Below are 49,051 nucleotides of genomic sequence, written 5' to 3'. Positions count from 1 at the left end.
GGCTTGTTGCCGGAGCGGTTGATCCTCTCCAGCAAGCCCTGGCCGGCAGCGAGGAGCAGCGCGTGCAGGGCGTTAGAGGCGGGGACGACAGGGGACGGCATACGACGACTCACCGCGAGCTGTTCCGGCTCCCCGGCGGCGCGCTGCTGATGGATACCCCCGGCATGCGCGAGCTGCAGCTGTGGGACAGCGAAGGCTCCCCCGACGGCCATGCTGGCGCCTTCTCCGATATCGAGGAGCTCGCCTCCCGCTGCCGCTACACCGACTGCACCCATAGCAAGCGCGAGCAGGGCTGCGCGGTGAAGTCGGCGCTTGCCGACGGCACGCTGGATGCCGGACGGTATGAAAACTATTTGAAAACCGGACGCGAGCTCGCCCGTGTCGCCCGCAAGGAGCAGTCCGCCGCGCGCAAGACGATAACGCCCGCCGAGAACCGGCTGCGCAACAAGCAGGAGCGACGCAACGCCAAGAAGGCGACCAGCGATTGGGATTGACCGGACGCCGCGCGGGGCCAACCGATGCGTACTGCTTTTCGCTATAGGAACACCTCTGACGCTGAGTACTGCCTTTCGCCTGAACGGCATAGCGATCCGTAAGAAACGGCCCCGTCGAAGTCGTGGTATTCTGATCATACTTGCCGCCCCTGGGAGCCTTGCTCAGCTGAAGCCGGAGGGAGATGCAGGCAGGAATAATAGCACGCGGAGGGAATGTCATTGAAAATCTCCCCTATACGCCTGTTTGTGCCCAGTGTCCGGGACAGCTTTTTGTTCTACCGGGACATTCTGGGTCTGCATGTGCTCCATGGCACCGAAGAGACCCCTTATGCCGAGTTCCTCACGGGGGACATCCGGCTCGCGCTGGAACCGCCGCTCACCGGCGAAGGGCTGGCGGCGATGGACCGCAGACATGAATTTTGCGCGAGCGACCGGATGGCCGTCACCATCAAGGTGGACGATGTGGACGCGGCATACAAAGAGCTGCGGGAGAAGAAGATCCCGTTTGTCAAAGAGCCGCATGACACCCCCGAATGGGSGRCRWCGGGTCGMTKAYMKSCGCGGCAGCCGCGGGGGCGCCTGCCGATCTCCAGAAGCCGGCCGGGCATCACATAGACGGTCCGCCACGGCGGCAGCGGAACGCCGTCCACGCTTGCCTCCATGTCCGCGCCGGCAAGGGCGCAGAGCAGGCCGTCCTTGCCTGCCCGTAGAGAGGGTCCCGACATCGTCATCTCGAGCGCCGCGGCATCCCTTCTGTTGCCGGCCAGCAGATTGGCGGCCTGCAGCGACCAGCAATCCATCGCGCCTCCAGCCGGCACTCCCTGCGAGCGCCAGCCCGGCCTTCCCCGATCCTGGACTTCGAGCAGCATGCCCGCCTTGACGATTTCAAGCTCCGTTCGCACAGCCCCCACCCCCCGCAACGATTCGACGGCCCAAGCAGCCTGCCCCGAAAGCATCGGCCGTCTGTCCAACTTTGCCAGCATCCGCTCCGGACTCTGCGGAGCAGTCGGCATCTGCAGCGGCCGACAGCTCATCCGCTCGCCTGCGCCCTGCCTGCTCGGATGGCAACAGATTCCACCTTACCAGTGTAGCTCAGCCTCTCCGGATAAGCTATCCAAGGCTGCGGCCGATCGCCTGTGCGGCTGCCCGCAGCTCCATCCCGGCTGCCGTTCCGGCACCTGCCGCCACGGCAGCGCTCATGGCTCTCCATCGGACGCTTGCCGTCCATTTCCCCCGCTCGCCAAGCTCCTGCCTGTCTCCATCAGCCGAGCCATCTTGCGGTCCGTCCCCGTATCCGGCGCCGGCGTATAAATGCTGCAGCGAAGATCCTGCCCGCCTTGAACGCGCAGGCTCGTCAGCTGGAACTGCATCCGTCCCGCCTTGGCATGCCGGAATTCCAGGATGACCTCCGGCGCGGTGCTGACCCGGCTCTCCTCCCACAGCTCCCCGAACCGGGGATGCTTGGCCTCCATTTCCCGAATGAAGCCCTCATACCAGTCGTCATCCGCATACTGCCCGTAATAGGAACGGAAGATAGCCAAGTAGCCGCGCACGAATTCATCCCAGTTGACGGCCAGCCGCTGCAGCTCCGGACGGGTGAACAGCAGCTGGATCATGTTCCTCGCGTCGGGCGGAATAATCCCGAAGTCGAGAAATACTTTGGCGGCGGCTTCGTTCCAGCCGACGATTCGGCATCTCCGGTCCGAAAAGACAGCCGGACAGCTGACAAGCTGGTCCGCGATCAGCCGCAGCGCGGGCGACAGCTCCTGCGGACGGGATTCGGGGGCGAGCTCCTCGCCCTCCGCTGTCCCCTCCAGCGCCAGCGCAGCCAAATACCGCCGCTCGTCGGCATTCAGGCGCAGCGCCTTGGCGACCGCATCCAGCACCGAAGCCGAGACGCGGATATCCCGTCCTTGCTCTAGCCAGGTGTACCAGGTCGCGCTGACGTCAGCCAGCTGAGCCACCTCTTCCCTTCTCAATCCAGGCGTGCGCCTGCGGCCCCCTGCCGGCAGTCCTGCCGCCTCGGGAGAGAGCGCCATCCGCCGCGATTTCAAAAAAGCCGATAAAGCCTCCAGCCTTGCTTTCCGGTTCATTGATGTCTCCTTTCGCCCTCCATATGCCTTATCCGGGTAGTGTTTATTCTAGTATAAACGACAACTTGTACTAGGATAACAGCTATGCCAAACTGCATGTAAAGCAAAGCCGAGGAGGAATTTCACATGAAGCCAGCTACATCCGAAAACCGTGAATACAGGGCCGCGGAATCGCCATCCCGGCCTGCGGAGCATCAGCGCGGTACGGCATCCGGCGGCCGCCGCGTCGTCATTACCGGCATGGGAGCGGTAAGCCCGCTCGGCTGCAGCGTGCCGGCGCTCTGGGAAGGCTTGTCCGCCGGCCGCTCCGGCATTCGGCGAATCGATGCTTTCCCGTCGGAGACCGGCCGCGATGCCATTGCCGGTATCATCCCGGAGTGGGACGGAGAAGCCCGTTTCGGCCGCAAGGAAGCCCGGAAAATGGACCGGTTCGTCCAGTTCGCCTTGGCCGCGGCCGAAGAAGCGGTCCGCCAGGCAGGCCTATCGGCGGAGCAGCTGTCTTCGGAGCGGGCAGGGGTATATGTCGGCTCGGGCATCGGCGGCATCGGCACGCTGATCGAGCAGGCCCGCATCCTGGAGGAGAGAGGTCCCGGCCGCGTCAGCCCGACGCTCGTTCCGATGATGATTGCAAATATGGCGGCGGCCATGATCAGCATCCGCTACGGGACGCTCGGCCCGTCGCTCGCTCCCGTAACCGCCTGCTCGATCGGCAATACGGCAATCGGCGAAGCCTTCCGTCTGATCCGCTTCGGCGGAGCGGACATCGTGCTGGCCGGCGGCGCCGAAGCGGCGCTGACGCCTGTGGCGCTCGCCAGCTTCGGCAACGCGACTGCCCTCGCCTCTCCTGAAGGCGATCCCGCCGCGGCCAGCCGTCCCTTCGACGCGCTCCGCACCGGCTTCGTCATGGCCGAAGGAGCCGGCATCGTCGTCATGGAGCCGCTGGAGCATGCCTTGGCGCGCGGAGCGGAGCCGCTGGCCGAGGTGATCGGATACGGCGCCACCTCCGATGCCTATCATATCGTAGCTACGGAGCCCGCCGGCCGCGGGGCCGCCGCCGCGATGAGGCTGGCGATGGCCGAAGCCGGCCTGGCGCCTGACGATATCGGCGTCATCAGCGCCCATGCCACCGGCACCGGCGTCGGCGATCTGTCCGAGACCGCAGCGATCAAGAGCGTCTTCGGAGACGATGCCTACCGGATTCCCGTCACGGCCAACAAATCCATGACCGGGCATATGCTCGGAGCGGCAGGCGGCGTGGAGGCCATCGCCCTGGTCCAGATGCTGCGCGAAGGCCTCGTCACGCCCACTGCGAACCGGACCCACCCCGATCCCCAATGCGATCTCGACTATGTGCCTCTTCACGCGCGCAAGGCGGAGCTCCATGCCGGCCTGTCCAATTCCTTCGGCTTCGGCGGACATAATGCGGTCATTGCCCTGTCCAGATACGAGGAATAACGGCTCTTCCAATATGGCGCAGCAGGGACGCGTTCGGTACCGCCGGAATCCGCTGGAGCCGGGCTGCCGGCCGCTCCTGCGAGCTGTTCGACGTCATACCATCCAATGAAGCGACGGACCGGTCTTGCGCCTGCGGCTTATTCCGGTACGAACCGGACACGGTCGCCCGCTTGCAAAAGCGAAGGCCTTTCCCTTCCAAAATCCGCAAGCCTGGCTTCTGTGCGTCCGATCAGCTGCCAGCCGCCGGGAGATGCCGACGGATACACGCCCGTCTGCCCGCCGCCGATGCCGACCGATCCTGCCGGCACCAGCGGACGGGGCGAGCTTCTGCGCGGCTGGGCCAGCTCCGGCGGCAGCCCGTCCAAATAAGCGAAGCCCGGCAGGAAACCGATCATGACGACCCGGTAGAGGGGAGCGGAATGAAGACGGACGAATTCCTCCGCCCCGAGGCCGCTGCGGAATGCCGCTTCCTCCAGATCGGGACCGTCTGCGCCGCCGTAGCGGACCGGAATCCGGACGATGGCGGCTTCCTCCCGACTTCCCCTTGAGGGCTGCGCCGCCAATCGTTCCCTCATCATCTCGCCGGCAAGCTCATAAGGAAGAAGCAAGCCCGTGCCCGGATAGTCCGGGCCGGGCTTCATGCTTTTCATGAGCCGAACGGGATCGTACACGGCAAGCAGAGTTTCGTAGGCGGGAACGGCGTCGAGCAGCCAGCTCCATCGCGCCTCCTCCAGCCAGCGGGCGGCGGAGGCCAGTCGATCCTGCAGCGGCGCTCCATCCGGATCTGCCTGATGCAGGCTGATCATCATCGCGCGGTCGCCCGCCGGCTCGACCTTATAGGCGCAAGGAGCCGGACTTCGCCTGCCTATTGCTTTCTTCTCCTGTTTTTCATCCATTTTCAACTATCCTCCCTGCAGCTTCCCGCTATCCTTCAGCTCCCCAAAAGCCTGCTTTCCAAGCCGGTCCGCAACGTCGATCTCTTTCTTCTATTCTTATATTAGTCCTTGCCTCGGCCGAATCCTTCATCCCGGAACGGCCGGCATCGTCGCCTGGCAGCCGGCTGGCCGCTCCCTCCCCACTGGCAGGCGGCGGAATGTTATAATGGAGGACAAAGAAACTTTTTGACACGGACAGTCGTCATTTGCGCAGGAGGACCAACACTATGCTTTCCGTCCATACGCTTGGAAAACAATATAAAGACCGGTGGGCTCTTCGGCCCCTGTCCCTTGAGCTCGGCAAAGGCATGCACGGCCTGCTCGGACCGAATGGCGCCGGCAAGTCGACGCTCATGCGCCTGCTGGCTGGACTGCTGCCGCCGACGACCGGCGACGCGATGCTCGGAGGAAGCTCCGTCCGGGATTTCAAGGTCAACGGAAGCAGGATCGGCTATTTGCCGCAGACGGTGCGGATGCTTCCTCAGTTTTCCGCCCGCAAGTGGCTGGCCCATGCCGCCTCTCTTCAGGGAGGCAGCCGCGCCGAGCGGATGCGGCGGGTGGAAGAGGTGCTGGAGCAGGTCAATCTCCGCCAGGAAGCCGACGAGCCGGCGCGCTCCTATTCGTACGGAATGATCAAGCGCTTGGGCGTCGCCCAGGCGCTGCTCGGCTCCAAGGATCTGCTGATCGTCGACGAACCGACGGCAGGGCTCGATCCCGAGGAGCGGATCCGTCTGAGACGGGTGCTGGCCGAGGCGGCCGCGACCCGGGTCGTGCTGCTCTCCACGCATGTGCTCGGCGACATCGGGGCAAGCTGCCGCGAGGTCATCGTGCTCGGCGAGGGCAGGCTCCTGCATCATGGCAGCACGGAAGGGCTGGCCGGGTTCGCGGAGGACCGGACCTGGTCCTGGGAAGCATCCGAAACGGAATGGCGCCGGATGCCGCTTGAAGGCCTGTTGTCCGCGAGACGCACCGAGGAAGGCATCCGCTGCCGGGCGTTGTGCGACCGCCCTCCGTCTCCGTTCGCGGAGCGGGTGGCGCCGACGCTGGAGGAAGGCTATCTTGCGCTTGTCAGCCGCAGCAAGGAGGACGCGGACGCCTCATGGCTGTAATTTTCAGGCAAGCCGCATTGGAACTGAAGTCTCTGCTGCTGCTGCGCTGGACGCTGCTGCTTCCGTTCGGAGCCGGCATATGGATGCTCCTGCATACGTATTCGCCCAATCCGTTGTCGTCGCAGGACGTCAATCTGTACGCCTCCTCCACGCATGCGATGCTGCTGACGCTGACCACCGCGATTCCGCTGCTGCTCGGCGTCCTGCTCGTTCGCAGAGACCTGCTGCATCCTTCCGGCGAGTGGCTGTTCCGGCTTCCGCTGAGCGCATGGGGCTGGATGTGCGCCAAATGGATCGGCGGCTTCCTCTACATGTCTCTCTATATCGCCGCCATCAACGCCGCTTATGCGGTCTCCGCACTCCGCCACGCCTTGCCGCTGGCCTCCATGGCGTCGGAGATTGGAAGGTTCGCCCTCCTGTATGTGCAGTCCTACGGAATTTCGCTTGCCCTCGGGCTGTTTCTCGGTTCCCTGCTGCCGCTGCGTTTCTCGCTTCCCGCCGCGTTCTGCGCATGGGTGTTCGGCTCGCTGTTCCTTCAAGCCTATGTCGTGAAGGTTTATCAATGGGTTTGGCTGAAGGCGTTCTACCTCCAGCCGCTGCTGGATTCCGATCTGGCCGGGCATGAGGTCTGGTCGTCCGTGCTGGCAGGACCCGAGCTTCGCCGCCTGGCCCCGTTCATGGCGTTCTCCGCGCTGGTCCTGCTGACGGCGGCAAGCGCCTTGCTCGGCAGGGCCAAGCCGCCCCTTCGCCCAAGAAAGCCATGGCTCGTCTCCATCGCCATGCTGCTTGCGGCCGGAGCCGCCTTCATTCCCTATGCCTCGCTTGTATCCGATCGGACGGAGCATATGGAATCGCTGGCAGCAGCAGCTCCCGCTCTCGGCCAGGTGAAGGATCAGAACGCCTACCGGTTCCAGTTGGACAGCATGAAGCTTCATATCGCTCGCCGGGCGGGAGGAAGTGTGGAAGCCGATGCGGAGCTGTCCGTTCCGACCCCCCGGGGCCGGCTCGAGGCGGCGGACGGCCGAAGCAAGCTTCAATACAAGCACCCGGGCGAGATGACGCTGCTGCTGTATCCTTCGATGTCTGTGCGGTCGGTCCGGATCAACGGCAACCCCGTCTCCTGGGAACGCACCGGGGATCAGCTCCGAATCCGCGAAAGCCTGCTTGATCCGGCTCTGCCCGTCCAAAGCGTGGAAGTCGGCTACGAAGGGGATTGGAACGAATGGCTGATCGGCAGCAGCGGCAGCGAAAGCTTCCTCGCCTTCTCCCGGGGAGACGGGCTCTACCTGCCGGCAAGCATCGGATGGTATCCGCTTCCCGGCGGCGACAGCCTGCTTGCAAAGGATGCCGACGGCTCCCTGATGGATCGGCCGGGCTCGTCCCTCGTCAAGCCGATTGCCTACGACCTGACGATGGAAGGCTTCCGCAGCTCCCTGTTCGCGACGATTCCGCCAGCCGGCGGCAGCGGCAGCAAGCTTCAATTCCAAGGAAGCGCCCGGGACGGCATTACCGTCATCGGAGGCCGCTTCTCGGTCGTGCAGGATCCGGAATCCGCGCTGTCCATCATCACGACTCCCGGCAATATCCGGGAAGCGGAGAAGTTCCTCGACCGGTTCCGCCAGAGGCGGGAAGGCCTGCTCGAGGCAGCAGGCAGCTTGGCTCCGCTGCGCCAGGTCTTTTTCTTCCCGATGGATCTGATCGGCTCCCCTGCCGAATCCGCCATCAAGACCCGCTCGTGGTATGCGGAGAACGACACCTTCTTCATCCCCGAGACGGAACACCGCAATCTTGACAGCTACGCGGAGGACGCGATGAGCTCTCTGCTTCTCTTCGGCGATACGGGCCGCGGAGCCGAGCCCGTGCGCAACAGGTGCGGCAGCGTCCCGCAGGAAAAGGAATCCATGGCGCTCGAGATCCGGACCGCTTATGCTTATCTGTACAACCGGGAACGGGGGTCGGCATCCGCCTACCGCCTTGAAGCGGCCGGCACTCCTTATTGGGAAGCCATCCGCAAGCTGATCGACGCCGCATACGAACGAGGCCATGCCTCGCTGATCCGGGAGACGCTGTACCGTCTCCGGGAGCGCGGACTCGCCTTGCCCGAGCCGGCTCGGACGCCGGCGGGAGAACGTTCCGCGGCTTCGTACACGCCCCGGATTACATTGAGGGAATTCATGCAGGAATGGAACCGGCTCATGCCGGAGGACAGCCTGCCGACCATAAACGATCAAGCCGGCAAGGAGGAATGAACCGTGACGGACGAAGAGCTGGTCCAGGGAATGATGGAAGGAGACCAGGCCTGTTTCGAAGCTTTGGTGCACCGCTACCACGCCCCTTTGTCCGGGTTCCTGCAGCGGCAGCTGAAGGATCCCGGGAGGGCGGAGGATGTTGTGCAGGAAACGTTTCTCAAGCTGATCCGGCAGCTCAAGGACCGGAGAAATCCCGAGAACGTGCAAGCCTGGCTGTACCGGGTGGCGATGAACCAATGCCGCGACTATTGGAAGAGCTCCGCTTACCAGACCGACCGCAACCGTTTCGGAGAGCCTCCGGAACGCAAGGACGAGCGTCCTTCGGTCGTGGAGCTTGCCGAACGGCAGGAAACGCGCCGCGAGATCAGCCAATCGCTCGAGGAGCTGCCGCAGGTGCAGCGGGAGGTCGTCATGCTGCGCTTCTATCAGGATTTGAAGCTGCAGGATATTGCCGACGTGCTTCAGTTGCCGCTCGGATCGGTCAAAACCCATTTGTACAAAGCGCTTCGCAGGCTGAAGACAAGGCTGGCGGGCGACAAGAACGCGCGGGTGCGCGCAGAGGGAGGGAAGCAAGATGGAATTGCCGAATGACAAGGAATGGATGGAGCTGGAGAAGGAACTGCGGGAGCCTCTGTCTTCCCTGACGGTCCGTCCCGTGACGGCCCAGGATACGACCCGCCTGCTCGCGGCGCTGCAGCCGGCCTTCGACGGGCTGAAGCCGGCGCTCGGCGGAGGCTCGGCGGCCGATTGGCGGGCGGAAGCCTCCTCGGCGCATAAGCGCCCGTCTCTGGCCAAGCTGCTTCGCACGCAGCTGAGCGCCTACTCGAGAGCATACTGGCTGGCAAGCCTCGGCGTATTCCTGATGCTGCTCTATGTGCTCCCGGCAGGCATGGAAGAAGAAGGCTGGTCCGGCCTGACGGACATCAGCAGCAAGCTGTCGCTGTTCCTGCCGATGATGTTCCTCTCCGGACTGCTGTACAGCTTCCGCAGCTGGAACAAGGAAATGCGAACGGTCGAGAGCATCACTCCCTACCCGCCGGCTCTGCTGCTCATGGCCAGAGTCATGATCGTCGGCGGATTGAACGTCCTCTTCGGAATCGCGGCCTCGCTGTACATGGCTACCAGAATGGACAGCTTTCCCGTTCTTCCGTTCATGCTGCAATGGATGTCGCTGATTCTGCTTATCGCGGGAGGAGCCTCCTACGTTATGCTGCGCGCAGGCGTCAAGATGGCGTTTGTCATGGGATCGGTGTTCTGGATGGCTTGGAATGTGATGGAGTATGCGCTGCGCTCCCCCGTCTCCGGGCAAGCGGCTCCGGATGCGATCCGCAACGCCATCTACTGGAGCTGCCTTGGAGCGGGAGCGCTCATGACGCTGCTGTCCTACAGACGCAGCCTCGTCATCAAAAGGGTCGTATAGGGAGGCCGTGACTTCGCCATGATCGAACTGAGCGGCATTCGCTGGCAGAGGAGGAGCTTCGTCCTTCAAGTTCCGCGTCTCGTGCTGAAAGAGGGCATTACCGTGCTGTCGGGATCCAACGGTTCGGGCAAGTCCTCCCTGCTCCAGCTGCTGGCGACGGCCGAATTCCCCGACCGGGGCTCCATCCGCTACGGGACGCTGACTCCCGACAGGGATCTTGCCTCCATCCGGGCTTCGATCGGTTATGTGCCTACCGGCCTGGAGCTGTACGAGGATATGAAAACCGAGCGTCTGCTCAAGTATTTATCCGAGCTCAAGGGAGAAGCCGGAATGACGGAGACGGACAAAGTGATTGCCCAGTTCCAGCTGGAGCCTTACCGGCGCCGCGCCATCAAGACGCTGCCGCAAGGCATCCGCCAGCGGATCGCGCTCGCCCAGTCCGTCATCGGCTCGCCGGATTATCTGTTTCTGGACGAGCCGCTCAACGCGCTGGACTCGCTGGAGAGGCTGCGCTTCATTCGTTTTCTTGCCTTGTATGCCCGCAAGAGAACGGTCGTCGTGTCCTCGCATGAGCTGAACGAATGGGAAGCCTGGGCTACCCGCGTGCTGTGGCTTCATGAAGGCAGGCCGGGATTTCTCGGCTCCGCCCGCGAATGGACCGGAGGGCTTCCCCTCTCGGTCTGGCAAGGCACGGTCGATGCCTCCCGCTATGCCTTGCTGCCTGCGGAATCGATGCTTCAGGTACGACCCGAAGGAAATTGCCGCCGGGTCCGCATCATATCCGCGGAATCCCCCGGACCGGAGTTCGAGGCCATGGAGCCGACTCTGGAGGATGCGTATTTCATCCGATCGAGGCGCTGACGTAACGGCCGATCAGATCCGCAAGCAGATCGTTGAGCGGCATGATCTGCGGGGTGGCGCCCTCCGGCTTCTTGTGGCTGTCGCCGATGCCGCTGTCGTCCGTCAGAAACACATAGGTTCCTCCGGTCGCGACGGCAAGCGTGCGCATGAGCATCTCCGTCTCCAGATCCGCCCCGCTGGCGGCGACCGGAATGATGCGGATGCCTTGCTTCGCCGCCTCGGCCGCCATCAGGCGGATCCGCTCCGCCGCCGCTTGTTCCCGATGCGGCGGAGCGTCGAGCACGAGCAGAAGCAGGCGCGCCCTCGCGCTCTTGCTCCAATCGTGGCCGGAGACGGCGTTCTCCAACGCCTCGTCCACTGCCTCCGGGTAGTCCTGGCCGCCGTCCGCTTCCTGGGCCGCGATGCGTCCCTGAGCCTCGACGACATCGGTCGTGAACGGGAACGGCCTCACGACGTATTCATCATGCCGGTCCCGGTAAAAATTCGGGCTTACCCTGATTTCGAGGGTTTGCCCGTTTTTCTTTTTCACCTGACGGACGACGTTGCTCAGCTCTTCCGACAAATACTTCAGCTCGTCGGCCATTGAGCCGGTCGCATCGACCATGAGCATGAGATCGAGCACCTCGGACGGCTGCATGCCGCTTCCGTCCAGGCTGATCGCCGCCGTCCCGGCTTTCCAGTCCGATTGCTCCAGCGTCCGGGACGCCGGACTGCCGCCCTCCGGAGCAGCCTCGATCCGGCAGGAGGAAGCTTCCGGCGAGAAGCCGCCATTGGACTGGCCATTGTCTTCCAATTCGCCTGTGCCTTGCGGAGCGGCCGGTTCATCCCCGAAGCCCTCCCGCCCGATCAAATCCCGGGAAGACGCCAGTGCGGCGAACAGATACGCTTTGCCCGTATTGTCCGTCCGGGCCGACCAGCCGTCATCCTGTCCGCATTGGAGCCTGACCGGAACGTCGACGGCCGGCGAGCCGTCCCGTGTGACGCTGACGACCATCCGATAGCGGGTATCGAATCCCCAGAGCCGGATGTATCCGCTCCCTTCTCCGCCGCTGCTCAGGTCCTTCCACTTGCTCCAAGCCGCATGATCATTCCATTCGCCGGCCGTCAGCATGCCCGGCTGAGGCTCGGGATTGCTTTTTTTTGTTTTCTGCCGGAAGGCTTTCGCCCATCTCCGACTGGGCGATGCTTATGTCCTTGGAACCTTTGGATTTCTTCGAAGGTCCGTTGTCCATGGCTCCCTCTCCGGCTGAAGAAGCCATTGCCTGAGAGGCTGCATCGCCGCTTACTGCCGCAGGCGCACGGCTATGGGAGCCGGTATCTGCGGATATCCCGTCCCGTTCCCCGCCGGCCTCCGAAGAGCATCCGGCCAGCAGGATCAGGACGGCAAGCCCTGCCGCCATGCTGCCTTTCGCGCGTTTTTCTCTCTTCAGCCGCATCGTGAATCCCCCCAAAGCTCAGCAAACAATTGGATTCTCCATCCATATCCGCTGTTTTCGTCCAGACGCCCCGGGCAGCCAAAAGGTTGCAATGCGGACTGTCCGTCCTTACAATCGGAAACAGATCTAATCGCGGGTCCATCCTGAAAAAACAAACCTGAACCTGAATCCATTTCTAGGAGAGAATGCGCAATGGAAACCTACCGGCTGCTGACGCTTGAGATTGAACATGGGGAATGGAGACGCCGCCTGAACATGGAATCGGCCGATCTGGTCGTCGTGACGGAGGCTGGATCCCGCCTTTGGTATGTCGATGTGAATGGAATCCGGGACGAGGAGCTGCTCGATTATTTCTATACAGCCGCCGATATCCAGATCAGCCTGATCGCACGGACAACCGACGGCAGGGCGCTCCAGGGCCGGGCCTACTTCCATGCCAACAAAGCCCACCATGCCGCCGCTCTGCGCGGGGATGGTGAGCTTCGAGGACTGTAGAATTCATGGGGCAGGCCAGATGCCCTTTAATGCCTGCCCTGCTGAACTAAATGCAGCGGCGTATCCGTGCGGATCGTCGCTTCGGATTAGCCTACATACGAGAATCCAGGGAGGCAGGGATTAAGAATCGTGCTCAGCGCTGTTCCAGCTCGCTGACCTTGTCCTCCAGCTCCCTCACTCTTCGGGTCAGCTTATATACCGGCCAATACAACACAATCAGCATGACCACCGTAGAGATTATTTGCCCGGTCGAATACATCTCTTTTCCTCCCCTGCAAGCTTATGCCAACCTGCTCCCAATCCCGGCCAGACGGTCCAGCAAGGCCGACAGCTCCAGCGCCTGAAGCTGCTCCAGCAGCTGCGTCTCGGGACTGGCGTGGCCGGTCAGCGACGAAGCCGCCGATAAATCCGTCAACAGGGCTGCATTCCATTCCGCGCCCCTCTTCAGCTTGCGGACAAGCGCTTCATCCGCGATGCCGCCTCCGTCAGCCAGCTTGATTGCCTCCGCCTGCAGCCGCTGCGCGTCGGGATGGCCTCCGGCCACACGAAACCAATAGTTCGCGTTGCCGTAATCCCCTTCCATCCGATGCATCATCCCGTGCAGATAGCTTCCTTCGGTCGTATCCAGATTCTGCGCCAGCTCATGGGAACGATCCAGGCTGCCGTTCCACAGATGCAGGCCGGACACAAGCGCCAGCAGGCGCAGCCGTTCCTCTCCGCCGGTTTCGGCGGCCTCCGGTTCGAGCAGCTCCGCCTCGGCGCGATCAAGCAGGCGTTCCAGCTCGCCGCTGCCTCCGGCTCCGTCCGGAGCTAGCGGAAGCCGGCTGCGCTGGCCGCGCAGCTCTTTCCATGTCGATGCCAGCTCTTCCTTCCTCTTGCCGATGTCCATATTCAATCGCTCCTTTTTCGTCCTTGAATTGAAGCCGCATCCGCATAGCCCGGAAGCGGATGATCCATCGATCTAATTCAAGTTATTCTCGAGAACGAAAAAATGGCCGAAAATGCCTACAACGCTGATCTCGCCGCCGTCTTCGAGCTGCGTCCGCGCTTGCATGTACGCAATGTAGTTGCCGATCTGCTCCGTACTGGATTTTTTGGAGCCCGGCAGGCACTCCGGATCATACACCAGGCATTTGACTCCATGCTCCTGGCTCAAGTAACGATGATAGTCATCATCCGACGGTACGGTAAAAGCCGCCATCAACAGCAGGATGATGAATAGATACCCCAGATGACGAGCCTTGATTTTCCGTCCCTCCCATGCTGCTAGGCGTCTGCATTCTCGAATTGAATCGATTTTATTGAAATCTATCGGATTTGGATTCTTTCATTTGGATGGAATCTTTCCCATCCCGAAGCCGTGGGGCGCCAATCATATTCCCATTGCTCTCCTCCCGGAAATTCAATGACCGTTCTAAGTCCGTCCGGTACGGGAAGGATGTGGTGCAGCTCCGCCTCTGGCGCCAGCATGGCGATCAAAGGCGTGAATACGGGAATCATGGCTTCCTCCAGCCACATTCTCTCCTTGAACCATCGCGGCGGCTCGATAGGAGGAGGATATCCGCCAAACGGCGCGTTCAGCGCGGCTGCCAGCTCCTCGGGATTATCCGGCAGAGCGGCTCCGGCTCCTACGGCTGCGACGAAACGCAGGCAGAGCTCCACCGTGCGCATGATCTCCCCATAATCAAGAGAGCCGTTGGCATAACGGATCTCGACCGTTCCGATGTCGAACCAGGGCCGGATATTAATGCCGCAGCGATGCGATTGCGGCCTGCCGAAATGCCTGACGGCTAGCGGATCATGGCTGGATCGGAATGCTTCGGCCATGGCCTTCGCGACAGGCGGGCAGTACAGCCTTCGATGCGGACTCGACTCAAGCAGCCTGGCAAGCGCATCCTGGCATCGCAGCGCCGCTTCAAGAAGAGGCAGCAGGATGCTCTCGCCGTATGCAGCCAGCTCCACATGCACATGGAGTCCGCAGCTCCAGTTCGCGGCGGCGCCTTGAGCGGCCAGCCGATCCAGCATGATGCGGAGCTGGCCGCGGTCCTCCCAGCGCAGCGGCGGCGGCTTCAGCTCGCTGCCCGACCTCATGCCGGTCTCGTCGATCTGCTTCTCGTCCAGCGACATGATCCAGCCCGGCAGCAGCTCCAGCTCCTGCGGCCTGCCTCCGATAAATTCGATTTCAACTCCAAAACGCAGCTCTTTCCACTGGTTTTCCAAGTCCGTTGTCATGCTTCTCCTCCTTTTTTTGATCCTCCGGCTAATAAGAGAACCAAATAGGAAGGCGGGCCTCGAGATTAACGAGGAATTTTGTCTCTCATCATCGATCGCACCTCCTGCCTGCATGAAGAAGCATTCTTTCTTCTTTATCGAGCTTCTCAGCCGTTTGTGAAGATCGTTGTCCCTTAAAGGATTCTTTGCCTTCCGATTCAATCCCTCGTGTTTTTTCGCCGCCGCCGAAAAAGTTCATTTTTTCTTCCTTGTCTCCAGAATTCCAGCATGCTTTTGCCTTATTATACCATCCCAAGTCTTGTAAGTGGCCATCGCCATTTTCGTCGAAGCCTGATTCTTTGGAGAGGCTGACCTCTATTGATCTCCATAATCGAAAACGGCAGCCGCTTGGCTGCCGTCTCCCGTTTCTCTACGCCGGAATTCCGATTAGCGTTTCGCTACATACTTGCGGATGTCGAAAGCGACCGCCGCGACGATGATCAGCCCTTTGATGATCAGCTGCCAATAGGGGCTGACGCCGATGAACGTGAGGCCGTAGTTGATGACGCCGAAGATGAGGACGCCGGCCATGATGCCCGGCACGGTGCCGATGCCGCCGGCCGTCGAAACGCCGCCGACGACGCAGGCCGCGATGGCGTCCAGCTCGTACATGTTGCCGGTGTTGTTCGTCGCTCCGCCGGTGCGGGCAGCCTCAAGGACGCCGCCTACGCCATACAAGGCTCCGGCGATCGCATAAATGAAAATCAGATTGCGGGCAACGTTGATGCCCGATACATGTGCGGCTTGGACGTTGCCGCCGATGGCGTACATGTTTTTGCCCAGCCGTGTTTTGTTGAACAGAATCCAGCAGACGATGCCGATTCCGATGGCGATCAGGACAATATACGGCAGCGTGTAGCCGCCTCCGAAGTCGATATAACCCGAGCCTAGCTTCTTGAAGTCATCCCGCAAGCCGGCGATAGGCTGCGAGTTGTTGGGATCGCTGTCGAAATACAGCGAGTTGAGTCCATACACCGCCACCATGGTGCCGAGGGTAGCGATGAACGGAGGCACCTTCAGCTTGGCGATGATGAAGCCGTTGACGCAGCCGACGAGCACGCCGGCCAGGATGCCGATGAGAATCGGCCAGCCGATCCAAATTTCATGCAGGTCGGGATAGAACTTGCTCGCGTATTTGTCCATCTGCAGCATGGATGCCGAGACGACAGCCGTGAGGCCGACGACCCGTCCCGCCGACAAGTCGGTGCCGCCTGTAATGAGGATGAAGCCTGCTCCAAGAGCGATGATCGCCCGGGTGGAATTCTGCTGCAGAATATCCCGCAGAGTCGAGTAGGCGAGGAAGTTCGGGTCCATGATCGCGATCGCCACGACCAGCAGGATCAGGACGAGGAAGATCGCTCTCTGCGTGACGAGATATTTCAGGTAGTCAAGGACGGCCCGGCCGGCCGGTTTCTTGGCTGGAGTATTCATTTGCGTGCTCATAGTCGTTCATTCCTTTCTGCTAAGCCATCCGCTGCTGCGCGGCGAGGCGCATGATTTCCTGCTCCGTTGCCTTGCGGCCGTCGAGAATGCCGGTCATCCGGCCCTCGCTCATGACCATGATCCGGTCCGACATGCCGAGCAGCTCCGGCATCTCCGAGGAGATCATGATAATGCAGCGGCCCTGCTTCGCGAGCTCGGCGATGATCGTGTAGATTTCGAATTTGGCCCCGACGTCGATGCCGCGGGTAGGCTCATCGAGCAGCAGGATATCCGGATCGGTAAGCAGCCATCTGGCGAGCAGCACCTTCTGCTGGTTGCCGCCGGACAGGTTGCGGATCTGCGTGTCCACGTTCGGTGTTTTCGTACGGAATCGGGCGACATTCTCAGCCGCCTCCCTGCGTCCCTTCTTCTCGTCGATGAGGCCGAAGGCGTTGCGGTAGCGCCCCATGTTGGCGACAATCGTGTTCTCATAGACGGATAGCACCGGGAAAATGCCGGTCGTGCGGCGCTCTTCGGTGAGGAGCGCGATTTTATGCTTTTTGGCGTCAGCCGGCGATTTGATGGCTACTTTCTTGCCGTCGATGGAGATCGTGCCCGTCTTGAGATGCCGCAGGCCGAACAACGCTTCGATCAGCTCCGTGCGCTGGGCGCCGACCAGGCCTCCGACTCCGAGGATTTCCCCTCGGCGCAGCTCAAAGCTTACATCCTTGAAAGACATCGGATTGGAGGAGGTCAGCCCCTCGGCCTTCAAAATGACCGACGATGGCGTATTCGACCGCTCCGGGAACCGCTCGCTCAAATCGCGGCCCACCATGCGGCTGATGATCAGATCCGTCGTCAGTTCCTCGGCATCCCAGGTGCCGACGTATTTGCCGTCCCTCATAATGGTGACTTCATCCGAGATCCGCAAAATTTCCTCCATTTTATGCGAGATATAAATGATGGAAACGCCGCGGCTCCTCAGCTTGTGGATGATTTCGAACAGCTGCTCGACTTCGTTGCCCGTCAAGGAAGAGGTCGGCTCGTCCATGACGATGACCTTGGAATGGAAGGAGACGGCTTTCGCGATTTCCAGCGACTGGATTTTGGATACGGACAGCGACCCGGTCAACTCATGGGGGTCGATGTCCAGGTTCAAATCCTGCAGCAGCTCTTTCGTGTCGCTCAGCATGCGCCTGTGGTCCACGAACATGAGCCAGTGCATCGGAAAACGGCCCAGCCAAATATTTTCCATGACGTTGCGATGCGGAACGGGATGGAGCTCCTGGTGGATCATGGACACTCCGTGCGAGAGAGCAGCTTTGGAGTTGGGAATATCCACCCTCTCGCCGCCGAGGAGAATTTCTCCTTCATCCGGCTTGTAGATGCCGAACAGACATTTCATCAGGGTGGATTTGCCGGCTCCGTTCTCTCCCATCAGCGCATGCACTGTGCCGGGCCGAACCTTGAGATTGACCTTGTCGAGCGCCTGCACGCCGGGGAAGGCTTTGGATATGCCTCTCATTTCGAGCAAATAGGGTGAGCTGATCATCGCTGCACCTCCTTGATTACGTTCTAGGTTCTGGCGCGGGCCACAGCCCGGCCATTTCCAGCCTGCCATGGCTGCGAACGCGTCCAACGGCTCCGCCGTCTGCAAGACGGCAAAGGACGATTTCATCGCCTGACCGAATCGCCGCTCGGGGACAGGCTCCCGTCAAGAGAGCAAAAGGGCCCGCTTGTTCAAGCCGCGAGCCCTTCGCGTTTCTATTTCCTGCATGGAGACTCAGAATTACTGAGCGTCGGCTACATTGTCCTTGGTGATCTTTTTGTAGGCGATCCAGACGTATTTGCCGTCCGTAATGTCGTAGCCCGTATTGTCCTTCGTAGGCGTCTCGCCTTTGGCCAATGCCGTCGCCAGCGCAACCGTAGCCGCGCCCTGGTTTTTGGCGTCGTTGAGCACCGTGCCGAGCAAAGTGCCGTCCTGCAGCGCCTGAATGGCCGGGGCCGTCGCATCCACGCCTACGACCGGCATGAACTTGCTGCCTGTGAAGTAGCCGCCTGCCTTGAGGGCTTCGATCGCGCCCAAGGCCATGTCGTCATTGTTCGCGAGAACCGCTTCGATTTTGTCGCCGCGGGCTGCGAGCCAAGTCTGCATCTTATCCTGGCCTTTGGTGCGGTCCCACATCGCCGTATCCTGCTCCAGCTTCTCGACCTTGATGCCTGCGTCCTCGATCGCCTGGATGGAGTACTTCGTGCGCAGCTCGGCATCCTGATGCCCCGGCTCGCCCTGCAGCATGACATACTGCAGAATGCCGTCCTTGTTCTTGTCCGCTTCCGGATGGGCTTTCCAGTAGTCGACGATGAGCTGGCCTTCCAGCGTGCCCGATTCCTCGGCTTTGGCGCCGACGTAGTAGACTTTATCCCATTTGTTCATGTCTTCGGCGACCGGCTCCCGGTTCAGGAAGACGACCGGGATGTTGGCCGGCTTGGCTTTGTCGATGATGACGCCGGCTGCCGTGCGGTCAACCGGATTGATCGCCAGAGCCTTGTATTTCTTGGAAATGAACAGATCCACTTTATCGTTCTGCGTCGCCTGGGCATTCTGGCTGTCGACGATATCCAGCTCCGCCTTGTCCTTGGCCGCGTTCGTCATCGCATTCCGGACGCCTGTCATGAAGGTATCGTCGAACTTATAGATCGCCACGCCGATTTTCGGCTTGTCGCCGCCGCCGTTGCCGCTTCCGGCGTCGCTGCCGCTGTTGTTGTTCGAGCCGCAGCCCGCAGCCGTAACCATGACCGCCGCCATCACTATGGCCAATGTCGCTCTTTTTTTCATATCCTTTGACCTCCCGGTTCTGTTCTCCTCTTTATTATGAAAGGGTTTGCAGAAGATTCGAATAGAAGATTTTCATCTGTTTTATCAAAATCTTCATGTGATTCGGCTCGGATCCTCCTTTCACTTTACGAAAGGGAACAGAAGCTTCTGATTGTCCATCCAGAACATGCTGTCCGGATTCACGACCTTCGTATCCAGCGTGACGGTGCGGTCGGCATGGCCGCCTTCCAGCAGCTCATGCGCCTGCTGCATGCCGAGATACCCGGCGTTGAAGCCGCTCTGCACGACGAGAATGTCGATGATTCCGTCCTGAAGCAGCTCCAGCTGAGGAACCTCGCTGCCGAAGCCGACGATCTTGACGCGGCTGGACAGCCCCCGCTTCACGGTTTCCTGCGCGGTGCTGAGCACTCCCTGCTCCTGCAGGGCGACTACGCCGTCAGCCTGCTCCATCAGCAGGCGCGCCGCTTCGGCGCAGCCGTCCGGGGAGCTTCCGCAGGAATAGCCGGTATGCACCGTAATTTCTTTGTGTCTCCCCAAAGCCTCCACGACCCCCAGCTCCCGCTGCTCATATCCCGGAGCCGCGGAATCCGAGCCGAGCAGCGAAACGATTCCTTTGCCATGCAGCAGCTCCGCCATCGCCTCGCCGGCCATCCTTCCCGCTTCGCGGTTGTTGATCGATATGCTGCTCGCGACCCCCTCGACCGGGTAGGTGTCGTTCAGCGTCACGACCGATGCCCCCGCCTTGCCCGCTTCCGCGGCAATGAGCCGGAGCTGCTGCTCGCTGTCGGGGTCAAGCAGAAGGACCGACGCGCCCAGGGCGATCGCCCTTTGCGCAGCCTTGAGCTGGCCCTCCTCGCCGGAGTCGCTGACGTTGGCGTCCATATAGAGGAGCTGGCTGCCGTATTCCTTCGCCGCCGCCTCCGCCCCAAGCCGGATGGAATCGGCAAGCGCCCCCGCTTCTCTGCGGAGCGATGAGCGCGATCTGCGCTTCGGCAGGCTTCTCCTTGCTTGCGGCGCCCGCGCATCCCGAGGCGGCAGCGGCCAGCAAGAGCAGAGACAGCCATCCGCACGCCGCGGCCAAACTTCTATTCATGGTCATCGACCTCCTTGATCGCCGGCATCCGGACCCATACGACCGTTCCTTCCTCCAGCTCGCTCTTGAATTCCAGGCCGTACGGCGCTCCGTAATAAAGCCGGATGCGGTCATGGATGTTCCTCACCGCCACTCCGGAGCCTTTGCCCGTCGCCGAAGGCTCGCGCCCCGCATCCGGCACGGAAGCTCCGTGCAGCAGCAGGGCTGCCTTGACGGAATCCATCCCGGCTCCGTTGTCCTCGATCCGGAACACGAGCATCCCGTCCACGACGTCCGCGGAGATGTCGATCGTTCCCTCCTCCACGGAATATTCCAGTCCATGCTCGATCGCGTTCTCGATCAAGGGCTGGAGCACGATTTTCGGCGTCATGCAGGCTTCCGCTTCCTCGGTAGCGGTAATGGAGAACCGGAACTTGCGTCCGAAGCGCATCTGCTGGATGACCAGATAATGATGGGCGTGCTCAAGCTCGTCGCGGGCCGAAATGACATTCTGCCCTTTGCTCAGGCTGATCCGGAACAGCTTGGAGAGCGAGGTGATCATCGTGACGACCTCTTCTCCCCGGCTCATCGCGGCCATGCGGACGACGGAGTTCAGCGTATTGTACAGGAAATGGGGATTGATCTGGGCTTGCAGCGCTTCCAGCTCATGCTTGCGCTTCGATTCCTGCTCCTGGACGATCTGCTTCATCAGCTGGCGGATCTTATGGATCATCAGGTTGAACCGGCGAGACAGCCGCTCCACCTCAAGCGGCCCCTCGACCGGCAGCTCCACGTCGAAGTTGCCCCTCTCCACGGCCCGCATCGTCCGCTCCATGCGCTTGATGGGACGGACGATGGACATCGCGAGCAGCATGCTGACGAGCACGACAAGCACGAGAACGCCGGCCACGACGCGGACGAGATAGCGGTTGACCTCCTCGCGGCTCGTCAGGATATCGTCCATGTACGAAACCCCGATGATTTTCCAGCCGATATTGGCGACGGATTTGACGGTGATGAGACGCTTGTTCCCGTTCATGTCCTCCACATAGTCCGAAGAAGCGACGAGCGCCTGCTCGACATTCTCGCTTTTGAGCCCCATATAGATGAGCTGCTGCTGGGGATGGTAGACGATGTTGCCTGCGCCTTCGTCGATGATATAGGCATAACCGCGATGGCCGAGGCTGATCCGGCTGCACAGCTCGTCGATCTGCTTGAAGTTCATGTCCACGAGCAGGATCACCTCCTGCGGCCGGCCGTCGCGGACGACGGTGATCCGCTTGCTCATGGATACGACCCACTGGTAGGAGCCTTTGTATAAATTCTGGATATGGGGGAGCGAAAAGCTGAGATGATCCGGCACCCGGACCGCCGCCTGGAACCATCCCTGGCCGGTCGCGTTGGCGCTCGGCCTGAGAGCGGCTGCAGGACGGTTCTTGAGCAGCTTGCCGCCGCTGTCGAACAGCGTGATCGAGACGATGTCGTCGCGGCTGCCCATCAGCGTGTCCAGCTGCTTGTCCACCTGCTGGCCGTCCCATTCGCCGTTCTTCAGCATGTTGACCTCGATGGCTCTGTAAAAACCGGCCATGCCGCTGATATAGTCCTCCAGGTTGTAGCTGACCTGGTCGACCGTCTGCCTGGCGGCAAGAAAGGCGCTCCGCTCGGTGGAAGCCGAAAATTTCTCGTGGAGAAGGACGGCTACGGTCGTAATCGCGACCACGATCATGATGGAGAAGGACCAGATGACGATGGACTGGATGCTGCTCACCCGCGATTTCCGCAGCTTCTGCTTGATCCAGCCCGGCATTTCCAGCCGGAACATTCCGCCCCTCATCCTTCCTGTCCGGACGGACTGACGTCCTTCATCCGGCTCCGGTATTCCTTCGGCGTGCTGCCGGTATGTTTCTTGAAGCAGAAGCTGAAGTAATTCGGCTCGGAGAAGCCGATGCGCTCGGCGATCTCGAACGCTTTGAGCTCCGTCGTCCGAAGCAGCTCCTGCGCCCTTTCCATGCGAAGCTGCATGACGTATTGGAGGAAGGTCAGCTTGACCTCCTTCTTGAACAAGCCGCAGAAATAGCCGGCGCTGATATGAAGATGGGAGCATACCATCGGAATCGACAGATCCGAGTCATGAATGCGTTCCCGTGTAAAGGACATCGCCTCTTCGATCAGATCGCGGTAGGCATGCTGCCGCTTCCCGGAGATTTTGCCCATGACGGCCCCGCACATCTCCGTTATCCAGCGGCGGGCTTCGGCCAGCCCGGTCATCCGGACGAGCTCGGCATAGGGCTGGAAGCCGGCGCCGAGCACATCCTCCATGTCGACGTCGGAGGACTGGGCGGTACGCCAGACCGTCGTCAGCACCTCGCTCAAGTAGAGCTGGATGCCGCTCGAAGCATGCTCCGCCCTGATCTCCCCGAAGATCGTCTCAAGGACCGTTTCCAGCTCCTCCGGGGTTCCGACCTTCAGGCAGCGGGACAGAGCCTGCTGCCGCAGCTCATCGAGCAGCAGAGGAGAGGAGCCTCGCCTCTCCACATCCTCGATGAACAGAATTCGGCCGGTGCCGGGAACGAGCCGGTAATCCAGCGCGAGCAGAGCCTCGTCGTACGATGACTTGATGCCGCTCAGCCCGCCCTTGGCCGCTCCGGAGCCGATCGTGACAGGCATGCGCAAATAATGCTCGACGCTGCGGACGATATGTTCCAGAGCGTTTTGCAGCCTCTCCTTCCAGGACTCGTCCGTCTTGCCGAAGCCAAGCAGAACGACATGGTCCTGATGGATGAACGCCGTTCCGAATTCCCTGCCCTCCCATATTTCCCCGGCAATATTGAGCACGGCGAACAGCTTGAGATCGACATCAGGAGAAGTTCGCAGAGATTGGACCGCCTGAGCAGGCAGCTCCGCCTCCGCTGCGGCGCTGTCCAGACTGATGACCGAAACGGAGCAGCCCTCTCCTTCCAGGCTCAAGCCGTAATGGCGGGCTTTATCCCGGATGACCGGCTCCGGAAGCTTTCGATGCAGCAGGGAGGAAAGGAAGTTGGCCTTCAGCAGGGGAAGGCTCGTATGATAATGCTCCTTGAGCTTGCGCATGTCCTCCCGCTCTGCGATTTCAAGCTCCATGCGCGTTTGCAGCTTATGCAGCAGCTCGGTCAGGCTCGCAGCCGAGAACGGCTTGAGCAAATATTCGTCCACGCTGAGAGAGACGGCTTGCCGGGCATAATCGAACTCGTCGTAGCCGGTCAGGATGACCGTTTTGACAAGAGGCGATTCGGCCTTCAGCCTGCGGACCAGCTCCATCCCGTCGACGAACGGCATCCGAATGTCTGTAATGACGACATCAGGCTCCAGGCGCTGGGCAAGCTCAAGCGCTTCCAGGCCGTTCTCGGCTGTGCCCGCTACGGTGAATCCGCAGGCTTCCCAATCGATTTCGCTCAACAGGCCTTCCCTCACGTCGGCTTCGTCATCGGCCAGCAATACGCGGTACATCCCGATTCCTCCTTATGGCAAGCGGCTCGCCTTAGGTCATGAAGCCGCTCTCATTTTGCTTTTGCAAGCTTCCCGTGGGAAGCTTCATCAAGATATCAGGTTATGCCGCGGCTGTAAATCTCCTCTTTTTCGTCGGGCGGGACCGCTTCCATCCAGAAGGCTCCCTCTGACTCGGACTAAAGTTGCGGAACGGGCTTGGACCCGCTTTAGATTTGCCGGTTTGCCGAACTCGGCTGTATTTTCGGGAGTTTATGCGGATGCATGACAGACTGTTGTCCTCGATCTTTTTTAATACCTATAGGAATAAAATCCAAATCAATGAACAGTCGAAGGAGTTTATTGTATGGAAATTGAAAATCCCGTTCAAATAAATTCGAGAGAAGAGTTGAGAATTCGGCTTCAGGAACAGCTCATGGACGGAACTGAACAACGAACGTGTTCGCCGCCTCGCAAAGCTGGGGTTGATGAGAGACGAGGGAAGAAAGGCTCTTCCCGATGTGGACCCTGACTCTTTTCGGATAGATACGGAGATGGAGCAGCGGCTAAAGGAGGATAAACAGGCATATGAGAATTTCAGGCGGGTTCGAATCGATACGACACAGAGCCAAAAAATCAGTCCGAATCGTTCAAGGACAGATTGGACAAATTCATAGCCTGCGCGAGACAAAACAAAAGGTACGGTCATTGGCATGATCATGGAAGCTGCGGGTTGATTAAAGATGCGCTGGAGTATGCTTCTTGCATTAGAGAGCCCACACATTGCAGAAGCTCCCTTCTTGCGCAAAAGATATCATAGAAAAAGCCCGCCTGCGCTTTCGTCATGAAAGCACAAGCGGGCTGTACCTGCAAATCATGGGCCCATCCATCGCGGTCAGCCATTCCGGCTCGACAATTACCAGAATCGCATGCCCTGCCGGGAGATTACTTGGAATGAAGAATCTCCGGCGTTGTAAGCTGATCGTAGAAATCGACGATGTTGTCCTTGTTGTCGGAGCTGCGCAGCGCCATCGCGGAACGCGGATGCTCGTCGAGCAGGCCGGTGATCATGTACGGCATGATGTAGCCCCATTCTTCCTTCTCGCGAAGAGGAATCATGTGCTTCTCGATCATTTCGAGCACGGGGCGCACTTCGTACTTCGTATTCGGAAGATGCGATACGAGCAGCTCCGTGTTGCAGTTGCCGGCAGCGCGGCCCATGCCGTATACGGAGGTGTCGAGGAATTCCACGCCTTTGTCGACAGCGAGCAGCGTATTGGCAAAAGCAAGCTGCTGATTGTTGTGCGTATGCACGCCCAGCTTCTTGTTCGGCAAATGCTGCTTGAATTTGTCGATCAGGTAAGCCATGTCGTTCGGCTTGAGGCTGCCGTACGAGTCGACGACGTAGACCACGTCGACGACGCTCTCGCGGATGGCTTCGAATGCCTCGATCAGCTGATTTTCCATGACGTTCGACAGCGCCATGATGTTGAGCGTCGTCTCGTAGCCGCGTTCATGGAACAAGGACACGAGCTCCAGTGCCTTGTCCACATCCTGGATGTAGCAGGCGACGCGGATCAGATCCAGCATGCTGTCGACGCGAGGCAGAATATCCGCTTCGTCCACTCGGCCGATGTCCACGAGCGCGGACAGCTTCGTATTCCCTTTGTTCGGGATGACTTTGCGCAGGAAGTCATCGTTCAGGAAGCGCCAAGGACCGGCAGAGTCGGCACCCTTGAGCAGCTTGGGCGAATTCTTGTAGCCAATCTCCATATATTCAACGCCGGCCTCATCCAGGCTGCGATACAAATCTTGCACAAACTCAATGCTGAAATCCCAGTTATTGACAAGACCTCCATCACGGACCGTGCAGTCGACGATTTTGCTGATGCTGTTTTTGGAAGACATGGGCACAGAACTCCTTCATCATAAACTTTCTTACTATAATACGGGAAAACGGTGAAGAACGCAAAGGCAAACCGAGTCCCGCATGCCGGCATCCCGGCATGGTGATGTCCGTCTCTATCCTCGGAGCAGCAGCTCCGCAAGCGTCCGCGTCATGACTCCGGTCGCGCCCTTGGTTTCCCAGCCTCGTGCGCGGCTGATCCAAGCCGTACCGGCGATGTCGATGTGAAGCCAAGGCTTCTCTTCCGCGAAAGCCCCGATGAACATGCCGGCGATGCTGGCCGCAGCGTAGCTGCCGCCTTTGTTCTTCAGGTCGGCGGCCTCGGAATCGAGCTGCTTCCGGTACTCCGGATAGGCCGGCAGCGGCCACACCCGCTCGCCGGACCGCTTGGAGGCTTCCTGCAAGCCGCTCAGCAGCTCGTCGTCGTTGCCCATGATGCCGGAGGTGATATCGCCGTAAGCCGCCACGACCGCGCCGGTCAGCGTCGCGACATCGACAAGCTTTGTCGCTCCCCGCCGAATCGCTGTCGTAAGGCCGTCCGCCAGCACGATGCGTCCCTCCGCATCGGTGTTGACGATTTCCACCGTCATGCCGTTCATCATCGTCACGACGTCTCCCGGCTTGAAAGCCCGGTCGGAAATCATGTTCTCCGCCGCTGGAATGACCGCCACCACGTTGACCTTCGGCTTCTCGATTGCGATGATGCGCATCGCTCCGAGCACGGCTGCCGCCCCGCCCATATCCATGATCATGTCTTCCATTCCCGCGATCCGCTTCAAGGAGTATCCGCCCGTATCGAAGGTGACCCCTTTGCCGACGAGGCCCCATTTCTCCTCGCTGCCGGGATCGCCCTCATAATGGAGCACGATCATTCGCGGCTGATGCTGGCTTCCCTTGCCTACCGCGAGCAGTCCGCCCATGCCCTGCTCGTGGGCGCTCCACTCGTCGATGACTTCGCAGTCCAGGCCGTACTCGGCGGCAAGGCGTTCCGCATGTTCGGCGAGCGCCTCCGGAATCAGCTCATTCGCCGGAAGATGGACGAGATCCCTGGCCTCGGCGACCGCTTCGGCCATGACGATGCCCCGTTGGACGCCCGCTTCCCACTGCTTCCGCAGATCGGCATCGACGCCGTCTGGAAGATGGACAGCCAGCTCCGCCGAAGCCTGCTCCTTGGGAGCTCCCGTCGTTTTGGTCCGGTCATAGGCACCGAGCAGGATGCCCTCCGCCAGAGCCTGGCCGGCTTGAGCCGTCGTGCAGCCGCTTGTTCCGCCGTACAGCTGCGCCGTTACGAGCAGCCTTGCGGCAGAGGCGCGGCTGGCGCGGACTTCCTTGGAAGCCAACGCTCCGAGGCGGCGGATGTCGTCCGCATCCAGAGTGCCGGAGGACAAGCCGATGAATGCCGCGCTGCCTGCGGGATGAAGCCCGAGAAGAGGCATCGTCTGCCCGGGCTGGCCGCTTTTGAGCAGCCCTTTGGACGCCAGTGCCTGAACCGCTTGCCGAATGGCCGGAACGGAGAGCGGATCCTCTTCCTGCCCGGCTGCTGTTGCATCGTTCTCTTCCTGCAGGCCGGCAGCATCCACCGGCCGAATGATCAGCTCCCAATCCTGGTTGGATTGAGGCTCCGTATATTTCAACTTGATTTTCATTGTTGTCATCCTTTCCCTATCCCGTCTATTAAAAAGCAAAAAAACGGGAGCTTGTACCCTCCCGATTTTAAGCCCTTACTCTGCGATTGGCAAATAAACGGTGAACACCGTGCCTTGACCGGCAGAGCTGGTAACGCGGATCGTGCCGCCGTGATTGCGGATGATCCGGTAGCTGACCGACAAGCCGAGACCCGTGCCGGACTCCTTGGTCGTAAAAAAAGGATCGAACAGACGGTTTAGCGTCGAACGATCCATTCCTTTGCCGTTGTCCTTGACAGTGATTTCGGCAAATCCGGCTTGTCTTCGCAGCACCACATCGATCCTTCCGGGCCTCTCCCCGTTCAGCTCTCCGATGGCATCCATCGCATTCTTGAATATATTCAGAACGACCTGCTTGATCTGCTTGACGTCGATGGAGACCAGCATGTCGACTTCATGCGATTCCAGGTAAATCTCGCAATTGTGCAGGAGCGCCTCGCTCTCGCTGAGCAGGCTGACTTCTTTGAGCAATGATGTCAGGGAGATGGTTTGCTTCATCGGTGCCGTAGGCTTGGAGGAGTTGAGGAACTCATAGATGATGTCGTTGGCCCGGTCGATCTCGGCCACCATGATCTTGGCGTATTCTTCTTTGCCCAGCTCGACCAGATGAGGCCGGAGCAGCTGGATGAATCCCCGTATCGAGGTCAGGGGATTGCGTATTTCATGCGCGATGGATGCGGCGATCTTGCCTAGCATCGCCAGCTTGTCGTTCTGGTATGCCGTCTGCTCGATCTGCTTGTACTCGGACACGTCCTTCATGCTGATCAGATAATCGCCGTCCAGCTGCTCGCTGGAGGTGGCCGTAATCAGCAGATGCCGTCCGCTGCTGTCCTGGAACTCGAAGTATTTGTTTCGGCGAAGGATGATTTCCCGGTAGAGCCTCACCAGCAGCCGCCTCGTCGTGCGGCTCAGCTGCTGATGCCTCAAAATATCGAGGATGCTGCAGCCGATCAGCGTTTTGCGGGGAACGTCCAGGAATCTCGCCATCTGCAGATTCATGAACGTCAGCATGTTGTCGTTGTCGAAGAGGGCGATGCCGCTGTCCATATGCTGCAGGACATTCTCATACTTGCTCTTGACCCTCTCGAAGGAACGATAAGAGCGGGAGAGCATCTCCCGCATCTCCGTGTACCTCTGATCCGGCGTCCGCTCCTGCTGATGCCGGAACCGGTAGGCGACCATCAGCTCGATCAAAAAAAGAAAGGACCGGTTGTACAGTTCCAGCGCTTCCTCCGACTCTACGTTGAGGACGATGTTGCGCATGCATTCTTCATGGACGGCTATAACCTCTTCGGGGCCGATATTGTGAAAGGTCTTCCCAAGTTCCGTAGCCTGATAGAGCGAAGCCTCGCTACCGCTGCGGATGTATTCGGCAAGCGCCGGAAAATAGCGCTTTCGAATTGCCTGCATTAACTCTGCTCCTCTCCTGTGGCGAACAGCTGAAGCTGCACCGGCGTAGAGTCCATGTAGTAGGAGGGAGGCAGCCACTTGCGGAAAGTGATGCAGGTGCCGACTCGGCGGGTAATGGCCATATCCCATTCCTCGGACCAGAGCGATTTCCATTCTTCCTCCATCTCGGGGGAAAAATCGCTGCTGCCGATCAAGGACCATTCCATTCCGGTTTCACCGGAATCGCCCCTTACCCGTCCCATCAGCATTTGGCTCCTTTGATGCATTTCCACGAAACAGCCTGACAATTCCGATATGGCGTACGCGATCCGCGTCTGGTCGATGATACCGAAGCCGAGATCCCTCGCAAGCTCTCTGCCTCTCTGGCGAGCCTTGATGGCATCCTTGACATTGTTGATGTTGAACAATTCCATCTCCATGTACGAGTCCGCCCCCCCGTTCCATTCTGGATGCTTGGATACGTGTTCAAGCCGTCGTATTCGTACATTTATCATAGGTTTCGCCAATATCAGTGTCAATCGGAAATAATGTCGAATATTGCTAGTTTCGGAAGCATCAGGATAGGTGTGGAGCGGGCTTCCGGCGCGGGGTCAATTCGGCTTGCGCTGTTCGTTATGGCCGCGCTGCTGTCCGGCATGCCTTTCCATTTCTTCATGACGGCGCTTCAAGGCTTCCTCAATCTCTGCTCTTCGTTTCTGCCATGCTTTGCGCGCCTTGTCATCCAGTTTTGCGCGTGCGGCTTCAGCTTTTTCCTTCAGCAGCTTTTCGGCCTCGAGGCGCTTCCGTTCCGGATCGCCGAACGATTCAGGCTCTCCGCCCTGCCAATGCCGATGCTCCGCCCGCTGTCTGGAATCGCGAATCCGCTCGGCGCCCGATCTGTCCCCTGCCCCGGCTGCATCCCGCTTGTAAGCCTTCGCTGACGGCTTGGGAGACGCTGACGGCTTGGGAGACGCTGACGGCTTGGCCGATTGCTGGCGGACGGCTGCGCCGGCAGGCCGCTCCTGGGGAGCTGGAGATGCCTTTCGTACGGGAGATGCGGGAGGAAGCGCGGTCGCAGCGACTTTCTTCTCGCGTTCAAGCTGCTCCTGCAGCTTCTCGCTGCCGATTTTTTGGCTGTCGCCGACCAAAGCGTCCACGCCTCCGTCCCAGGAGAGGACTTCCCGAATCGCCCCGCTGCGGAATTGATCCAGACTGACATTGTAGCCCTGGCTCTTGGCCAGCAGATACACCGTCATTCTGCCCGTGGACAAGCCTTTGGCGGCCGCCGCCTCCCGAACCGCCTCGGTGGATTCCAGCGAGGTGACATGGATTCCGGAAGCTTGGGCGGAACCGGCTGCGCTCAGCAGCGCCTGCTCGGCCTGCCGGCTCAGCTGCGCCACCGCATTGCCCGCTCCCGCATCCAGCTTGACTCCGGCCAGGATGACTTCCGCTCCGCCGCCGCTGCCCAGATAGGAAGATTCCGCCAGTCTCCGGGCCAGCAGCTCCATGACCTTTTCGGCGGGCAGCCCCTCGTATTGAAGTCCTTCCACGAACGGAAGGGCATCGTCGTTCATCGCCTCCAGCTTGCGCACGTTCAGTTCGCGGTCCACGCCGATTTCAAAGCTGGGATTCACATCCAGGCTGAGGTAAGCGACCACCGGGTGAGCCTCGGCCCGAGCCGCCCAGAAAGCAGGCAGGGCGATCAGAATCAGAATGACGGCGGCGGGAATGAGGCCCTTGGGCATTCTGAGCAGCTTCCGCTGTGCCGTAAGGACGATCTCTTGGCCGATTCTCTCGTCTCCGAGCCCCCTCACTTTCCGGAAGCCGCCTTCTTGCGTCAGCACGACCAGCTTGTTGCCTCTGGCCTCCATGACGATGCCTCTGCTGCTCACAGCCCTGTCCCTCCTGCCTTCTTCTCGATTTGCTCCTTGAGCGCTTCTATATGTATATAATGCTTCAAATAGGGGTACCGCCCGTGGACGAGCAGCGATACGGCGATCAAATATTTCCGGTTGCGCTCGATCGTCTTGCGCGACACGCCGGATAGTTCCGTAAGCTCCTTGACCGGCAGCCGCCGGGTAGCCAGCAGGACGCTGAACAAGCGGTCCTGCTTGGCCAGCTTCGCCGCGATTCCCTGCAGAAGAATCCGGGAATCCTCATGCTTCGGAGATGATTCCGCCAGATCCGCGAATCGGATTCCGTAGGCTGCCAGCTCAGCCGTGAATTCCATGATTTCCTGGCGCCTCTCCTCTGCTTCCTGATCCTGGTTGAAGCGGAGCACCGCCTGCCTGTTGAACGCGAGGGAATAAAACGTCTCCTCTTCTTCCTCCATTTGGAAGGAGCCGGCCGGCAGGGAGCGGATATGCCGCTGTTCCTTGCGGACATGATCGATAAGCCGCCGGCGGATGACCGTCTCGGCGAATCCCGCGAACGAACGGCCGGATTCCGGCGAGAACTGGCTGATCGCTTCATCGAAGGCGATCAGCGAAATGCTGAACTCGTCATCCCGGGAAGGATCGACATATCGCTTGCAGAATCGGCTTGTGACCTTCAGGATAAAGGGCCGGTAGTCGGCGATCAGGCGTTCCCGGGTTGTCCTGTCCCCATCCTGCGCTTGCTTGATCAGCCGGTTCAGCGAATCCGCCTTGTGCCCGGACTCCTCTTTGCGCCTGGCTGAAAGCCCAAGCCATCTTTTGAACAGCATCAGCAGCAAGGGCTGCACCTCGCTTTGTCTATATCATTCGGAGGCAACGCTCCGTTAATGGGAGTGGACGAAAATAAAAAATGCCTCCTGCATCCAGGAGGCATTGAATGGCATCGGTCAGCAGAATCCCTCGGAAGCCCGCTTGGCTTTGAGCTTGTTGCGGCGAAGATTCAAAATCGCCAGCCGCTTCTTCAGCTCTTCTTCCCATGCGTGGTCCCCGAGCTGCTTGGAAAAGCTCAGCAGGTCCAGAGCCATGTCGATCTGGCTGGCCACCACGTCCATCGGATCCTCATGATCGTGGTTGACACAGTTCTCGAAGATGGACTTTCCTTTCTGGTCCACGTAATCCTGGAAGTCGACTTCCGTCACTCCGTCGCCATGCGCATATTCAGCCAATATTTCATATTCGCTCTCTATCATATAATGAATATCCACACGATGGCAAACCGGGCAGAACAAAATAGGGACGTTATGGATGTGAGTCCGGTAATGCCTGAGCGTTGCCTTTGGTTCCAATCATGCTTGCTCCGCAGCAGAAACTCATGGTATTTCCCTCCTTGAACTGCCTTTGGCCTATACCTTCCTAGCTTCGGTTTCTTCGCAACAGGTATGGAAATTGTATTCGATGCGGCACCGCATCATTCCTGCGCCCTCTGCTGCTCCTTTGCCGCTGAATTCCGCTCAAAGCGGATTGGGCGGCGGGACTTCGGTCGGCGAATCCGGAATCGGTCCCGGTTCGGACGGCAAGTCCGGAATCTCCGGCACCGGCTGAGGGCCGGGTTGAATCTCCGGAGCGGAAGGCTCGGGCCGAATCTCCGGCTCCTTTGGCGGTTCGACTTCTGGCGAGGCCGGAGGGGCGATCTCCGGCTTGGGCTCTTCCCGGTTGTAGTCCGGCATGACAGTCATTCCTCCCTGTCCAATCATTCGTATTGGTTATCTTTAACCGCCTGGCGCCCGCCGGACGCAGCCTCGCTCAAAAAAGGCATCCGTTCCCTTTGGAGCTCGCGTATTTCCCTCGTAATAGCCCGCACGAGCTCCTCGATTTCTGCCGCTTCTTCCAGCCCGACGCTGATCGGAGCCGTGTCCATGATCGTCTTGTCCGCTCCGCCCTCCGGCAGCAGGACCGATTCATCCGATGCAGCCTTTTCAGCCGCCTTCAGCGCCTCTGCTCCCTCTCTCAAAGCGCCCAGCAGCTCCGAGGCCCTTTGGGTCAATTGCTCCACGCGGCGGGTTCTTTCATCTGCCGCTCCCATCAAATGCTCGGTTTTGGCCAGCATTTTCCTGACACGCTCCAAGCCGCTTCGAACCGCTTCGGCGCCATCCGCATGCCGAGCGGAATAGATGCCGGTCGGTTCGGCCGGTTCTGAATGCAAGCTGCCCGCCTCCTTCTGAGTACAAGGTCTATATAGAAAGACGTTGAAAAGGCCAAAGTGGATGTTCTGTCCTGTCTTCAACTATACTCAAATACCCTTTCGATATCCAGATTAACCCAGATGGGCGTTCTCCATAGCTGGAATGCCCGAGGCGGGTCGACAGCACGAACAAAAAAGCCAGGGCGTATGCCCTGGCTTGTCTGCTTGCGAAGGTCAGTTCGTGACGAGGTTCTTGTCGCCCGGCTTCCAGTTCATCGGGCAGAGACCGCCGGATTGGAGCGCTTGAAGGACGCGAAGCGTTTCTTCTACGCTGCGGCCTACGTCGTTGTGGTTGACGACTTGGTATTTCAGCTCGCCTTCCGGATCGATGATGAAGAGACCGCGCAGGGCAATGCCTTCCTCTTCGATCAGGACGCCGTAGTCGCGGGATACCTGCTTCGTGATATCGGCGGCGAGAGGGAAATTCAGCTTGCCCAAGCCGTTGTCGTTCTTAGGCGTGTTGATCCACGCCTTGTGGCTATGGATGCTGTCGATGGATACGCCGAGAATCTCGGTGTTAAGCTTCGTGAATTCGGAAGCCGCATCGCTCAGCGCAGTAATTTCAGTCGGGCATACAAAGGTGAAATCAAGCGGATAAAAGAAGAACACCAGCCATTTGCCGCGATAATCCGAAAGGGATACCTTGCCGAATTGCTGTCCTTGGCCGTCAACGGTCTCCATCGTGAAATCCGGAGCCGGGCGGCCGACCAAACGTTCTGCCATAGGTCTATTTCCTCCTCGACGCGTGAAGCGTGCAGTTTCTTGTCCTGTTCAAACAAGATGATATCATTCCATCCGAACGGAGTCAAAATCGGTTGAAAGGATGACTTGACCGAATAACAAGCTGGAATTCGGAATTCTTGACTCTATTCTGCAAGGCGGGCTTCAGTATTCGGGTTCCATTCGGAAAGGCGGGATCAGCGGATCGCTTCTACAATAAGCCGTCCCATTTCTTCCGTTCCGATCGCCTTGGATTTGTCCACAGCGATATCGCCTGTACGGTGGCCGGCATCGAGAACTTCCTTGACCGCGTCCTCTATCGCCTGCGCCGCGTCCGCATAGCCGAATGTCAGACGGAACATGAGCGCGACGGACAGAATGGTCGCGATCGGGTTGGAGATGCCTTGGCCAGCGATATCCGGCGCCGAGCCGTGGACCGGCTCGTACAGGCCGAAGCTGCCTTCGCCGAGGGAAGCGGAGCTCAGCATGCCGATGGAGCCCGTCAGCATGGCAGCCTCGTCGCTCAGGATATCCCCGAACATGTTCTCCGTCACGATGACGTCGAAGCTCGACGGACGGCGAAGCAGCTGCATGGCGCAGTTGTCGACGAGCACATGCTCAAGCTCCACCTCCGGATACTCCGGCGCGATCCGGTTCACGACCTCGCGCCAGAGGCGGGAAGTCTCCAGCACGTTGGCTTTGTCGACGGAGGCAAGCCGCTTGCCGCGCGTCATGGCGATGTCGAACGCCTGGCGCACGATGCGCTCCACCTCCTGCACGTTGTACACGCAGGTGTCGACCGCCTCTTGGCCATGCTCTCCCTCGCGGCGGAACTTCTCGCCGAAGTAGATGCCGCCCGTCAGCTCGCGCACGACGATCAGGTCGGTACCCTCCAGCACTTCCGGCTTCAAGGTCGAGGCATCCTTCAGGCAGTCGAACACTGTCGCCGGGCGGATGTTGGAGAAGAGCCCGAGCGCCTTGCGGATGCCGAGAAGCCCGGTTTCCGGACGGAGCTCCTTGGTGTTGTTGTCCCATTTCGGCCCGCCTACCGCGCCGAGCAGGACGGCATCCGCCTTCTGGCAAATTTCCAGCGTTTCCTGCGGAAGCGGAGTTCCTTTCTCGTCGATGGCGATTCCGCCGAACAGGCCATGCTCGAATTCAAAGCGGTATTCGTACAGCTCTTCGACTTTCTTGATCACCTTGATGGCTTCGCCGACGACTTCCGGTCCGATTCCGTCGCCCGCGATCACCGCGATTTTCTTTACCTCTGCCATAATGGACACGCTCCCGTCTTCTTCTCAACGATTGATAATCACTATCAACAGTTGTACCACATCGCGCTATAAGGCTCCAAGATAGGATAGCTATCGGTTTGATAGGCATAACCTATAGGTACCGTCAGCCGCCGACCTTCCCCCTTTGTCAGCGGCATTTGTTTCCAATTGTCTCTATCGGAAGTATAATCAGCTATAAAAAAGGCGGTCGAAACGATGAACCCGATCCTGATTGATTTCCCGACAAGCGTCGAGACGGAACGCCTCGTAATGAGGATGGCGCAGCAAGGAGACGGCCCGATGATGAGCGAGACGATCAACGCCTCCCTCGACGAGCTCAGAGCCTGGATGTCCTGGGCTCAGTCCCCTCATAGCGTCGAGCAGGCCGAGCTGAATTCGCGGGAATCGGCGATACGGTTCCTCAAGCGGGAGAAGCTCCGTTTTGTCGCCTTGGAGAAAGCAAGCGGGCAGATGGCGGCATGCGTCGGCCTTCATCATATCGACTGGAACGCCCGCGCATTCGAAATCGGGTACTGGGCGGACAGCCGCCGCGCCGGCAATGGGTACGTGACCGAAGCGGTAGCCGCCATATGCGGCTTCGCCTTCGTCCACCTGGAAGCACGCCGCCTGGAAATCCGCTGCGACAGACTCAATGCGCGGAGCCGGGCGATTCCGGAGAAGCTCGGCTTCCGCCTCGAAGGCATCCTGCAGCAGAGCGAGCTGTCGGCGGACAGGACCGAGTGGCGGGATATGTGCGTTTACGCGAAGCTGAAAGCGGACCCAAGCAGCTGACGCTAATTTTACAAGCAGCTCACGACTTATTTTCAAAAGAGCCTGCAGCTTATTTTCAAAAGAGCTTGCAGCTTATTTTCAAAAGAGCTTGCAGCTTGTTTTCAAAAGAGCCTGCAGCTTGTTTTTCAAAAGCAGCTGACAGCTCGATTTCATAAGCTTCTGAAGCCACGCGAAAAAAAGCGCCTGCCCCGATGGGCAGGCGCTTTTGGCCTTCATACCGTTCAGCAAACGTCAGATCAGGCTCATCCGGTCGCGGCGGCCCGGCGCCTTGCGCTTCTCGATAAGGCGGTTGAGCGCATCCGCGTAGGCGCGCGCGCTCGCTTCAAGAATGTCCGTGCTTACTCCCCGGCCTTGCGCCGACACGCCATCCTGCAGCAGCACGACATGGACCTCGCCGAGCGCGTCCTTGCCATGGGTAACCGACTTGATGGAGTAGTCCTCCAGCTCGACCGCTTCTCCGGTCACGAGGTCGATCGCGTTGAACAGCGCGTCGACAGAGCCGTTGCCCTCCGCCGTGCGCGTCTGCACGCCCTGCCCCTCGACCTTGATCGAGACCGTGCCCTTCGGCGTAGAGCGGTTGCCGTAATGGACCTCCACCGTCTCCAGGGCATAGATTTCCGGCGTGTCGACCAGCTTCTCCTCCAGCATCGCCAGCAGATCGTCGTCCGTCACGTTCTTCTTGCGGTCGGCGAGATCCTTGAACTTGGCGAAGGCCGCATTCAAGGCTTCGTCCTCCAGCTCGTAGCCGAGATCGATCAGCTTCTCCCGGAACGCATGGCGGCCGGAGTGCTTGCCCATGACGAGCTTCGATTCCTTCACGCCGATCGTATCGGGAGAAATAATCTCGTACGTCGTCTTCTCCTTCAGCATGCCGTCCTGATGGATGCCCGACTCATGCGCAAAAGCGTTCGCCCCGACGATCGCCTTGTTGCCCGGCACGACCATGCCGGTCAGCTTGCTGACCAGACGGCTGGTACGCGCGATTTCCTTGAGATGAAGCCCGGTCTTGGCGCCGTACAGCGCCGCTCTCGTCTCCAGCGCCAGCGCGACCTCTTCAATCGCCGTGTTGCCGGCGCGCTCGCCGATGCCATTGATTGTGCCCTCGATCTGGTCGGCTCCGTTGAGGATGGCAGCCAGAGCGTTCGCCGTCGCCATGCCGAGATCGTCATGGCAGTGGGCGCTGAGCTGGATGCCGTCGATGCCGGGTACGGTTTCCTTCAGCGTCTTGAAGATATGGCCGAACTCGGCCGGAGTCATATACCCGACCGTATCGGGGATGTTCACGACGGTAGCGCCCGCCTTGATCGCCATCTCGGTCACTTCGCACAGGAAATCCAGCTCCGTGCGGCCCGCATCCTCCGGCGAGAATTCAATCTTGGCGAAGCGCTGCTTCGCGTAGCGGATCGCTTTGTCCGCCGCCGCCAGCACCTGCTCCTTCTCCATCTTCAGCTTGTGCTTGCGGTGGATCGGCGAGGTCGCGAGAAAAATATGGATGCAAGGGTCGGCCGCGTCCTTGAGAGCTTCCCAGGCCGCGTCGATATCCTTTTCCACCGCGCGGGCAAGGCCGATGACCGTTGCCTGCTTGACTGCTGCGGCCACGGCCTGCACGGCGGCCAGATCCCCTGGCGACGCGGCCGGAAAACCTGCCTCGATGCGGTCCACGCCCAGCTTTTCGAGCTGAAGGGCGATTTCCACCTTTTCCTTGGTATTCAGGTTGACTCCGGGCGACTGCTCGCCATCGCGAAGCGTCGTATCGAAAATATAGATTTTGCGCACGCCGGCACCTCCGTTTCTTGAGTATATGCGGATTTAATCCATTGAAGCGGCGAACGCGCCTCTTTCCTTGGGGAAGAAGCGCGCGGCCTGTGGGAAGCGGACAAGTCCGCTTCTATGGATGCGCCTGCGGGGCGCTTCTGATGCTTGTTCCTTACTTCTTGATCCAGTGCATCAGCTCGCGAAGCTGCGCGCCTGTCTTCTCGATCGCATGCTCCGACTCGTTGCGGCGGGTAGCCGTAAGCATCGCGCGGCCGGATTTGTTCTCAAGGATGAAGTCGCGTGCGAATTTGCCCTGCTGGATGTCGGAAAGAACTTCCTTCATCGCTTTTTTCGTTTCGTCGGTCACGATGCGGGGACCGGTGACATAGTCGCCGTATTCGGCCGTGTTGGAGATGGAATCGCGCATGGACGCAAGGCCGCCTTCATACATCAGGTCGACGATCAGCTTCAGCTCGTGGAGACACTCGAAGTAAGCCATCTCCGGAGCGTAGCCGGCTTCAACGAGCGTTTCGAATCCGGCTTTGACCAGGGCGGAAGTACCGCCGCAGAGAACGGCTTGCTCGCCGAACAGGTCGGTCTCGGTCTCTTCGCGGAAGGAAGTCTCGAATACTCCGGCGCGCGTGCAGCCGATGCCCTTCGCGTAAGCAAGGCCGATTGCTTGAGCGTTGCCCGTAGCGTCCTGCTCGACCGCGATGAGTCCAGGAACGCCGAAGCCTTCCACGTACGTCCGGCGGACCATGTGGCCCGGGGATTTAGGAGCGACGAGCAGTACGTCGGTGTCCTTGCTCGGCACGATTTGGCCGAAGTGGACGTTGAAGCCGTGGGAGAACATGAGAGCCGCGCCTTTTTTGAGGTTGGGAGCGATCTCGTCGTTGTATACCTGGGCTTGCGTTTCGTCCGGCATCAGAATTTGGACAACGTCCGCCTTGCGGGTCGCGTCGGCCACGGATACGACTTCGAAGCCGTCATTGCGGGCTTTGTCGGCGGACTTGCCTTCGCGCAGGCCGATGACGACCTTGACGCCGCTGTCGCGCAGGTTCTGCGCCTGAGCGTGTCCTTGGCTGCCGTATCCGATTACTGCTACCGTTTTTCCTTGCAGAACACTGAGGTCCGCGTCGTTTTCGTAGAATAATTTAACTGCCATGATGAGATGATGCCTCCTTTGGATTGAAACCCCTTTGAGCGGGTGTTTAAAGAGATGACGCATTAAAGCTGGCTTTTGCTAAAGCTAGTTCATGCTTTGTCTCAGGTTCTCGCTGCTGCAGAAGCCAGAACTTGCTTTGTCGTCGATCTCCCTAAACTCCCGCTCAAAGTCGGCTTTATAGGTAGAAGTTATAGCATTATAGGCGCGTTGTCGAACTTATCAAAAAATTCAAACTAGAATCGGACAGCTCCGCGATTCATCGCGGTTACGCCGGTGCGGCTGAGCTCGCGGATGCCGTAAGGGCGCAGCAGCTCGATCATCGCGTCGATCTTGTCGGGTCCTCCGACGGCTTGAACGATGAGAGTGCTCGGTCCGATATCGACGACGGCAGCGCGGAATGTCTCGACCACTCCGAGAATTTCCGGTCTCGCGGACGGCTCGGCGGTGACCTTGATCAAGGCCAGCTCCCGCTCCACCATCGGATTGGCGCTCACATCGACGACCTTGATGACGTCGATCAGCTTATAGAGCTGCTTGGATACCTGCTCGAGGAGCTTGTCGTCTCCGCCGGTGACGATGACCATGCGTGACAGTCCGGCCTCTTCGCTGGCGCCTACCGTGATGCTTTCGATATTGAAGCCGCGGCGTCCGAACAATCCGGATACGCGCTGCAGCACTCCAGGCTGGTTGTTGACGAGTACGGCGATCGTGTATTTGCGGTTCATTGTTCATCCCCCATGAGCATGACGTCAATGGTGTTGCCCTGGGTTACCATCGGGAATACATTCTCATGCTTGCGGACAACGAATTCCACGACTGCAGGACCGGGATGCGCGAGCGCTTCTTTCCACGCCGCCTCGGCTTCTTCCTTGTTGGAAGCCCTGAAGCCTTTGACTCCGTATGCATCGGCCAGCTTGACGAAGTCCGGGCTGCCGGCGAGGTCGATATGGCTGTACCGGTTGTCGTAGAGAATTTCTTGCCACTGGCGGACCATTCCAAGCACCTGATTGTTGATGATGGCGACCTTGACCGGAATGTTGTTGATGGCGCAGATCGCGAGCTCCTGCGCGCACATCTGCATGCCGCCGTCTCCGTTGATGCTGACGACGACACGTTCGGGATTGGCCATCTGGGCGCCGATCGCGGAAGGGAATCCGAAGCCCATCGTGCCGAGACCTCCCGAGGTGACCCAGGAACGAGGCTTGTTGAAACGATAGTACTGGGCTGCCCACATTTGATGCTGGCCGACGTCGGTCGTCACGATTGCGTCGCCGTTCGTCGTATCGTGGATCATGCTGATGACCCATTGCGGCTTGAGCTCGGTGTCGGAATCCTGGTAGCGGAGCGGCTGCTCCGTTTTCCAAGCCTGGATCTGGGCTCTCCATGCATCCGCTTTGGCGGCATAGCCGACTTCTTCGTTGAGCAGGCCAAGCGTGATTTTCACATCGCCGACAATCGGAATGTCGGTCGGCACGTTTTTGCCGATTTCGGCCGGGTCGATATCGATGTGGACGATTTTGGCCTTCGGCGCAAAGCCGTCCAGCTTCATCGTCACCCGGTCATCGAAGCGCGCGCCGATATTGATCAGCAGGTCGCTCTCCTGAATAGCCTTGTTTGAAGCATAGGCTCCGTGCATGCCCGGCATGCCGACCCACAGGTCGTTGCCGCTCGGGAATCCGCCGAGGCCAAGAAGCGTCGTCGTGACCGGGATGCCGGTCTTCGTGACGAATTCCAGCAGCTCTTCATGCCCTCCGGAGTAAACCACTCCTCCGCCTGCCAGGATGAGCGGACGCTCCGCTTCGCCGATCGCCTTCGCCAGCTTGTCGAGCTGAGGCTTGCGAGGCGTCGTATTGGGGTTATAGCCTCTCAGGCTGACTTCGCCGCTCACCGGCTCGAACATGGTCATCGCGGCCGATACATCCTTCGGAATATCGATCAGCACCGGTCCTTTCCGGCCCGTGTTCGCGATGTGGAACGCTTCGTGAATGACACGCGGCAGCTCTTCGGCCGTCCGCACCAGGAAGCTGTGCTTCGTGATCGGCATGGTGATTCCCGTAATGTCCGCTTCCTGGAAAGCGTCCGTGCCGATGAGATTGGTCGCTACGTTGCCCGTGATGACGACGAGCGGCACGCTGTCCATGTAAGCTGTCGCGATTCCGGTGACGAGGTTCGTCGCCCCCGGTCCCGAAGTGGCGATGCACACCCCGACCTTGCCGGATGCCCTCGCATAACCGTCGGCCGCATGGATCGCTCCCTGCTCGTGCCGAGTGAGCACATGGTGGAAATCCGAGAACCCGTGCATGGCGTCGTAGATATACAATACCGCGCCGCCGGGATAACCGAATACACATTCCACGCCTTCGAGCACCAGGCTGCGGAGAAGAATTTCGGAGCCGCTGATCACTTCCGGCTTCCTCATTTTTTCCATGATTTCTTCCTTGGATTTCAGAGCCTCGCCCTGCATAACCATCATGTGTTCCTCCCTTCGTGAATGACGGCGGCGGTGTCGACGGTCCGCCTTCGTCTCCTTTCAAGTCCAATGACGCAAGCGTTGCGTTGCGCCGCCCGCTTACACGGTGAACGCAGCGCGGAAAACAAAAAAAGTCTTTCGCCCGCTATGCCGAAGCATAGGGACGAAAGACTGTATCTTCCGTGGTACCACCCAGGTTTGCTGCCGCATTTCGCAATGCGGAGCCTCATGAAGTAGAAAAGGGCGTGCACGCCTGATCATTCTACTTCGGCATTTTAACGCATGCCATGCGATTCTCCCTACTAAGACCGGTGTCTTTTCAGGAAAACAGCTCCGAGGTGAGCTCGTTGGAAAGGGATGCTGGCGGCGGTTGCAGCGGGATCCGTCGCTCTCTGTACAGTAGGGCCCTTAACACTTCGTCCTCATCATAGCCGATTGGGTATAAGCTTGAGACTTATTATAGGTCTGTCATTACCATCCGTCAATACCAAGTGTATGCACAAACGAGAAAAGTTATGTACAAGGCTCCTCAAGCTGCTGTTTCGCAACCTCGGGGGCCGCTGCATAGAATAAGGTTGCGGAAGCCGGGTTTCGATCGCCCGCGCCATCCAGCCTCGTCCAGCCAGAAGGGAAGACGGCTTGCGTGAAAACCTCCATCCACTACCGCCCGATGAACGAGCGCAAAGATCTCGATGGGCTTGTCCGCCTGATCCGCACGGAATTGCTGCCCTTGTCCTACAGCACCGAGACCGATGATCCGACCGTCATCCGTTCCTTGCCCGGACGATTCCGCGATGGGAGGACGATCGTCGCCGTCGCAGGCAAAAAAGGCGAGCCTGCGGGATTCGTCCACTACCAGTTCCTACAGGGCATTCTCCATATCGACATGCTGGCTGTCCATCGCGACTGCCGGAATGCCGGAGTCGGCGGCAGTCTGATGAAGCAAGCCGAAGCCGCGGGAGCTGCCGAGGGCTGTGTTCTCGCCCTCCTCTTCGTGGACGACGCCAATGATAAGGCGCGCCGGTTCTACGAACGCATAGGGTACGAACCGGTGCGCCATCATGAGAGCTACAAGGTGACCGAGCTGCTCAAGCCGCTATAGTCCTTGCACCGGCGGGCGAGGCAGCACAGCGCTTAGTAGAATCCTTTGCCGCCGCCGTATGGCGGGCAGCATCCGGGGCCGTACGGACCGGGGCCGCCAGGGCCGGGGCCGTACGGACCGTAAGGGCCGGGACCGCCGGGACCGCCGGGACCGTACGGACCGTACGGACCGGGACCGAATCCGCCTCCGAACCCTCCCCCCGCAAAGAAGGGAATGGTTCCGATCGCGAGCAGGTCGAACAGGACGAGAGGGAGAATGAATGCTCTCGTACCCGCCTTCTGTCCAGACTCTACGGGGCGGATATACAACCGGTCATTCGCGAATTTTTCCAGCTTTCCGCTGGCGACGGTTCCGTCCTTGCGCATGACATATACTTCTTTGCCCACCAGGGCGCGTACTTGTTCCTTGGAAATCGCAGACAACGCTATTCCTCCTTTCCCGTTCCTTTCAGCTTATTCAGGAAAGGAGCCCGACGCCTGTACAGATGTCTATGCCCCGGGCAAATTCGTGGAACGGCCTGCTGCCGGCTATGCGCCGGCTTCGCCTTTCTTCGCCGCAGCGCAGGTCGAAACGAGTGGATACCAGCAGAGGAGGAAACAAAAAAAAGAGCCGGCTGCCCGGGGATTCGCATCCCGGACAACCGGCTCTTTATATTAAGCGTTCAGCTTTTGCTTGGCAACGTCAGCCAGGCTGTTGAACGAACCGATGTCGTTCACGGCCAGGTCGGCAAGAACCTTGCGGTTCACTTCGACGCCGGCTTGCTTCAGGCCGAACATGAATTTGCTGTAGGAAAGGCCGTTAAGACGCGCAGCAGCGTTGATGCGCACGATCCACAGCTTGCGGAAGTCGCGTTTTACTTGGCGACGATCGCGGTAAGCGTAAAGCAGGGATTTGCCTACCTGCTCCTTTGCTGTTTTAAATAGACGGTGCTTGGAACCGAAGTAACCTTTTGCGAGCTTCAGAATCCGTTTGCGGCGACGGGCGCGAACGAATCCGCCTTTTACTCTTGCCATGATGATACCCTCCTGTAAGTTCTAATATCAATAAACCGGTAAAAATGGACTATTTCAGTTGAGCGAGGCCTTGAGCCAGACGACGAATGTCGCCCGCCGCCATGTTCGGCTGGGTAGCCAGAACGCGCTTCGCACGGCCGGATTTGTGGGAGAGAAGGTGATTACGGTAAGCTTTGTAGCGTTTAACTTTGCCAGTTCCCGTAATTTTGAAGCGGTCTTTCAGACTGCTATGAGTCTTCATCTTTGGCATGTCGATATCCTCCTTGAATTAATCTAGCTTAGTTGGTGTTCTTAGGTGCCAAAATCATGATCATGCTGCGTCCTTCCAGTTTCGGCACACGTTCGACGTTGACGATGTCGTTGACTTCCTTGAGCAGACGCTCCAGGATGCGCTGACCGACATCGGCATGCGCGATCTCGCGGCCGCGGAAGCGGACCGAGGCTTTGACCTTGTCGCCTTCGCCGAGGAACTTGATGACGTTGCGAAGCTTGGTCTGATAATCGTGCTCGTCGATGTTGGAGCGGAACCACACTTCCTTCAGATCAACCGTCTTCTGGTTTTTGCGGGCTTCCTTGTCCTTCTTCTGCTGCTCGTAACGGAACTTGCCATAGTCCATGATCCGGCATACCGGAGGCTTGGCCTGCGGGGCTACGTTGACGAGGTCCATGTTGGCGTCGATGGCCATCTGCAGGGCTTCGCGGAGCGGCTTGATGCCGAGCTGCTCGCTCTCGGGACCGACCAGGCGTACTTCACGTGCCCGGATATCGTCATTAATTTGATGATCTCTGCTAATAATCGTCCACCTCCGAATGGGATTGGTTCCAATGATGCCTTCAACCATAATAAAAAGCGGATCCGACAGATCGGACCCGCTTGACACTCCGTATGGGCGGATGCGCCTCTCGCAAGGAGAGCCATCCGGCTACAGGTATCGCCGACCAGCCGACAACTATCGGTCAGGTGAGAAGCGGGTGCTTCTGCTTATGCGAAAGATATTGGAAAACAACTTTGACTACTATATCATGCCCTGCAAGGCATGTCAACCACCATTCCAGATTGCATAAAGGCCAGCACCGAACAATCAGGAAGCCTGCTTGCTCTGCACTTCCTCCAGACGGATGACGCGCGTATGCTGCGTATGGCTCCACTGCTTGTTGTTCTGCGTGAAGAACGCATAGAACGTGATCGGCAGCCAGCTCAGCTGGAAGAAGATCATGGAGACGAGATGGGCATACATCTTGCCGGACTTGATGCCTTCCAGAGCCATGACGAGCGGGAACATCAGCGCAGCCGCGAGGAATGCGGCTCCAGCCGCCCAGACAGGCAGGTACGCGTAAATGGAAGTAAAGATGTTGTCGGCCGGAATGATGTTGTCGATCCAGATCAGCGCCGTGCCGACGAAGCCAAGGAACGTCGTGTAGGCAGAGATCGAATAGAGCGCCGCATCGAACTTGACGAAATTGCGTTCCTTGGTGCTTGCCCAGAGCAGCGGGAAGAAATAATGGCGGGCAACCGTGAAGTGCCCTTGCATCCAGCGGAGACGCTGGCGGGCCGAAGCCTTGAAGCTGACCGGCTTTTCGTCGTAAACCTTGGCGTCGTAGTTGAGCACCGGATGGACGCCCCGCTGAACGCAGCGCATGGAGAACTCAAGGTCCTCGACGAGGCTGGTGGCGCCCCATCCCATTTCTTTGAGCAGCGCGGTGTCGAACGTCATGCCCGTGCCGCCGAGGAAGTTGGCCATGCCGAGATTTTTACGGGACAGCTGCCAGAGGCGGTTGCAATACCAATACGTGATGCCGTACGAGGCTGTAACCCAGGAGTCATCGGGGTTTTTCGTATCGAGATAGCCCTGGATGACCTGATGGCCTTCGACGAGATCGTTGTTCATATGGGTCAGGAAATCCGTTTTGACGAGGTTGTCGGCATCGAACATGACGACAGCATCATACTGGCGCGGCATTGCCCACAGTTCCTTGAGCATCCACTCGATGGCGTAGCCTTTGCCCTTCAGCTGATTGTTGCGGCGCTCGCAGGCATGGACGCCCATGCTCCGGGCGATGTCCGCCGTGCCGTCCGTGCAGTTGTCGCAGATGACGAACACATCGTAAAGCTCTTTCGGGTAATCCAGGTTTTTCAAGTTCTCGATCAATGCGCCGACGACTTTCTCTTCGTTGTGCGCGGCAACCAGGACGGCAAACGATTTTTGCGGCTTGTGCTGGACGCGGTTCTTTTTCCTGCGGATGCCGAACAGCGCCAGAACGAACTGGTACACCCCGATAAAAGCAAGGAAAATCTGCAAAGCGATCATAACGGAATTAGCGATCATGCGAGTGTTGCCCCCTTGAGACCCCAATTTTAATATTCTCTCTGTACGTTCGGGCTCATTTTCTCTTTGTCGTTTTTTTGTCTGTGTCTGCTTTTTGTAATGTGTCTCTGTCTGTGTCAGCTTTTTGTAAAATGACCATTCTGATTTTCCACGGTTCCCCGCTCTTTGTCAAAAGCAGAAAAACGTTCCTAACGCCCCAAACAAACAAGAAAAACGCTTGCATCAGCCGCTAACGGGTAGGATACCCTTATTTGCGTGCCTTAACCGCCGTTCTCGTGCATTTGCTGGCGTTTTGATGCTTTCGTCCTTAACTACGACTGTCATGCGGGAAAAGTTCCGGACAAGCGACAGCAGGTCTTGTCGAAGCTGTGAACAACGGGGATCCCAAGTCCCACGCGGCCCGGACCTTCCTCCATCATTACCATCCCGACAATAGAATAAAACCTTTTCCGGGACACAAAAGCGTCTTCCATTAATAATTCTTAATCCTCTTCTAACAATCGAAGGATAAAATAAGTCCAGGCTAAGGATAAATAACGCCAGAGGTTGTTCCATTTGCGTCGGTGTAGGTTATCATAGGATAACGCCATTTTCGGGGAGGACGAATGCATGGGCGAAATTATCGGATGGCTCCGGACCAAGGAGCGGCGGCTGCTGTTGTGGCTCAACCGCGGACCTGCCGATGCCAGGCTGCGTGCGGTTACCGGCCGCTGGCTGTCGACCGTCACCCATATGGGCGGAGCCACGTTCACGCTGGCCTCCTCCGCCCTGCTCGTTCTGCTGGGCTCGGGCTCTTGGAGGCTCGCCGGCGTTCAGAGCCTGATCGCCGTCATCGCGAGCCATCTGCCCGTCGCGCTCGTCAAGCGCACGATGAAGAGGCTGCGGCCTTACCAGGCGCTCGAGGGGGTCCGTACCGGCAAGAGCCTCTGGAGGATTCATCCTTCCCTTCGGGACATACGACAGCCATATTCGCCTGGACGGTCCCTTTGCTGTATGCCGCAGCGTCGGGAGCCGCGTTCCCGCTTGCCCTGTTCGCCGGCCTTGCCATCGCCTGCTCGGTCGGCTGGTCGAGAATGTATCTCGGGCTCCATTATCCGTCGGATGTCGGGGCGGGCGCGCTGCTCGGCACGTTCACCGCTATGCTGGCGGTCGTATTCATAGGCAGCTCCATCTGAGCGCCGGATCAGACGAACAAAGGCTGTCCCTCCGGAACGCATTCCGGAGGGACAGCCTTTTCTCCTGAGTCAGGGCCTGCGGCCCTGACCGATACCGCTATTCGCTGCCGGTTCCGAGCGGAACGCCGGCCTTCTGCCTTGCTTTCTCGGCATCCTCGCGTTCCTTGGCGGCTTCGCGGCTGCGCCTCGCTTGCTTCTCCTCGCGGTAGGCGGCCAGCGCCTTGGCCCCGACGACGGCCTCGCAGCGGTGGATCGGCATTCCCTGCTTGATGAACTTGCCCTCGTACTCCGTCAGAACAAGGTCTTCGCGGACCTCGTCGCGGTGGAGATCCAGGGAGATGTTCCGCAGCTGCAGCTCGGTCTCCGCATAGCTGTTGAGCGAGAATTCGAACAGAAGGCGCGAGTCGGTCTTCTGATGGATTTCCCCATACTCGTTGAGAATGCTTGAGTATTGCTCCAGGAAGCGCGGATGCGTGAGGCGGCGGCGCGCATGCTTCGCTTTCGGCCAGGGATCGCTGAAATTCAGATAGATCCGCTCGATTTCGCCGGGCGCGAACATCTCGCCGATTCCCTCGATGTTCGCCCGGAGCAGGGCCAGGTTCGGCGGATAGCCTTCTTGTCCCGCTTCGGCGCGTGCCTCCAGAGCCTTCTCCGCCGCTCTTCGGATCAGCTCGTCATACATGTCGACGCCGATATAGTTGACCTCGGGATTCAGCACGCTGTGCCGGCTGATGAAGCGTCCCTTGCCCATTCCCAGCTCGATATGGATCGGCTTGTCGTTGCCGAAAAACTCATTCCACTTGCCCTTGAGGCCGGACGCGTCCAGCACGACCAGCTGCGGGAGCGCCTCAAGCTCCTCCCGGATTCCTTTTCTTCCACGTAAACGCATTGATCTATGCCATCCTCCACTGTCTCTTCTATGAACTATCTTATTGTGCCGAATCCGGAGAGCGTTGTAAAGGCGGCTGCTCCAAAAAATAAAAGCGGCTCCCGTGCCGGAAACCCGGCTTGGTGCCGCTCTGCGATCTGCCGGGCAAGCCGGCTTAATTAAGCAATTGGTACGGAATCGGCTGCTCCAGCTCGTACGTCTCGGACAAAACGGAATTCAGCTTCCTGCGCGCGTCGATTCCGAGCCTGCGGTCTCCGTGGAACCGGATCCCCGCCAGCGCCATCAGTTCCTTGACCGTCAGCTCAACCGTGACCTTCTCGTCCCCGTGGGGAATTTTGACTGTGCTCATTTCCATCACCTCATGGATTTTTTTACAGCGTTCCCTAATTGGCCGACGCTTATGAAAACCAGGGCTAAAGTAGGATTGGAGAGCTGAAAAACCCTTGATTTAACTGGCTTCTTTCCTTTTCAATTTAACACATCATGTAAGGTATTGCAAGCCTAAATTAACCGCTTTCAAAATCTTTTCTGCCAGCTTCTTCCTTGCGCCCGGATTACTTCCGGACCATGGCTTTCACGAGAGATTTCATCTAAAATAGAACGTATGCGCAAGGCGGTGTTGTTCAGCCGCCTGATTCCGGCGCACAGCAAGGAAGGAGCAAGCATGGATCCACTGCATTCAACGCCGCTGTCCCCTTCCCCGATGGTATGGGGAGACAAGCGGTTCCATACATGGAACTACGAGATGAGAGACCATTTTGGCGGCAAGATCTTCAAGGTCATGCTCGATGCCGGCTTCACTTGCCCGAACCGCGACGGCACGATCGCCACCGGCGGCTGCACGTTCTGCAGCGCGCGGGGCTCGGGCGACTTCGCGGGCAAGCGGCGCGACGATCTGGAGGTGCAGTTCGCCGCCATCCGGGACCGCCAGCACAAGAAATGGCCGGACGCCCGCTATATCGGCTACTTCCAGGCCTATACGAACACGTACGCGCCTGTCGAGGAGCTGCGGGACTATTACGAGACGATTCTCGCCCAGCCCGGCGTCGTCGGACTGTCGATCGCAACCCGGCCGGACTGCCTGCCGGATGACGTCGTCGATTACCTCGCCGAGCTGAACGACCGCACCTATCTGTGGGTCGAGATGGGGCTGCAGACGATTCACGAATCGACTTCAGACCTTATCAACCGCGCCCACGACACGGCCTGCTACCTCGATGCGGTGGCGAGGCTGCGGGCGCGCGGAATCCGTGTATGCGCCCATATTATCTACGGGCTTCCGCAGGAAACCCATGAAATGATGCTCGCCACCGGACGCGCGGTCGCTGCCATGGACGTGCAGGGAATCAAGATCCATCTTCTTCACCTGATGCGCAAGACGCCGATGGTGAAGCAGTACGAGGCCGGCCTCCTCCGGTTTCTGGAGATGGACGAGTACGTCAATCTTGTCGTCGACACGCTGGAATTCCTCCCCCCGGAGATGATCGTTCACCGGCTGACCGGAGACGCTCCGCGCGACCTGCTGATCGGGCCGACCTGGAGCCTCAAGAAATGGGAGGTGCTGAACGCCTTCGACGACGAGCTGAAGCGCCGGGACACCTGGCAGGGCCGTCTTTGGCAGCCGGAAGCGGCGGTGCCGCTCGTGGCGGCCGCAGCGGCGGGA

The 49,051-nt window shown here is 59.4% G+C and carries 48 protein-coding genes and 3 pseudogenes; 14 read left to right on the top strand and 37 right to left on the bottom strand.

Going from position 1 to position 49,051, the window contains the following annotated elements:
* Window positions 1–494, top strand: a 494-nt coding sequence (gene rsgA / locus BN871_RS04175) for a GTPase RsgA (protein WP_048744754.1), incomplete at its 5' end; no start/stop codon positions are given.
* Window positions 495–707: 213 nt separating this feature from the next.
* Window positions 708–1,109, top strand: a complete 402-nt coding sequence (locus BN871_RS30100; protein WP_083436221.1) for a VOC family protein — start codon at window positions 708–710, stop codon at window positions 1,107–1,109.
* Here BN871_RS30100 and BN871_RS30095 read toward each other — a convergent pair.
* Window positions 1,064–1,363 (bottom strand): annotated as a pseudogene (locus tag BN871_RS30095) (hypothetical protein); the annotation flags it as partial. The gene BN871_RS30100 and the pseudogene BN871_RS30095 overlap by 46 nt on opposite strands.
* A 327-nt stretch (window positions 1,364–1,690) precedes the next feature.
* Window positions 1,691–2,587, bottom strand: coding sequence for a helix-turn-helix transcriptional regulator (locus tag BN871_RS04165; protein ID WP_048744751.1), 897 nt, complete (start codon window positions 2,585–2,587; stop codon window positions 1,691–1,693).
* 126 nt (window positions 2,588–2,713) lie between these two features.
* Between BN871_RS04165 and fabF the strand changes: the two genes are divergently transcribed.
* Window positions 2,714–4,042: a beta-ketoacyl-ACP synthase II gene (gene fabF, locus BN871_RS04160; RefSeq protein WP_083436220.1), complete on the top strand. Its 1,329-nt coding sequence runs from the start codon at window positions 2,714–2,716 to the stop codon at window positions 4,040–4,042.
* A gap of 137 nt (window positions 4,043–4,179) precedes the next feature.
* Here the strand turns inward: fabF and pxpB are convergent, their stop codons facing one another.
* Window positions 4,180–4,938, bottom strand: a complete 759-nt coding sequence (pxpB, locus tag BN871_RS04155; RefSeq protein ID WP_048744750.1) for a 5-oxoprolinase subunit PxpB — start codon at window positions 4,936–4,938, stop codon at window positions 4,180–4,182.
* Window positions 4,939–5,204: 266 nt separating this feature from the next.
* Between pxpB and BN871_RS04150 the strand changes: the two genes are divergently transcribed.
* Genes BN871_RS04150 through BN871_RS04130 form a run of 5 tightly spaced genes read left to right on the top strand, consistent with a single transcriptional unit; the run spans window position 5,205 to window position 10,616 of the window.
* Complete coding sequence (locus tag BN871_RS04150) at window positions 5,205–6,086, top strand: ATP-binding cassette domain-containing protein (protein WP_048744749.1); 882 nt, start codon at window positions 5,205–5,207, stop codon at window positions 6,084–6,086.
* Window positions 6,077–8,335, top strand: coding sequence for a hypothetical protein (locus BN871_RS04145; RefSeq protein WP_048744748.1), 2,259 nt, complete (start codon window positions 6,077–6,079; stop codon window positions 8,333–8,335). The genes BN871_RS04150 and BN871_RS04145 overlap by 10 nt, the downstream gene beginning before the upstream one ends.
* 3 nt (window positions 8,336–8,338) lie before the next feature.
* Window positions 8,339–8,926, top strand: coding sequence for an RNA polymerase sigma factor (locus tag BN871_RS04140; RefSeq protein ID WP_021881956.1), 588 nt, complete (start codon window positions 8,339–8,341; stop codon window positions 8,924–8,926).
* A complete protein-coding gene (locus BN871_RS04135; RefSeq protein WP_048744746.1) occupies window positions 8,910–9,755 on the top strand; it encodes a hypothetical protein in 846 nt (281 codons plus the stop codon). The genes BN871_RS04140 and BN871_RS04135 overlap by 17 nt, the downstream gene beginning before the upstream one ends.
* 18 nt (window positions 9,756–9,773) lie before the next feature.
* The gene (locus BN871_RS04130; protein WP_021882385.1) at window positions 9,774–10,616 is read left to right on the top strand and encodes an ATP-binding cassette domain-containing protein; all 843 of its coding nucleotides are present in this window, start codon (window positions 9,774–9,776) and stop codon (window positions 10,614–10,616) included.
* Here the strand turns inward: BN871_RS04130 and BN871_RS04125 are convergent.
* Window positions 10,597–11,727 (bottom strand): VWA domain-containing protein, encoded by a 1,131-nt coding sequence (locus BN871_RS04125; RefSeq protein ID WP_048744742.1) that lies wholly within the window; start codon window positions 11,725–11,727, stop codon window positions 10,597–10,599. The genes BN871_RS04130 and BN871_RS04125 overlap by 20 nt on opposite strands.
* A complete protein-coding gene (locus BN871_RS04120; protein ID WP_048744740.1) occupies window positions 11,702–12,052 on the bottom strand; it encodes a hypothetical protein in 351 nt (116 codons plus the stop codon). Before BN871_RS04120 ends, BN871_RS04125 begins: the two co-directional genes overlap by 26 nt.
* 192 nt (window positions 12,053–12,244) lie before the next feature.
* Here BN871_RS04120 and BN871_RS04115 point away from each other — a divergent pair, with 192 nt between their 5' ends.
* Window positions 12,245–12,547 (top strand): hypothetical protein, encoded by a 303-nt coding sequence (locus BN871_RS04115; protein WP_021878441.1) that lies wholly within the window; start codon window positions 12,245–12,247, stop codon window positions 12,545–12,547.
* Window positions 12,548–12,680: 133 nt separating this feature from the next.
* On the opposite strand, the gene BN871_RS29575 is transcribed toward BN871_RS04115, so the two are convergent.
* The 10 genes from BN871_RS29575 to BN871_RS04070 form a co-directional block, all read right to left on the bottom strand.
* Window positions 12,681–12,806, bottom strand: a complete 126-nt coding sequence (locus BN871_RS29575; protein WP_021878440.1) for a hypothetical protein — start codon at window positions 12,804–12,806, stop codon at window positions 12,681–12,683.
* Between the two features lie 21 nt (window positions 12,807–12,827).
* On the bottom strand, window positions 12,828–13,436 hold the full coding sequence (locus BN871_RS04110) for a hypothetical protein (RefSeq protein WP_048744738.1): 609 nt from the start codon (window positions 13,434–13,436) through the stop codon (window positions 12,828–12,830).
* A gap of 72 nt (window positions 13,437–13,508) precedes the next feature.
* Window positions 13,509–13,673, bottom strand: a complete 165-nt coding sequence (locus BN871_RS04105; protein WP_157054044.1) for a hypothetical protein — start codon at window positions 13,671–13,673, stop codon at window positions 13,509–13,511.
* Between the two features lie 182 nt (window positions 13,674–13,855).
* Entirely contained in the window at window positions 13,856–14,779 is a 924-nt protein-coding gene (locus BN871_RS04100; protein ID WP_048744736.1) for an amidoligase family protein, read from the bottom strand.
* A gap of 426 nt (window positions 14,780–15,205) precedes the next feature.
* Window positions 15,206–16,249: a galactose/methyl galactoside ABC transporter permease MglC gene (gene mglC / locus BN871_RS04095; RefSeq protein WP_048744764.1), complete on the bottom strand. Its 1,044-nt coding sequence runs from the start codon at window positions 16,247–16,249 to the stop codon at window positions 15,206–15,208.
* 31 nt (window positions 16,250–16,280) lie between these two features.
* A complete protein-coding gene (locus BN871_RS04090) occupies window positions 16,281–17,792 on the bottom strand; it encodes a sugar ABC transporter ATP-binding protein (protein WP_048744734.1) in 1,512 nt (503 codons plus the stop codon).
* A gap of 237 nt (window positions 17,793–18,029) precedes the next feature.
* Window positions 18,030–19,076 (bottom strand): galactose ABC transporter substrate-binding protein, encoded by a 1,047-nt coding sequence (locus BN871_RS04085; RefSeq protein ID WP_048744733.1) that lies wholly within the window; start codon window positions 19,074–19,076, stop codon window positions 18,030–18,032.
* A gap of 120 nt (window positions 19,077–19,196) precedes the next feature.
* Complete coding sequence (locus tag BN871_RS04080; protein WP_269745403.1) at window positions 19,197–20,012, bottom strand: substrate-binding domain-containing protein; 816 nt, start codon at window positions 20,010–20,012, stop codon at window positions 19,197–19,199.
* A 149-nt stretch (window positions 20,013–20,161) separates the two neighbouring features.
* A complete protein-coding gene (locus BN871_RS04075) occupies window positions 20,162–21,970 on the bottom strand; it encodes a sensor histidine kinase (RefSeq protein WP_048744731.1) in 1,809 nt (602 codons plus the stop codon).
* A gap of 8 nt (window positions 21,971–21,978) precedes the next feature.
* A complete protein-coding gene (locus tag BN871_RS04070; RefSeq protein ID WP_048744730.1) occupies window positions 21,979–23,634 on the bottom strand; it encodes a response regulator in 1,656 nt (551 codons plus the stop codon).
* A 401-nt stretch (window positions 23,635–24,035) separates the two neighbouring features.
* Here BN871_RS04070 and BN871_RS30090 point away from each other — a divergent pair.
* A pseudogene (locus BN871_RS30090) lies at window positions 24,036–24,334 on the top strand (YdeI/OmpD-associated family protein); the annotation flags it as partial.
* Window positions 24,335–24,555: 221 nt separating this feature from the next.
* On the opposite strand, the gene BN871_RS04065 reads toward BN871_RS30090, so the two are convergent.
* The 11 genes and pseudogenes from BN871_RS04065 to leuB form a co-directional block, all read right to left on the bottom strand.
* Window positions 24,556–25,518 (bottom strand): aldolase catalytic domain-containing protein, encoded by a 963-nt coding sequence (locus BN871_RS04065; protein WP_048744728.1) that lies wholly within the window; start codon window positions 25,516–25,518, stop codon window positions 24,556–24,558.
* Between the two features lie 114 nt (window positions 25,519–25,632).
* A complete protein-coding gene (locus BN871_RS04060; RefSeq protein ID WP_048744726.1) occupies window positions 25,633–27,162 on the bottom strand; it encodes a leucyl aminopeptidase in 1,530 nt (509 codons plus the stop codon).
* A 75-nt stretch (window positions 27,163–27,237) separates the two neighbouring features.
* A complete protein-coding gene (locus tag BN871_RS04055) occupies window positions 27,238–28,611 on the bottom strand; it encodes an ATP-binding protein (protein WP_048744724.1) in 1,374 nt (457 codons plus the stop codon).
* Complete coding sequence (locus tag BN871_RS28185; RefSeq protein WP_048744722.1) at window positions 28,611–29,030, bottom strand: hypothetical protein; 420 nt, start codon at window positions 29,028–29,030, stop codon at window positions 28,611–28,613. Before BN871_RS28185 ends, BN871_RS04055 begins: the two co-directional genes overlap by 1 nt.
* 171 nt (window positions 29,031–29,201) lie before the next feature.
* Window positions 29,202–30,482 (bottom strand): anti-sigma factor domain-containing protein, encoded by a 1,281-nt coding sequence (locus tag BN871_RS04045; RefSeq protein WP_021878424.1) that lies wholly within the window; start codon window positions 30,480–30,482, stop codon window positions 29,202–29,204.
* Window positions 30,479–31,294 carry an RNA polymerase sigma factor SigI gene (gene sigI, locus BN871_RS04040; protein WP_232312799.1) on the bottom strand — a complete coding sequence of 272 codons (816 nt, stop codon included), beginning with the start codon at window positions 31,292–31,294 and terminating at the stop codon, window positions 30,479–30,481. Before sigI ends, BN871_RS04045 begins: the two co-directional genes overlap by 4 nt.
* Window positions 31,295–31,411: 117 nt before the next feature.
* Window positions 31,412–31,838, bottom strand: a pseudogene (locus BN871_RS04035) (hypothetical protein).
* Window positions 31,839–31,975: 137 nt separating this feature from the next.
* On the bottom strand, window positions 31,976–32,191 hold the full coding sequence (locus BN871_RS04030) for a hypothetical protein (RefSeq protein WP_021878421.1): 216 nt from the start codon (window positions 32,189–32,191) through the stop codon (window positions 31,976–31,978).
* Between the two features lie 23 nt (window positions 32,192–32,214).
* On the bottom strand, window positions 32,215–32,667 hold the full coding sequence (locus tag BN871_RS04025) for a hypothetical protein (protein WP_048744720.1): 453 nt from the start codon (window positions 32,665–32,667) through the stop codon (window positions 32,215–32,217).
* A gap of 213 nt (window positions 32,668–32,880) precedes the next feature.
* Complete coding sequence (locus BN871_RS04020; protein WP_021878419.1) at window positions 32,881–33,429, bottom strand: peroxiredoxin; 549 nt, start codon at window positions 33,427–33,429, stop codon at window positions 32,881–32,883.
* 194 nt (window positions 33,430–33,623) lie between these two features.
* Entirely contained in the window at window positions 33,624–34,700 is a 1,077-nt protein-coding gene (gene leuB, locus BN871_RS04015) for a 3-isopropylmalate dehydrogenase (protein ID WP_048744718.1), read from the bottom strand.
* 216 nt (window positions 34,701–34,916) lie between these two features.
* Between leuB and BN871_RS04010 the strand changes: the two genes are divergently transcribed.
* A complete protein-coding gene (locus BN871_RS04010; RefSeq protein WP_048744716.1) occupies window positions 34,917–35,492 on the top strand; it encodes a GNAT family N-acetyltransferase in 576 nt (191 codons plus the stop codon).
* Between the two features lie 231 nt (window positions 35,493–35,723).
* Here BN871_RS04010 and BN871_RS04005 read toward each other — a convergent pair whose 3' ends face one another.
* From BN871_RS04005 to ilvB, 4 genes are all read right to left on the bottom strand, one after another.
* Window positions 35,724–37,268 (bottom strand): 2-isopropylmalate synthase, encoded by a 1,545-nt coding sequence (locus BN871_RS04005; protein WP_048744715.1) that lies wholly within the window; start codon window positions 37,266–37,268, stop codon window positions 35,724–35,726.
* 151 nt (window positions 37,269–37,419) lie between these two features.
* Window positions 37,420–38,412: a ketol-acid reductoisomerase gene (gene ilvC / locus BN871_RS04000; protein WP_048744713.1), complete on the bottom strand. Its 993-nt coding sequence runs from the start codon at window positions 38,410–38,412 to the stop codon at window positions 37,420–37,422.
* A gap of 233 nt (window positions 38,413–38,645) precedes the next feature.
* Window positions 38,646–39,137: an acetolactate synthase small subunit gene (gene ilvN / locus BN871_RS03995; protein ID WP_021878412.1), complete on the bottom strand. Its 492-nt coding sequence runs from the start codon at window positions 39,135–39,137 to the stop codon at window positions 38,646–38,648.
* Complete coding sequence (ilvB, locus tag BN871_RS03990) at window positions 39,134–40,882, bottom strand: biosynthetic-type acetolactate synthase large subunit (RefSeq protein WP_048744711.1); 1,749 nt, start codon at window positions 40,880–40,882, stop codon at window positions 39,134–39,136. Before ilvB ends, ilvN begins: the two co-directional genes overlap by 4 nt.
* A gap of 643 nt (window positions 40,883–41,525) precedes the next feature.
* On the opposite strand from ilvB, the gene BN871_RS03985 reads away from it, so the two are divergent.
* Window positions 41,526–41,984, top strand: coding sequence for a GNAT family N-acetyltransferase (locus BN871_RS03985; protein ID WP_021878410.1), 459 nt, complete (start codon window positions 41,526–41,528; stop codon window positions 41,982–41,984).
* 32 nt (window positions 41,985–42,016) lie between these two features.
* Here BN871_RS03985 and BN871_RS03980 read toward each other — a convergent pair whose 3' ends face one another.
* The 5 genes from BN871_RS03980 to BN871_RS03960 form a co-directional block, all read right to left on the bottom strand.
* Window positions 42,017–42,406 carry a hypothetical protein gene (locus tag BN871_RS03980; RefSeq protein ID WP_176587493.1) on the bottom strand — a complete coding sequence of 130 codons (390 nt, stop codon included), beginning with the start codon at window positions 42,404–42,406 and terminating at the stop codon, window positions 42,017–42,019.
* Window positions 42,407–42,637: 231 nt separating this feature from the next.
* The gene (rplT, locus tag BN871_RS03975) at window positions 42,638–42,997 is read right to left on the bottom strand and encodes a 50S ribosomal protein L20 (RefSeq protein WP_048744710.1); all 360 of its coding nucleotides are present in this window, start codon (window positions 42,995–42,997) and stop codon (window positions 42,638–42,640) included.
* A 49-nt stretch (window positions 42,998–43,046) separates the two neighbouring features.
* Window positions 43,047–43,247 carry a 50S ribosomal protein L35 gene (gene rpmI, locus BN871_RS03970; RefSeq protein ID WP_021881591.1) on the bottom strand — a complete coding sequence of 67 codons (201 nt, stop codon included), beginning with the start codon at window positions 43,245–43,247 and terminating at the stop codon, window positions 43,047–43,049.
* A gap of 28 nt (window positions 43,248–43,275) precedes the next feature.
* Window positions 43,276–43,839 (bottom strand): translation initiation factor IF-3, encoded by a 564-nt coding sequence (gene infC / locus BN871_RS03965; protein ID WP_083436217.1) that lies wholly within the window; start codon window positions 43,837–43,839, stop codon window positions 43,276–43,278.
* A gap of 240 nt (window positions 43,840–44,079) precedes the next feature.
* Window positions 44,080–45,321, bottom strand: coding sequence for a glycosyltransferase family 2 protein (locus BN871_RS03960; RefSeq protein WP_048744758.1), 1,242 nt, complete (start codon window positions 45,319–45,321; stop codon window positions 44,080–44,082).
* Between the two features lie 608 nt (window positions 45,322–45,929).
* Here BN871_RS03960 and BN871_RS03955 point away from each other — a divergent pair.
* Complete coding sequence (locus BN871_RS03955) at window positions 45,930–46,499, top strand: phosphatase PAP2 family protein (protein WP_021881586.1); 570 nt, start codon at window positions 45,930–45,932, stop codon at window positions 46,497–46,499.
* Window positions 46,500–46,596: 97 nt separating this feature from the next.
* Here the strand turns inward: BN871_RS03955 and trmB are convergent, their stop codons facing one another.
* A complete protein-coding gene (trmB, locus tag BN871_RS03950; protein WP_048744707.1) occupies window positions 46,597–47,388 on the bottom strand; it encodes a tRNA (guanosine(46)-N7)-methyltransferase TrmB in 792 nt (263 codons plus the stop codon).
* Window positions 47,389–47,542: 154 nt separating this feature from the next.
* Window positions 47,543–47,737 (bottom strand): hypothetical protein, encoded by a 195-nt coding sequence (locus BN871_RS03945; RefSeq protein WP_048744705.1) that lies wholly within the window; start codon window positions 47,735–47,737, stop codon window positions 47,543–47,545.
* Between the two features lie 315 nt (window positions 47,738–48,052).
* Between BN871_RS03945 and BN871_RS03940 the strand changes: the two genes are divergently transcribed.
* On the top strand, window positions 48,053–49,051 hold a 999-nt coding region (locus BN871_RS03940; RefSeq protein WP_157060192.1), incomplete at its 3' end, for a TIGR01212 family radical SAM protein.

The organism is Paenibacillus sp. P22 (assembly GCF_000469945.2).
Taxonomy (GTDB): Bacteria; Bacillota; Bacilli; order Paenibacillales; family Paenibacillaceae; genus Paenibacillus_O; species Paenibacillus_O humicus.
This window is presented reverse-complemented; position numbering and strand designations above follow the sequence as displayed.

What these genes read in the sequence shown, in the direction of transcription:
- BN871_RS04090 (WP_048744734.1), bottom strand. Translation starts at nt 17,792, where the DNA reads ATGATCAGCTCACCCTATTTGCTCGAAATGAGAGGCATATCCAAAGCC.
- ilvN (WP_021878412.1), bottom strand. Translation starts at nt 39,137, where the DNA reads ATGAACCGCAAATACACGATCGCCGTACTCGTCAACAACCAGCCTGGA.
- rplT (WP_048744710.1), bottom strand. Translation starts at nt 42,997, where the DNA reads ATGGCAAGAGTAAAAGGCGGATTCGTTCGCGCCCGTCGCCGCAAACGG.
- BN871_RS03945 (WP_048744705.1), bottom strand. Translation starts at nt 47,737, where the DNA reads ATGAGCACAGTCAAAATTCCCCACGGGGACGAGAAGGTCACGGTTGAG.
- BN871_RS28185 (WP_048744722.1), bottom strand. Translation starts at nt 29,030, where the DNA reads ATGGAGATGGAATTGTTCAACATCAACAATGTCAAGGATGCCATCAAG.
- BN871_RS04055 (WP_048744724.1), bottom strand. Translation starts at nt 28,611, where the DNA reads ATGCAGGCAATTCGAAAGCGCTATTTTCCGGCGCTTGCCGAATACATC.
- BN871_RS04165 (WP_048744751.1), bottom strand. Translation starts at nt 2,587, where the DNA reads ATGAACCGGAAAGCAAGGCTGGAGGCTTTATCGGCTTTTTTGAAATCG.
- BN871_RS04060 (WP_048744726.1), bottom strand. Translation starts at nt 27,162, where the DNA reads ATGAAAATCAAGTTGAAATATACGGAGCCTCAATCCAACCAGGATTGG.
- BN871_RS04110 (WP_048744738.1), bottom strand. Translation starts at nt 13,436, where the DNA reads ATGGACATCGGCAAGAGGAAGGAAGAGCTGGCATCGACATGGAAAGAG.
- BN871_RS04135 (WP_048744746.1), top strand. Translation starts at nt 8,910, where the DNA reads ATGGAATTGCCGAATGACAAGGAATGGATGGAGCTGGAGAAGGAACTG.
- BN871_RS04010 (WP_048744716.1), top strand. Translation starts at nt 34,917, where the DNA reads ATGAACCCGATCCTGATTGATTTCCCGACAAGCGTCGAGACGGAACGC.
- ilvB (WP_048744711.1), bottom strand. Translation starts at nt 40,882, where the DNA reads ATGGTTATGCAGGGCGAGGCTCTGAAATCCAAGGAAGAAATCATGGAA.
- trmB (WP_048744707.1), bottom strand. Translation starts at nt 47,388, where the DNA reads ATGCGTTTACGTGGAAGAAAAGGAATCCGGGAGGAGCTTGAGGCGCTC.
- BN871_RS03955 (WP_021881586.1), top strand. Translation starts at nt 45,930, where the DNA reads ATGCATGGGCGAAATTATCGGATGGCTCCGGACCAAGGAGCGGCGGCT.
- infC (WP_083436217.1), bottom strand. Translation starts at nt 43,839, where the DNA reads ATGGTTGAAGGCATCATTGGAACCAATCCCATTCGGAGGTGGACGATT.
- BN871_RS04145 (WP_048744748.1), top strand. Translation starts at nt 6,077, where the DNA reads ATGGCTGTAATTTTCAGGCAAGCCGCATTGGAACTGAAGTCTCTGCTG.
- rpmI (WP_021881591.1), bottom strand. Translation starts at nt 43,247, where the DNA reads ATGCCAAAGATGAAGACTCATAGCAGTCTGAAAGACCGCTTCAAAATT.
- BN871_RS04020 (WP_021878419.1), bottom strand. Translation starts at nt 33,429, where the DNA reads ATGGCAGAACGTTTGGTCGGCCGCCCGGCTCCGGATTTCACGATGGAG.
- mglC (WP_048744764.1), bottom strand. Translation starts at nt 16,249, where the DNA reads ATGAATACTCCAGCCAAGAAACCGGCCGGCCGGGCCGTCCTTGACTAC.
- BN871_RS29575 (WP_021878440.1), bottom strand. Translation starts at nt 12,806, where the DNA reads ATGTATTCGACCGGGCAAATAATCTCTACGGTGGTCATGCTGATTGTG.
- BN871_RS04150 (WP_048744749.1), top strand. Translation starts at nt 5,205, where the DNA reads ATGCTTTCCGTCCATACGCTTGGAAAACAATATAAAGACCGGTGGGCT.
- BN871_RS04115 (WP_021878441.1), top strand. Translation starts at nt 12,245, where the DNA reads ATGGAAACCTACCGGCTGCTGACGCTTGAGATTGAACATGGGGAATGG.
- pxpB (WP_048744750.1), bottom strand. Translation starts at nt 4,938, where the DNA reads ATGGATGAAAAACAGGAGAAGAAAGCAATAGGCAGGCGAAGTCCGGCT.
- fabF (WP_083436220.1), top strand. Translation starts at nt 2,714, where the DNA reads ATGAAGCCAGCTACATCCGAAAACCGTGAATACAGGGCCGCGGAATCG.
- BN871_RS04130 (WP_021882385.1), top strand. Translation starts at nt 9,774, where the DNA reads ATGATCGAACTGAGCGGCATTCGCTGGCAGAGGAGGAGCTTCGTCCTT.
- BN871_RS04120 (WP_048744740.1), bottom strand. Translation starts at nt 12,052, where the DNA reads ATGCGGCTGAAGAGAGAAAAACGCGCGAAAGGCAGCATGGCGGCAGGG.
- BN871_RS04070 (WP_048744730.1), bottom strand. Translation starts at nt 23,634, where the DNA reads ATGTACCGCGTATTGCTGGCCGATGACGAAGCCGACGTGAGGGAAGGC.
- sigI (WP_232312799.1), bottom strand. Translation starts at nt 31,294, where the DNA reads ATGCTGTTCAAAAGATGGCTTGGGCTTTCAGCCAGGCGCAAAGAGGAG.
- BN871_RS04075 (WP_048744731.1), bottom strand. Translation starts at nt 21,970, where the DNA reads ATGTTCCGGCTGGAAATGCCGGGCTGGATCAAGCAGAAGCTGCGGAAA.
- BN871_RS04100 (WP_048744736.1), bottom strand. Translation starts at nt 14,779, where the DNA reads ATGACAACGGACTTGGAAAACCAGTGGAAAGAGCTGCGTTTTGGAGTT.
- BN871_RS04125 (WP_048744742.1), bottom strand. Translation starts at nt 11,727, where the DNA reads ATGCTGACGGCCGGCGAATGGAATGATCATGCGGCTTGGAGCAAGTGG.
- leuB (WP_048744718.1), bottom strand. Translation starts at nt 34,700, where the DNA reads ATGGCAGAGGTAAAGAAAATCGCGGTGATCGCGGGCGACGGAATCGGA.
- BN871_RS04065 (WP_048744728.1), bottom strand. Translation starts at nt 25,518, where the DNA reads ATGTCTTCCAAAAACAGCATCAGCAAAATCGTCGACTGCACGGTCCGT.
- BN871_RS04085 (WP_048744733.1), bottom strand. Translation starts at nt 19,076, where the DNA reads ATGAAAAAAAGAGCGACATTGGCCATAGTGATGGCGGCGGTCATGGTT.
- BN871_RS04030 (WP_021878421.1), bottom strand. Translation starts at nt 32,191, where the DNA reads ATGCCGGACTACAACCGGGAAGAGCCCAAGCCGGAGATCGCCCCTCCG.
- ilvC (WP_048744713.1), bottom strand. Translation starts at nt 38,412, where the DNA reads ATGGCAGTTAAATTATTCTACGAAAACGACGCGGACCTCAGTGTTCTG.